We start from the raw sequence: 57,671 nt of genomic DNA on the forward strand, positions 1-57,671 counted from the left end.
CGCGACCGATTCGATGCCGACACCCCACCCGCACCCGCCCCGCCGGCGCCGGCGGCCATGGGCGCCGGCGACGAGATCGCCTACGTGATCTTCACATCCGGCTCGACCGGTACACCCAAGGGCGTCGAGGTCGGACATCGCGCGATCCTGAACCGGCTGGCGTGGATGCAGGAGGAGCATCGCATCGACCAGGACGATGTGGTGCTGTACAAGACGCCCATCACGTTCGACGTGTCCGTCTGGGAACTGTTCTGGCCGTTGATGTCCGGTGCGCGGATGGTGATCGCTCGCCCGGACGGGCACCGTGACCCCGACCATCTCGCCGACCTGATCTCCGCCCACGGAGTCACCACGCTGCACTTCGTGCCGTCGATGCTCGACGCCTACATCGACGTGGTCTCACGCCGTCCGGCGCCATCGGCGGATGCATGCGGTGCGGGATCGGTCTTCGGTGCGACCGTACGGCAGGTCTTCACCTCGGGGGAGGCGCTGCTTCGCGCCCTGGCCGACAAGGTCGCCGACTCCGCCGAGGTGGAGTTGGTCAATCTGTACGGCCCCACCGAGGCGGCCGTCGATGTCACCGGACATCGCGTCGTCGGTGGCGACGGCCCGGTGCCGATCGGCCGGCCGATGCCGAATACCGATGTGCGCGTGCTCGACCGCCACCTCAGGCCCGTACCCGCCGGGGTCGCGGGCGAGCTGTATCTGGCCGGGAGTCAGTTGGCGCAGGGTTACGTCGGTCGCCCCGATCTCACGGCCGACCGTTTCGTGGCCGACCCGGCCGGCGACCCGGGCGCGCGGATGTACCGCACCGGAGATCTCGTCCGCTGGACCGAGTTGCTGGAGTTGGAGTATCTGGGGCGCACCGACTTCCAGGTGAAGATCCGCGGTCAGCGAGTGGAGCTCGGTGAGATCGAGTCGGTGCTGACCGGTCTGCGCGGTGTCGAGGCCGCCGCGGTGCTCGCGCGGACCGACGGGGTGCGCACCGCGGCCAACGCCCCGATGCTCGTGGCCTACCTGCGGGCCGAGGCGGACGGTGTGTCCGAGCGTGATGTGCGGGCGCACTGCCGACGGCACCTGCCCGCCCACATGATCCCGTCCTCGGTTGTGATGCTCGACGATTTCCCGGTCACCGCCTCCGGGAAGCTCGACCGTGCGGCACTGCCCGCGCCCGATCCGAGCGCCGGCACGATCTTCACCGAACCCACGTCGCCGGTGGAGGTCACCCTCGCCCGTCTCGTCGCCGATCTCATCGGGGCCGACCGGGTCGGACTGCGCGACAACATCTTCACGATCGGCGCCGACTCGCTCACCGCGGCCCGGCTCGTCGCACGCGCACGCGCCGACCACGGCCTGTCCCTGCGGCTCGCCGACGTTTTCGACAGCGCCGATCTGGCCGAGATGGCCTCGCGCGCAACATTGCTCGTCGATGCCGCTGACGCCCGACCGACCCCGGTCGCCGACCGCGGCGCCCTCGTCCCGCTGTCACATGCGCAGACCCGGCTGTGGTTCGTGAACCGGATGGATCCCGAGGCGCCGACCTACAACATGCCGGGCGCCATCCGGCTCGGTCACGACGTCGATCTGGCTGCGCTCCGGCTCGCCGTGCTCGATGTCGTCACGCGCCACGAGTCATTGCGCACCCGGTATCCCTCGGTCGCGGGGGAGCCGGTGCAGCAGGTCGTCGATGCCGCCGACCTCGGCGATCTGGCACAGGTGCCGGTGACCGAGGTCGGTACCGTGCCGATCGCGCAGGCCATCGCCGACGAGGCCGCCCGCGGATTCGACCTGGTCGACGACATCGGTTTCCGCTGGGCACTGCTCACCGACGGCACCGAGACCGTGGCACTGATCGTTCTGCACCACATCGCCGCCGACGGCTTCTCGTTGCAGCCACTGATCCGTGATCTGTTGCAGTCCTACGAGTCCCGGTCGGCCGGCCGGGCACCCGCTTTCGTCCCGCTGCCGATCCAGTACGCGGACTTCGCGTTGTGGCAGCACCGAGTGCTCGGCACCGCCGACGACCCGTCGGAGGTCCAGGTCCGCGAACTCGACCACTGGCGTCGGGTCCTCGACGGCACACCCGACCTGCTCGCCCTGCCGACCGACCGTCCTCGCCCCGAGGTCGCCTCCGGGCGCGGCGGTTTCGTCGACCTCACCGTCGACGCCGATCTCGCCCGCGCCGTCCGCGATCTCGCGCAGCGCACGTCGGTCACCCCGTTCACCGTGTTCCACGCCGCGCTCGCCGCCGTGCTCGGCCGACTCGCCGACACCGACGACGTCCCGATCGGTGCCGCCGTCGCGGGTCGCGACGACGACATCACCGCCGACCTCGTCGGCATGTTCGTCAACACCGTGGTCCTCCGGACACCGGTCGCCGACGACGCGAGCGTGGCCGACGTCCTCGCCGCCGCCCATCACACACGGGCGCAGGCCATGGAGCATGCGAACATCCCGTTCGAGCGGGTGGTGGATGCGATCGCACCACAGCGTTCGTCGGCGCACGCACCGCTCTTCCAGGTCGCTCTGACGATGCAGGCCGAGGTCACCGACGAACTCACCCACCGGCACGAGTCGCTCGGCATGCTCGACACGAGGGTGCCCGCCGCGAAGTACGACCTGTCGTTCACGATCACCGACCGGGCAGCGGGTTCGCCGGACGAGCACTACGACGTCGAGATCTCCTACGCCACCGACCTGTTCGATGCATCGACGGCGCAGTCGATCGGCGGATACCTGATGACGATGCTGCGCGGCATGGTCTCCGACCCGGCCCAACCCGTCGCGCGGATCGACCTGCTGCCCCCCGAGACGATCGCCGGGCTGACCGCCACGCCGCAGCCCGTCACGGACGCCGCGACGTTGCGTGACCTGCTGCTGTCGGGCGCGGATCGGGCCGGCCTCGATTCGCCTGCCCTCGTCGCCGACGGCGCGGCGGTCACCTGGGCGATGTTCGAGGCACGCACCAATCAGCTCGCGCGCGAGCTGATCTCGCGAGGTGTCGGCGGCGGGTCGATCGTCGCGATCAGCATCGGCCGGTCGGTGCAGTCGGTGTGCGCCGCCGTCGCCGTGGCCAAGTCGGGGGCGGCGTTCGTCGCCATCGACCCGGGCCAGCCGAGCGCTCGGCGCACCCGGATGCTCGCCGACGCCGGACCGTCCCTGGGACTCACCGTCTCCGACGAGATCGCGAACGCCCCGTCGGGGATCGACTGGCTGGTCGTCGACGACGAGACCGTCGAACTGCGGATCGCCGGTCACAGCGGAAGCCGGATCGGCGACGCCGAACTCGCCGCGACGCCGCACCTGGCCGACCTCGCCTATCTCGTGCACACCTCCGGTTCCACCGGCAGACCCAAGGCGGCCGCGGTCACCCATCGGGGTCTCGCGACGATGGTCGCCAATCAGCGGGAGATGCTCGGGCTGACACCGGGCAGCCGCGTACTGCACGTGGCCTCGCCCAGCTTCGACGCCTCGATCTTCGAGATGACAATGGCGTTGTGCGCCGGTGGGCGACTCGTGATCAGCCCGCCGGACGTGTACGGCGGGGCCGAGCTGGACGACCTCGTCGCCGACGCCGCGGTGACCCATGCGGTGATGACGCCGTCGGCGCTCGCCACGCTCGAACCCGCATCCGTCCCCGAGTTGGCGACGGTGATCAGCGTGGGCGAGCCGTGCCCGCCGGAGCTGTTGCGGCGCTGGACGACTGCCCGACGAGAGTTCTTCAACCTGTACGGCCCCACCGAGGCGACCATCTGGGCGACCGCCGCGGGACCCCTGCGCGTCGACGACGCGGTCACGATCGGACGGGCCGTCCCCGGGGTGGGGGCACTGGTCCTCGACCGCGGTCTGCGTCCCGTCCCCGACGGCATGCCCGGCGAGCTCTACCTCACCGGTGTCCAGCTCGGGCGCGGCTACCACGGTCGCGCGGACCTGACCGCCGCCCGGTTCGTCGCCGACCCGTTCTCCTCCGGCGGCCGGATGTACCGCACCGGCGACCGTGTCGTCCGGTCAGCGGACGGTTCGCTCATCTACAACGGCCGCACCGACTTCCAACTCAAGATCCGCGGACAGCGGATCGAGCCCGGCGAAGTGGACGCCGTGCTCATGGAGCACCCGGGCGTCGGGACGGCGGTGAGCATCGGAACGCACACCCCCGCCGGCGACACCGTGCTGGTGGCTTACGTGACGACGACCGACGACCCCGCGCCGACCCCGGACGACCTCATCGCGCATGTCGCCGCGCGACTCCCGCGGCACATGGTGCCGCACACCGTGGCGGTGGTCGACGCGTTCGAGGTGACGTCCGTCGGCAAGATCGACCGGTCCGCCCTGCCCGCGGTGGACCTCACCACGATCCGCGAGTTCGTCGCACCACGCACCGAGATGGAGAGTGTGGTCGCCGACGTCTTCGCGCAGGTCCTCGACGTGGACCGGGTCAGCGTGCACGACGCGTTCTTCGATCTGGGCGGCAACTCGCTGTCCGCGACGAGGGCCGCCTCCCGCCTCGCGGCCGTGCTCGATCGGCGGGTACCGGTGAAGGACCTGTTCGAGAAGCCCACCGTCGCAGCCTTCGCCGGCCACATCACGTCGACCATGACGGGCCGTGCGACGCCGCCGCTGACCCCGCGCGGCCGCGCGGAACTGGTCCGCGTCTCCGGGGTGCAGCGGGGCATGTGGCTGCTCAATCGTGCGGATCCGGACTCGGCCAACTACAACGTCGCACTGGCACTGCGGATGTCGGGCGCGTTGAACGTCGAGGCACTGCAGGCGGCGATCACCGACATCGTCGATCGCCACGAGGCGCTGCGCACCCGCTACCCGATGATCGACGGCGCGCCGACCCAGGTGATCCTCCCCATCGAGGAGGTCGTCGGGCACCTCGACCTCGAGACCATCGATGTGACAGGGGATCTCGGAGATGCCATCGCGGCCGTCACGGGTGTCGGATTCGACGTCGTGGCCTCGCCGCCGATCCGGTTCGCCCTGCTGCGGGTGGCCACCGACGATCACGTCCTGGTCTTCGTCGTCCATCACCTCAGCGCCGACGGTGCGTCGATGGCGCCGCTCGCGCGAGATCTGATGGCCGCGTTCACCGCCCGGCGCGGGGGAGCATCGCCGTCGTGGGCGCCGCTGCCGGTGCAGTACGCCGACTACGCGCTGTGGCAGCATGATCGGCTCTCCGAACCCGCAGGCGATGCCGACAACAGTGATGCCGACAACAGTGATGCCGACGTCCGGGATACCGGCGCCGGCGTCGTCACCGAGGAGGACCGGCAGCTGCGCTACTGGGCCGATCGCCTCGCCGGGGCGCCGGCACAGGCTGAGCTGCCCGCCGACCGGCCGCGTCCGCTGACGCCGACCTTCGGTGGCGCCACCGTCGGGTTCGAGGTGCCCGCAGATCTGGTGTCGTCACTGGAATCGCTGGCCCGCCGGCACAACACGACGTTGTTCATGGTCACCCACGCGGCCTTCGCGGTGGTGCTGGCCCGCATCACCGGCAAGGACGACCTGGTGATCGGCACGCCCTACGCCGGCCGCGGCGACGCCGCGCTCGACAACGTGGTCGGGATGTTCGTCAACACCCTCGCACTGCGGACGCGGGTGCCGGTCGCCGAAGGCTTCGCCGATGTCCTGGAACGGGTTCGCACCGAGGACCTGATGGACATGGCGCACGCCGACGTCGCCTTCGACCAGATCGTGGCTCGGGTGCTCCCCGCCGCACCGACGTCGTACAACCCCCTCTTCCAGGTCATGTTCGCCTTCCAGAACATCGAGTTCCCCACCGTCGAGCTCGACGGTCTGCAGATATCCCCGGAAGACGAGAACCTGGCTGCGGCCAAGGTCGACCTGCAGTTGACGCTGTTCCCCGATGATCCTGCCGGCGACCGCGGCGACGGTCGTATGCGTGGCGAACTCCTCTATGCCACAGACCTGTTCGACCGTGGCACGGTGAACCGTATCGCCCAGTGGTACGTGCGGGTGCTGACCGCGGTCGCCGCGGATGCCACGTCCGTCGTCGGCGACATCGCCCTGGAGGGTCCCGCGCAGGCGGGAGCGGCGCCCGCCGATCGTGCTGCGGAGGACATGACAGCGACGGCGCTGCCGGATCTCGTCGCCCAGGCGGCGGCCGTCGACGCCGCGTCGACCGCCGTCGAACGTGGCGCGTTCGTCCTGGCGTTCGGAGATCTCGACGCCATGCGGGTCGCGATGAGCGGCGCGCTCCCCGACGGAGACCCGAACGCCGCACTCACCATGGCCCTCATGTCCGGCGTCCCCGACCTCACCGCGGCCGGGGCCGACGGACTCGAGGATGTCGTCCGACTGCTGCGGATTCGGGCTGTCGAGACGATCGCCGGAGCCGAGACGATCGGTTGTGGAACCGGAATCGCCGGCCGCGCCGGCCCGCACGAGTCACTGTCGCCGGCGGAAGGTGCCGATCGCACGTGACCGCGTTCGATTCCGGCACACCGCACATCTCGCAGGGGTGGGGGCGTCGGCCCTCCACCCTGCACCTCGTCGGTGTCGCCGCAGCCCTGGCACCCGACGAGGAGGCCTTCGTCGGTCGGTCCGGCCCGGTCACCCATGCGGCGCTGCACGAGCGGGTCTCGACGACCGCCGCCGCATTGGTCGCCGGAGGCCTCGATGCCGACGCCGCGGTCGTGGGCGCCGTGAGCGGCATGATCTCCACCGACGGTCTCGCCCCGGCCCAGATCGCGACGAACGCCCGGCGGGTCGTCGAGGAGGTCCGCGCCGCAGCGCTGGCGCTCTCGGGATCCTCGGACTGGGGATCGCTGCCCGGACTCTTCCGTTCCGCGGCCCACCGCTTCGGTGACCGCCCGGCCGTCGGCGATCTCGACGGCGCGCGGCTGACCTACCGAGAACTCGACGAGCGGTCCGATCGGGTGGCGGCGGGCCTCATCGCGGCCGGTGCGGCACCCGAGACCGTGATCGGCGTCGCGCTGCCCCGCAGCGCCGAGCTGATCGTCGCGCTGCTCGGTGTCGTCAAATCGGGGGCCGCCTACCTGCCGCTCGACCGGTCACATCCTGTCGAGCGTCTGCAGACGATCATCGTCGATGCGGAACCGCTTCTGGTGCTGGCCGATTCCGAGACGGTGTCGACGTGGTCAGCTCTCGATGTCCAGCTCTCGACGGTCGCCGACATCGAACGCGCCACGGATGCTGCGGTCCTGCCGCAGCACATCGACGGTGCGCACCCCGCCTATGTGATGTACACGTCCGGATCGACCGGGAAGCCGAAGGGGGTGGTCGTCACCCACGACGACGTCGTCACCCTGCTGCGGTCGATGGGGGAGATGTTCGACTTCACCGAGAACGACGTGTGGACGATGTTCCAGTCGTATGCGTTCGACGTCTCGGTCGGCGAGATCTGGGTCGCGCTGGCCTACGGCGGTCGCCTCGTCGTCCTCGACTACTTCACCACCCGCTCGCCGTCGGATTTCGCCGATGTCCTGGAGCGCGAACAGGTCTCGGTGGTGAATCTGACGCCGTCGGCGTTCTATCAGTACGCCGGTGCGGTGCGACCGCCGGCACGCGGCCGGGTGGCACCGTCGGTGCGCCACATGATCTTCGTCGGTGAGGCACTCGATTTCGCCCAGGTGCGGCGTTGGCAGACCGACCGCCTGGAAGCCGACGGTGACCCCGGTCCGACGCTGCACAACATGTATGGGCCGACCGAGGCGACCGTGTACATGACCCGACGTGAGCTGAGTGTCGAGTTCGTCGCGGACACGCTCGCCTCCGACATCGGTGGGCCCATCCCGGGAACGCGCACCCATGTCCTCGATCAGCGTCTGGCCCCGGTTCCCGAGGGTGTTCCGGGAGAGTTGTACATCGCCGGGGGACAGGTCGCCCGAGGCTATCTCGGCCGGTTCGAGCTGAACGCCACCCGTTTCGTGGCCGATCCGTTCGATCCCGCCGGCGGCCGGATGTATCGCACCGGAGACGTCTGCATCCCACGGGGCGACTCGCTCGAATACCTGGGGCGTGCCGATGCACAGGTCAAGCTGCGCGGCTTCCGGATCGAACTCGGGGAGGTCGAGGCCGCGATGCTGACCGCGGCCGGGGTGAACGCGGCGGCAGCCGCCATCAAACAGCGCGAGGGCGGCCCCGAGCAGATGGTCGGCTATGTCGTGGGTGCCGCGGAGGACGGCGGAGACCTCGAGGTCGCCGACGTCCGGACGGCCGCCGCCGCGCGAGTGCCCGACTACATGGTCCCCGACGTGATCATGGTCCTCGACCAGTTGCCGCTGAACGTCAACGGCAAACTCGACCGCGCGGGGCTGCCCGTACCCGAACCGGTCACGTCGACCGTCTACGAGCCGCCCCGCGACGACGCCGAGCGCACGATCGCCGCCGTCTTCGAGGCGGTGCTCGACGTCGACCGTGTCAGCGTCGAGGAGTCCCTGTTCGCGTTGGGCGGCAACTCCCTCGTCGCGGCGCAGATCTCGACCCGATGCTCCGATGACCTCGATCTCGCCGTGACGGTCCGCGACATCTTCGAGGCGCCGACGGTGCGGGACCTCGCCGCCCGCCTCGCCGACCGCATCCACGTGCACCGTCCCGAACTCGCACCCGCCGAGCGGATCGCACCGATCCCGCTGTCGTACGCGCAGCGCCGGATCTGGTTCCTGGCCGAGCTCGACCCGGCGGGCCACGTCTACAACATCCCGCTGGTGCTGCGCTTCCGCGGTGATCTCGACCCATCCGCACTCGACTCCGCGATGCGCGATCTCGTCGGCAGGCACGAGATCCTGCGGACCAGGTTCCCCGCCACCGACGGGGTACCCGAACAGATCATCCTGTCGATGGACGGCCACCGCCCCGACCTCCAGATCGATCCGCCACTCGGCATGGGGCACTCGACGATCGACCCCGCGACACCGGACGACGACGCCATCGACCCGGCCGTCGTCGACTCCGCTGTCGCACAGGTGGTGGGGACCGGATTCGACCTGCAGGCCGCGCCGCCGCTGCGAGCCCGGTTGTACCGGATCGACGACGACGAGTTCGTGTTCGTCCTCGTCGCCCATCACGTGATCAGTGACGGCGGCTCCCTGACGCCGTTGGCACGGGACCTCATGGATGCCTACGCGTCCCGGGTCGCCGGCCGCGAACCACTGTGGTCCGGCCTCGATGTGCAGTACGCCGACTACACCCTGTGGCAACGGGATCTGCTCGGTGATCCCGAGGCGCCGGACACCCTTGCGGCACAGCAACTACGGTTCTGGGAGGACGCCCTCCGGGGTGCCCCCGAACTGATCGCTCTGCCCACCGACCGTCCACGCCCGATCGAGCAGAGCCGGCAGGCGGGGTCGGTGACCTTCGACCTCGACACCGAGATCGTCGACGGCCTGGCGCGATTCGCCCGGTCGCACAACGTGTCCGTGTTCATGGTGGTGCACGCGGCCTGGACCGTCGTGCTGCACCGGCTCACCGGCGACCGTGACATTGTGCTCGGCACACCGTATGCCGGGCGTGGCGAGCAGGCCCTCGATCATCTCGTCGGCATGTTCATGAACACGGTCGTGCTGCGCACGCCGGTCGACCCGGCCGCCGGGTTCTCCGCCCTCGTGCAGGATGTCCGCGACCGAGACCTCGCCGCCCTGGGCAACGCCGACGTGCCGTTCGACATGATCGTCGAGCGGGTGCAGCCCGCCCGCAGCACCGCACACGCACCGATCGTGCAGGTTCTCCTGCTGCTGCAGGATGCGCAGGGAGTGCGGTTCGACCTCGGGGGTTCCTCGGCCGAACTGCTCGAGCAATATCGCGACCTCACCGAGTACGACCTCGCGATCACCCTCATCGAGGGCGCCGAGGGAATGCGTGGCACCGGACCGGACGGCGACGCACGCGGAATGGCGGGTGTCCTCGAGTACGCGACAGACCTGTTCGACCACACCACGATCGAGGACCTCGCCGCCCTGTTCACGCGGGTGCTGCGTCAGGTCCTGGCCGATCCGGCCCGGCCCGTCGGCGACCTCGACGTGCTCGACGGCGCCGCCGCCGATCGGCACCTTGCGCGCTCGCACGGTCCGTCGGTCCGGCTCGCCGCTCAGACGACCGCTGATGCGCTCGCGGAGCAGGTCGCGTCCACGCCCGAGTCGCCCGCACTGATCGCCGGCACACGGACCGTCACCTACCGCGAGTTGTCGCGGCGCGTGAACTCACTGGCCCGTGCCCTCATCTCCGCCGGCGTGGGACCGGACGTCGCTGTCGGCGTGTGTATCCCGCGGTCGATCGAGATGGTCGTCGCGATCCATGCGATCGGGGCGGCCGGCGGGCAGTACGTGCCCATCGACGTCTCCGCACCGTCCGACCGCGTGCAGTACATGATCGACACGGCCGGTGTCGAACTCGTCCTGGTGGGGCCGGCGGGCGCCCCGGCCGCTCTCGACCGGATCGACGTCGCGACCCGAACCGTCGACTCCGCGGGAGAGGTCGAGGGCCGTGCGACGCCGGTGACCGACGACGAACGTCGTAGCCCCCTGCGCCCCGACAACGCCGTGTACACGATCTTCACCTCGGGATCGACCGGACGGCCGAAGGGCGTGACCCTGACCCACGAGGCGGTCGTCAACCGCCTGCGCTGGGGTCTCGACGAACTGCCGATCGACGCGTCGGACACCGTGGTGCTCAAGACGCCGTACACCTTCGATTGTTCGGTGGCCGAGCTCTACGCGCCGCTGATGGCCGGTGCCAGGCTGCTCGTGCTCGACGCCGACGGCCACCTCGACCCGATTCGTCTCGCCGAGGAGATGGCCGAACACCGCGCCACCATGGTGCATTTCGTGCCGTCCATGCTGTCGGTCTTCCTCGAGGTGGCCGGCGACGACCGTGTCCGGGCACTGGAGTCGCTGCGCATCGTCTCGACCACCGGCGAGGCGTTGCCGCCGTCGGTGGCCGCCGACACCCGTGCGCTGCTGCCGGATGTCCTGTTCTACAACCTCTACGGGCCCACCGAGGCCGCCGTCGAGATCACCCATCACCGGATCGGCACCGTCGACGACGACGCCGCATCCGTCCCCATCGGTGTGCCGGTGTGGAACTCGACCGCCCATGTGCTCGACGCGCGTCTGCACCCGGTGCCCGACGGTGTCGCCGGAGAGCTGTACGTGGGTGGTGTGCAGCTCGCGCGCGGGTACGCCGCCCGTCCGGATCTGACCGCCGAGCGGTTCGTCGCCGACCCGTTCGGCGGGCCCGGTGCGCGTCTGTATCGCACGGGCGACCTGGTGCGGCGCCTGCCCGACGGCTCGCTGGACTATCTCGGCCGCACCGACTTCCAGGTGAAGCTCCGCGGACAGCGCATCGAACTCGGGGAGATCGAGTCGGTGCTGTCGTCGGCGCCGGGCGTCGTGCACGCCGCGGCCACGGTCGCGACGGCACCCGGGGGCGGCGAGCATCTCGTCGCCTATCTGGCCGGCCGCCCGGGCGACGCCCCGGAGCGTGACCGGGTGAAGACTGCTGTCGCACAGTCGCTTCCGGAGTACATGCGGCCGTCGGTGTGGATGATCCTCGACGACATTCCGCTGAACTCGGCGGGCAAACTGGACCGTCGATCGCTGCCCGCGCCCGAGTTCACGGCCGGGGAGCACGTGCCGCCGGCCACCGACGCCGAGGCCACGGTCGCCACGGTGTTCGCCGACGTGCTGGGCACGGATCGCGTGTCGGTGGTCGACAGCTTCTTCGAACTCGGCGGCAACTCGTTGTCGGCGACCCGCGTCGCGGCGCGGGTCGGGGAGGCGCTCGGCGCCGACATCCCGGTCCGGACGATCTTCGACGCCCCGACGGCGCGCGATCTCGCGGCAGCGGTGAGAAGGGATCCGGCAGCGAGCGAGGACGCCCGGACCGAGGTCGGCACGGCCGCACCGGGGCCGCGTACCCGGCCCGACCGTGTGCCGTTGTCGTTCGCCCAGCAACGGATGTGGTTCATCAACCAGTTCGATCCCTCATCCGCGGCCTACAACATCCCGGTCGTGCTGCGGTTGCGCGGGCCGGTCCACGCCGACGCGATGGGGCAGGCCTTCGCCGATGTCGTCGCGCGTCACGAGGTGCTGCGAACCCGATATCCGGCCGGTCCGGACGGCATCCCGTATCAAGAGATCGCCACCGCGAATTCCGCGGCGTCGCTGCCGGAGTGGCGAGTGGTCGACTCCGAGACCGCCGCCCGGGCGTTGCTGACACGGGGTTTCGACGTCGCCCGCGACCTGCCCATCCGTGCGTGCCTGGCGAGTGCCGCCGACGACGATCATCTGCTGGTCGTCGTCGCCCACCACATCGCCGCCGACGGCGAGTCCGGGCCGGTGCTGGCCCGAGACCTGGCCGCGGCATACTCCGCGCGTGCCGCGGGCGCGGAGCCGAGCTGGGCGCCCCTGCCGATGCAGTACGCCGACCACGCACTGTGGCAGCGCGAGGTGCTCGGAGACGCCGCCGACCCGGAGTCGCCCCTCGGACGGCAATTGAATTACTGGACAAGACAACTCGCGGGCGCGCCGGATGTCCTGGCGCTGCCGATCGATCATCCTCGGCCGACGGTCGCCTCGACGCATGCCGGTTCGGTCGGTTACACGGTCGGCGAATCCGTACGCCGAGATCTCGACGCCCTCGCCCAGGCTCACGGCACCACCCTGTTCATGGTCGTCCACGCGGTGCTGGCGACCCTGCTCGCACGTCTGAGCGCCACGTCCGACATCGCCATCGCGACACCGGTGGCCGGACGAGGACACGCTGCACTCGACGACCTGGTCGGCATGTTCGTGAACACTCTCGTGTTGCGCACCGAAGTCGTCCCCGAGGCGTCGTTCACCGCACTGCTGGACGATGTCCGTGGGATCGACCTCGACGCTTTCGCGAATGCCGATGCGCCGTTCGAACGTGTCGTCGACGCCGTCGATCCCGTCCGGTCGGAATCGTTCGAACCCCTCGCGCAGGTCCTGCTCGTGTTCGACCAGAGCGGGCTCGGTCCCGCGGCCGTCGGGGATCTCGTGATCTTCACCGAGGATCCCGGTGCCGAGTCGGCGAAGTTCGATCTGACCGTCGGGGTCGCCGACTCCGACGACGGCGGCCTGTCGGGGACGCTCGTCTACGCCGCCGACCTCTTCGACGCCCCGACGGTCGAGCGGATCGCGACGATGTTCACCCGGCTGCTCGGCGCCGTTGCCGAGGCGGCAGCCACCGGAGACTCTCCGACCGTGGGCGACCTGCCGGTGCTCGACGCCGCAGACGTCGAGGACGCGATCGGGGTCGCCGCCGGCCCGAGCGTGGACCTGCCCGGCGACGTGCTGCCGAATGTGCTCTCCGCCTACGGTGTTGCGCATCCGCAGTCGCCGGCGCTGATCGCCGACGACGGGACCGTGCTGACGCATGCCGATTTCCGCGCACGAGTCGACCATCTGGCCCGGCGGCTGATCGCCTTCGGCGTCGGACCCGACACGGCGGTCGCGGTGTGCATCCCGCGTTCGGTGGACATGGTCGTCGCGATCCACGCGGTCGTCACCGCCGGTGGCCAGTACGTGCCGATCGACACCGATGCCCCTGCCGACCGGGCGCAGTACATGATCGAGACATCAGGCGCGACAGTGCTTCTCGTCGTCGACAGTGACCGTCCCGATGCGGTGGCGACGGTCGATGTGCCGGTCGTCGTCGTGGACCACGATGCGATGGCGTCGAACGGCGCGGAGAGCGGCCCGGTCACCGACGCGGACCGCCTCGAGCCACTGCGTCCGGATCACGCCGCGTACACGATCTTCACCTCGGGATCGACCGGTCGGCCCAAGGGCGTCACCGTCAGTCACCGTTCGGTCCTCAACCGGTTGGCGTGGGGGCTCTCGACCTTCCCGCTGGGCACCGACGACACCGTGATCCTGAAGACTCCCTACACCTTCGACGTGTCGGTGCCCGAGCTCTTCGCGCCGGTGATCGCCGGCGCACGGATGCTGATCGCGCGACCCGGCGGTCACACCGATCCCGATTACCTCGCCGGCGTACTCGACGAGCACGCCGTGACGTCGGTGCACTTCGTGCCGTCGATGCTGTCGGTGTTCCTCGACGTCGTCCCCGCCCCGGACCTGTCCCGGCTGTCCCGGCTGAGGTACGTCTTCTGCTCCGGTGAGGCGCTGCCGCCGACCGTGGCGGCCGCCGCGCGCGCGGCCTTCGGCGGGGCCGGGCTCCACGACCTGTTCGGCCCGACGGAGGCGGCGGTCGAGGTCGCCCATCACGAACTCGGCGTGGTCGGCGACGTCGTCCCGATCGGGCGGCCGGTGTGGAACACCCGGACGCGGGTGCTCGACTCGCGGCTGCGTGTCGTGCCGGCCGGGGTGCCCGGTGAGCTCTACCTTGGTGGCGTCCAGCTCGCCCGCGGCTACGCCGCCCGACCGGATCTCACCGCGGATCGGTTCGTCGCCGACCCCTACGGTGCGCCCGGCTCGCGGCTCTATCGCACCGGCGACCTCGTCCGTGTCGATGGACGGGGAGATCTGGAATACCTGGGGCGCACCGACTTCCAGGTGAAGCTGCGCGGCCAGCGGGTCGAGCTCGGCGAGATCGAATCCGTGCTGGCGGGCGCACCCGGAGTCGTGCACGCCGCCGCCACGGTCGCGACCGGGCCCGGTGGCGCCCAACACCTCGTCGCCTACCTCGCACCGGCGCAGACCGTCGACATCTCCGCCGCCGAACGTGCTGTCGCCGACGCGTTGCCGCAGTACATGCGCCCGACCGTGTGGACTGTCCTCGATGCCCTGCCGATCGGCAATGCGGGCAAACTCGATCGGCGCGCACTCCCGGAACCGGATTTCTCGGCGACGACGCCGGACGAGGCGATCGCACCCGCTTCGGAGACCGAGCGCCGCATCGCCGACATCGTCGCCGGCGTCCTGGGCGTCGACAGCGTCGGTGTCACCGAGTCCTTCTTCGCGCTCGGCGGCGATTCGATCATGTCGATCCAGCTGTCGGCGCTCCTGCGTGCGGCCGGATATCCGGTGAGTCCCCGGGACATCTTCGAGCACAAGTCGGTTCGAGCGCTGGCCCGGACGGCGGGGGCGCCGACCGCGTCGATGCTGGAAGAACTCCCGGGCGGCGCGATCGGCGAGGTCTCGATCACGCCGACGGTCCGCTGGATGCTCGAGCATGCCGACACACCCTCGGACATCGCCGACTACTCGCAGGCGGTCGTGGTGTCCCTGCCGGCCGACGTCGACGAGTCCGACCTCGCAGCGGTCGTCGAGGCCGTGGTGGCCCACCACCCGATGCTGTCGGCACGACTGTCCCGGGCGGACGACGGCTGGTCGCTGCGGGCAGGTGAGCCATTCGGTGCCGCCGACCTGGTGACGATCCGATCCGCCGCCTACCTGGCGGGCGACGCGGAGATCACGGACGCGGAAGCGCTTGTACGCGCGGCACATTCCGATGCGCTGGGCCGCCTCGACCCGGCGGCGGCGCGGATGATCGCCTGCACCGGCGTGCGCGGCGACGGGGCCGACCCCGGTCGTCTGGTCGTCGCGGTCCACCACCTCGCCGTCGACGCCGTCTCCTGGCGCACGATCGTCACCGATCTCGCCGTCGCGTGGGCACAGCTGTCGGCCGGTGAACCCATCGAACTGACCCCGGCCGGCACATCACTGCGACGCTGGGCGGAGGTCCTCGATGACCTCGCCGTCTCCCGACACGACGAGATGGCACTGTGGGAACGGCACCTGCCACCGCGTCCGACGACGCTCGGCACACCGATCGATCGCGACCGCGACCGGCAGTCGACGGTGGCACCGCACACGATCCGGATACCGGAGACCACCACCGACGCGGTCCTGAGCCGGGTGGCCGCCGCCTTCCGCACCGGTGCCGACGATGTCCTGCTCGCGGCGCTGAACCGGGCGCTCGCACAGGCGCACTCGACCCGCCGATCCGGGGCGACGACGCCGATCACCGTCCTACTCGAAGGCCACGGACGCGAAGAACAGGTCACGGGCCCGGATGCGGCCGCCGACTTGTCGCGCACCGTCGGCTGGTTCACCAGCGTCTCCCCGGTCACCGTCGACGTCGACCCGGACGCGGACATCGTCGACGTCGTCAAGGCCACCAAGGAGGCGGTCGCCGAACGGCCCGATCACGGCATCGCGTTCGGTCCGCTGCGCTGGCTGACCGAATCATCTCCGCTCGCCGAGCGTCCGCTGCCCCCGGTCACCTTCAACTTCCTCGGCGGCGGCGCGGCCGGTCGGCGGAACCCGAGCGCGCCTGTGCCGGGCACGAGCATCCCGGCCGCTGCAGACCCGATCGCCCCAGACCCGATCACTGCAGACCCGATCACTGCAGACCCGATCGCCGCCGTCGCGTTCGCGCCGGTCGCCGACGCCCCGCGACTGCCCGGCACGGTGTCCGGCGCGATGGCGGTCACCGCGGAACTCGCCGTCAACATCAACACTGTCGCGACGGCGAACGGTCGTGTGCTGGAGGCCGAGTTCGCCGCACCCGCAGCCGTTCTCGATGCGGACACGGTCGCCCGGCTGGCCGATGGATTCGCCGCCGCGCTGTCCGAGATCATCGCCGGCATCGACGAGCGCGGCGAACCCGGATTGACCCCGTCCGATGTCGCCGCCATCGGCCTCACCCAGGGCGAGATCGACGAACTCGCCGACCGCCGGCCCGGTGCCGACCTGTGGCCGCTCTCCCCACTCCAGCGCGGACTGTTCTACCAGGCGGAGGCGGCGCACCACGACGACGCTTCCGCAGACCTCGACGTCTACGTGACCCAGGGCGTGATCGAGGTGCGCGGACCCGTCGACGACGTCCGACTGCACGACGCCACGCGGCGACTGCTGGACAACCAGCGTGTGCTGCGCTCCGGGTATCTGCGCACCGCCCTCGGCACACCGGTCGCGGTCGTACCCGCCGACGTCGAACCCCATTGGGAGACCACCGATCTGTCGGAGGAGAACGAGGCCGACGCGGGCTACCGGGCCACCGAGATCGCCCGTGCGGACCGGATCACGCCGTTCGACCTGTCGGCGCCCCCGCTGATCCGGTTCCGCCGGATCCGCATGCCCGACGATCTCACCCGGATCGTCATCACCAACCATCACCTCCTGCTCGACGGCTGGTCGACCCCGCTCGTGCTGGCCGAGCTGTTCGCCCACTACGGCGGCGTCGAGCTGCCCGCCCGCGCCGCGCACACCGACGCCGCCGGACCGACCGCAGTCCACGGACACACCGACTTCGCCGACTTCCTGGAGTGGCTCGACTCCCGCGACCGGACCGCAGGTCTGGCCGCCTGGCGCGACGCTCTCGCCGACGTCGACGGACCGACGCTGGTGCGTCCCGGACGGAGCAACGGCGCGAGTGAGGAGCCACGCGACCATCGGGTGACCGTCGGCGCCGAACTCACCACCGCACTCACCGATCTCGCGCGCGCGGCCGACACCACGCTTCCCACGGTCCTGCAGTACGCCTGGGGTGTCCTGCTCGGACGGCTGACCGGACAAACGACGGTCACCTTCGGCGAGACCGTGTCCGGACGTCCGCCGGAACTGCCCGGCGTCGAGTCGATGATCGGTCTGTTCATCAACACACTGCCGGTGGTCGTCGATGTCGACCCGGCGCAGGCGGCCCGTGCCGGTATCGAGGATCTACAGGCCGCCAAGGCCCGGTTGCTCGACCACCAGCACCTCGGACTCGCCGAGATCGCCTCCGCGACCGGACACACCGTGCTGTTCGACACGTTGACCGTGTACGAGTCCTATCCCGTCGACGCCGAGGCGGTCAGCGCCGGGAGCCTCGCCGCGGGCCTCGAGATCGACCACATCTCATTCAGCGACGCCACCCACTACCCGCTGAACCTCGCCGCCGCCCCCGTCGCGAACGATGGTGGCGACAACATCGCACTGACCCTCAAGTACCTGCCGGACGCTTTCGGTGCCAACGAGATCCACCGGATCGCCGACATGTACCGCGCCCTGCTGGGTGGCTTCGTCGACACACCGGACGGTGCCGTCGGCGACATCGTGCTCGCCGGTGCCGACGAACGGGCCTACCTCGCGCCCAAGGTGGCCGCACCGACGACGCGGCCCCGGACCATCACCGATATCCTCGCCGAACGGACGATCATCGGTGACCGGCCGGCACTCGTCCTCGGCAACCGCACGGTGTCCCACGCCGACTTCGCCGACCGCACACAACGTCTCGCCCGCCTGCTCATCGCCGAGGGGATCGGCCCGGGTGAGGTCGTGGCGGTCGCGATGGCGCGGTCGATCGACTCCGTCGTCGCCGTGTGGGCCGTGCTGGCCACCGGCGCCGCCTATCTGCCGATCGATCCCGCACTGCCGGCGGATCGGATCGGGCACATGCTCACCGATTCGGGTGCGGCGTCGGGCATCTCACACCGGGACGCGGCACCGGGCGGCTCGTCGGCCTCCTGGATCCTGCTCGACGACCCCGCGACCGAGACCCGACTCGAGACATGGTCGGGCGCACCCGTCACCGACGCCGAACGCACCCGGCGCCCCCGTCTCGACGACATCGCCTATCTGATCTACACCTCCGGTTCGACCGGACGCCCCAAGGCCGTCGCCGTCTCCCACCGTGGTGTCGCAGGATTGCTGGCCGCCCAGGAGACGATCTCGGGCATCGACGACGACACGGCGGTGCTGCACGTGGCGTCGCCGAGCTTCGACGCCGCGTTCTTCGAGATGCTGTGGGCGATCGGACTCGGTGCCACGCTGGTCATCTCACCGTCGGAGGTCTACGCCGGTCCCGCTCTCGTCGACGTCATCGTCGACGGTCGGGTCACCGACGCCGTGATCACGCCGCAGGTCCTGGCGACGATGGACCCGGCACGGGTCACGTCGCTACGGCATCTCACGACGGCCGGCGAGGCCTGCCCCCCTGAGGTGGTGCACGCGTGGGCGCCGGGCCGCGAGATGTACAACCTGTACGGCCCGTCCGAGGCCACCGTGTGGGCCACGTCCGCGCAGGTCCGTCCGGGAGAACCGATCACCATCGGTGATCCCATCGCCGGATTCGGGGTGACCGTCCTCGACGAGCGGCTGCATCCGGTCCCGGTCGGCGCGGTCGGCGAACTCCATCTCGCCGGCGACGCGCTCGCCGTCGGATACCTGCATCGTGCCGGGTTGACCGCCGCGACCTTCGTCGCCGACCCGTACGGGCCGCCCGGGCATCGCCTGTACCGCACTGGTGACCTCGTGCGCTGGAACGAACGCCACGAACTGGAGTACGTGGGGCGCAGCGACTTCCAGATCAAGATCAACGGTCAGCGCGTCGAGCTCGGTGAGATCGACGCCGTCCTCGCCGTCCAGCCGGGTGTCGCCGGTGCCGTGACCCTCGGGGTGCGCGGACCCGGCGGGACGGTCCGCCTCGTCGGTTACGTCGTCAAGGATTCGACCACCCAGCACCCAGACACAGGCACCCAGCCCACGGACGGGTCGTCGGTGACCGCTCGACCCGCCGGGCCGGATTCCGATGAGCTGATCGCGGCGGTCCGCGGACGCCTCGCCCAGTACATGGTCCCCTCGGCGATCGTCGTGCTGGACGCCCTGCCGCTCACCTCCAGCGGCAAGCTCGATCGCCGCGCTCTGCCGCTGCCCACATGGGAGACCGCCGCGGACGTCGCGCCGACGACGTCCGAGGAGATCCTCGTCGCCGGAATCGTCGGGGAGCTCGTGGAGCGCGACCACGTCGGTGCGCTCGAGTCGTTCTTCGACCTCGGTGGGAACTCGCTGTCGGCGACCCGTCTGGCCGCACGTATCTCCGCGACGACCGGTGCAGGCCTGAGTGTGCGGGACATCTTCGACCATCCCACCGTGCGTGAGCTCGCGCGGCTGATCGGCGACACCGAGAACCGGGACACCTCGGTCGCACCGGGTTCGATCACCCGGCCCGATCACCTTCCGCTGAGCTACTCCCAGCAGCGGATCTGGTTCCTCAACCGATTCGACCCGGCCTCACCCGCCTACAACATCCCACTGGTGCTCGATCTGCGCGGCGACATCGACAGCGCCGCACTGCATGCGGCGTTCCTCGATGTCGTCGCCCGGCACGAGGTCCTTCGCTCCACGTTCGAGGAGACCGACGACCGCACCGCGGATCGCCCCGCCGGACCCGTGGCGACCCAGCGGGTGCACCCGGTCGACGACCTGGGCGCGCTGGTCGGGTGGCGGGAGCTCGCCGGTGACGTCGAACAGATCGCCGCCGCGGTGACCGACGCGGTGACCACCGGATTCGACACGACCCAGGACCTTCCGATCCGTGGTCTGCTGGCAACCGACGCCACCGAGCCAGACCATGCCGTCCTCGCGATCGTGCTCCACCACATCGCGGCCGACGGCGAGTCGATGACACCGCTGCTCGCCGACATCCTCACCGCCTACCGCGCCCGCACCGTAGGCGCGGCGCCGCAGTGGGAGCCGCTACCGGTGCAGTTCGCCGATGTCGCGCTGTGGCAGCGGCACGTGCTCGGCGATCCGGCCGATCGGGATTCCCCGCTCGCCGCCCAGACCCGTTACTGGACAGACCAACTCGCGCATCTGCCAGATGTCCTGAACCTGCCTGCGGACCGCCCACGACCGGCGGTCGCCTCACTGCGCGGCGACACCGTGGACCTGACCGTCCCCGCCGACGTCGCGGCGGCTGTCCGTGCGATCGCCGCCGAGGCCGGGGTGACGCCGTTCATGGTCCTGCATTCCGCGCTGGCCGTGCTGCTCGCGCGGCTCTCCGGCACCGGCGACATCGCCGTGAGCACCCCGATCGCCGGTCGCGGAGATCCGGCCTTCGACGCGCTCATCGGCATGTTCGTCAACACGCTGGTGCTCCGCACGGAGATCGACACGGGGGAGACCTTCGCCGCCCTCCTCGATCGAGTCCGGCAGGTCGACCTCGACGCGTACGCCCACGCCGACGTCCCGTTCGAGCACATCGTCGAGACGCTGAACCCGACGCGCTCGGAAGCCTTTGCGCCACTGTCGCAGGTGCTGCTCTCCGTCGATTCGACGCCGCCGGCGCACATCGATCTCCCCGGCCTCACCGTCACCCCGGCCCCCGCGGGAGCGCCGTCGGCGAAGGTCGACCTCACCATCGAGATCGCCACCGGACGAGAAGATGCCGAGGGCGCCGTTGTGGTCCCGGAGGAGCGAGGCGCTGTTGGTGGTGTCGTGGTCCCTGAGGATCGGGGCGCGGTCGGTGGTGTCTTGGTCCCTGAGGATCGGGGCGCGGTCGGTGGTGTCTTGTTCCCTGAGGAGCGAGGCGCTAGCCGAGCGTCACGAAGGGCCCTTCGTGACGCTCGCAAGCTCGCTCCTCAGGGATCGGAGGAAGTTGACGGGCTCGCTCCTCAGGGACCGGGGGAGGTTGACGGGCTCGCTCCTCAGGGATCGGAGGAAGTTGACGGGCTCGCTCCTCAGGGACCGGGGGAGGTTGACGGGCTCGCTCCTCAGGGACCAGGGGAGGCGTGGCGCGGATCGATCGTGTACGCGACGGATCTGTTCGACGCCGACACCGTCGAGCGTTTCGCCGCAGCGTTCCTCGCGCTGCTCCGTGACCTCACCGCCGACCCGGCCACACCCGTCGGCGACGTCGCGCTGACCTCCGCGACCGAATACGCTCTCTTGCAGGAACTGTCGATCGGGCGTCCGGTCGAGCTGCCCGCGACCACCCTGGACACCGCGATCATCGAGCGAGTCCGGCGCGACCCGACCGGGACGGCCCTGGTGTCGGACGACCGGGTCGTCGACTACGCCGAATTCGGTTCCCGTGTCGCGACTCTCGCACGCAACCTCATCGGGCGGGGCGTCGGACCGGACGTCGCCGTCGGCGTCTGCCTGGCCCGCTCGGTCGACATGGTGGTCGCCGTGCACGCGATCGTGGCGGCCGGCGGTCAGTACGTGCCCATCGACACCGACGCCCCCGCCGACCGGGTCCGGTACATGCTCGACACCGCGCGTACCGACCTCGTGCTCGTCGGCCTCGGCGACATCCCGGCAGCGATCGCCGACAACGACGTCGCGACCCTCGTCGTCGACACCACCGGACCCGTCGCCGACGACGTCGCGCCGATCACCGATGCCGACCGGATCGCACCGCTGCAACCCGACCACGCCGCCTACACGATCTTCACGTCCGGCTCGACCGGGCGGCCGAAGGGCGTGACGGTGACCCATCGCGCCGTGCTCAACCGCATCATCTGGGGTCTGGACACCTTCCCGCTCGATACGTCCGACACGGTGATCCTCAAGACGCCGTACACCTTCGACGTGTCGGTCCCCGAAATCTTCGCGCCGCTGTACGCGGGTGCGCGCATGCTGATCGCCCGGCCCGGCGGGCACACCGACCCGGCCTACCTGGCCGATGTCATCGAGACCTTCGCGGTGACCTCCGTACACTTCGTGCCGTCGATGCTGTCGGTCTTCCTCGACGTCGTCGACGACGCGACCCTCGCGCGCCTCACGTCGCTCCGGTACGTGTTCGCCTCCGGTGAGGCCCTGCCTCCCGCCGTGGCCCGAGCGACCCGTGATCGCATCCCATGGGCACAACTGCACGACCTGTTCGGTCCCACCGAGGCCGCGGTCGAGGTCGCCCACCACGCCCTCGAGACCGTCGGCGACATCGTCCCGATCGGGAGACCGACCGACAACACCACGACCTGGGTTCTCGACGACCGTCTGTACCCGGTGCCGCCCGGTGTCCCCGGCGAGCTCTATCTCGGTGGTGTACAGCTCGCCCGCGGATATGCCGACCGCCCCGACCTCACCGCCGAGCGATTCGTCGCCGACCCGTACGGCACCCCCGGCGGGCGTCTGTACCGCACCGGCGACCTCGTCCGCTGGAACCGTGATGCGGCCGGCGACGGCGCCCTCGAGTACCTCGGCCGCACCGACTTCCAGGTCAAGCTCCGCGGTCAGCGCATCGAACTCGGTGAGATCGAGAGTGTCCTCACCGCGCTCGACGACGTGGTCCACGCGGCGGTCACCGTTGCCCGATCGTCCTCCGGTGCCGAACACCTGGTCGCCTACCTGGCCGGTCCCGAGTCCGCCGACAGTGCGAGAGATGCGGTGGCACACTCGCTTCCCGAGTACATGCGACCCACCGTGTGGACGCTGCTCGACGACGTCCCGCTCGGCAGCTCGGGCAAGCTCGATCGCCGCGCCCTGCCCGAACCCGACTTCGGCACCGCCGACGCCGACCATGTCGCACCGGCCGACGACGACGAACGAGTCATCGCCGGCGTCATCGCGGGCGCGCTCGGCGTACCGCGGGTGTCGGTGACCGAGTCGTTCTTCGCGCTCGGCGGAGACTCGATCATGTCCATCCGCGTGGCCTCGGCGCTGCGCGCCGCCGGTCTCGCGGTGAGTCCGCGCGACATCTTCGAAAAGCGCACCGTCCGTGCCCTCGCCGCCGCGGCACGGACATCGGCCGGTGGAGAACTCCCCGAATTCGACGGTGGCGGTGCCGGTCCGGTGATGGTGACCCCGGCCGTCCACTGGATGCTCGAGCATGCCGACGGCCCCGACGACATCGCCGACTTCTCTCAGGCCGGCGTGCTGACCCTGCCCCGGGAGATCGACGAGCAGTCGCTGGGGACGGTGCTCTCGGCGGTCGTCGACCACCATCCGATCCTCACCGCCCGGCTCGTCCGCATCGACGGCACCTGGGAGATGGCCGCCGGCGCCGCGGTCGACGTCACCGCCGCCGTCGACATCCGCGACGTGGACCATCGCGTCGGTACGGCGGAGTTCGCCGAATCGGTCCACAGCGCCCACGCCGAGGCACTCGCCCGGCTCGACCCCGCAACTGGAGCCGTTGTCGCGGCGATCGGAGTGCGCGGCCCGGACGGTGACGGCCGGCTCGTCCTCGCCATCCATCACATCGCGGTCGACGCCGTGTCCTGGTCGACCATCATCACCGACCTCGTGACCGCCTGGGCGTGCCACAGCGCAGGCGAGCCGATCGAGCTCCGGCCGGCCGGAACCTCCATGCGCCGCTGGTCGGCCGTTCTCGCCGACCTCGCCGACCGCAGCGACGAACTCGATCTGTGGTCGCGGCATCTCGCCGGTGCCCCGGTACTCGATGGTGGTCCCGGGATCGACGGCGCCGAGGCGGCGGGCGAGCCGGCGGCCGAGACCGGAATCGGGCGGCCGATCGACCGCACGCGAGACCGGCAGTCGACGGTCCGGACGGTCTCCTGGACACTGCCCGCGGCGCTGTCTGAGTCGTTGGTCACCAGTGTTCCCGACGCGTACCGCACCGGCACCGACAATCCGCTCATCGCCGCACTCGCCATCGCGGTGGCCGAGATGAGCCCACGCAATCAAGTGTCGATCCTGCTCGAGGGCCACGGCCGCGAGGAACAGGTCTCACCGGCCGGGACCCGCGCCGACCTGTCCCGCAGCGTCGGATGGTTCACCAGCATCGCACCGCTGGCGATCGACGTCACCGACACGGCCGATCCGTCGGCAATCGTGAAGACGGTGAAGGATTCCCGGGCCGAGATGCCCGATCACGGGATCGCGTTCGGCGCGCTGCGTTACCTCCGCGAGGGATCGCCGATCGCACGAACACCGTTGCCGCCGATCAGCTTCAACTACTTCGGGAACGTGGCCGCCCCCGACGAGGACTCCGCCGACACGGGCACGGACACGCCCGGATTCCTTCCTGCGCACGACGCGCCCGTGTTGCCGCCGTCGATCAGCGGCGGCATGGTGGCGCTCGCCGCGCTGACCGTCAACGTGTCGGTGGTCGCGACCGACTCCGGACGCGTCCTGCGCGCCGACCTCGGCGCCCCGGCGGCCGTACTCGACGCCGACGATGTGACCGCGATCGCGCAGCGGTGGCAGGACGCCCTCGCCGCGATCGCCGCACACGTCGACAGTGCCGGCGATCCAGGACTGTCCGAATCCGATGTCGCGGGAACCGGATTGACGCAGCGGGAGATCGACGGGCTCGCCGTCGAACATCCGGGCGCCGAGTTGTGGCCGCTGTCGCCACTGCAGCAGGGCCTGCTGTTCCAGTCCGAGGTGGCGGCCCGGCCCGGAGAACTCGACCCCTACCTGATGCAGGTGGTCATCGAGATCGCCGACGGAATCGACGAGGCGCGCATGCGCCGCGCCGCCGCCGAGCTGTTCCGGGTCCATCCGGTACTGCGCTCCGCGTTCGTCCGGACACCGGTCGGGACGCCGGTCACCGTGGTGCCGCCCACCGTCGAACCCGATTGGCAGACCGTCGATCTCACCGATTCCGACGTCGAGTCGGCGCAGACGGCGGTGTCTGCACTGGCCGACGCCGAACGCGCTGAGCGCTTCGACCTGTCCCGGCCGGGTCCGATCCGATTCATCGCGGTCGCCATGCCGTCCGGCGGACACCGTCTGATCGTCACGAACCATCACATCCTGCTCGACGGATGGTCCGGCCCGCTGGTCATCGCCGACCTGTTCGCCGCCTACGTCCGGAACGGTGAGAATGCCCCCGGCCTCGGCCAACCCGGTACGACCGACCGGGCCGACTACCGCGACTTCCTGACCTGGCTGGGCGACCGCGACCGGGGAGCGGCACGACGGGCCTGGACCGCAGAACTGGCACCACTCGACGGCCCGACGCTGCTCGCCCCCGGCCACACATCGGCGGTGGGGGAGACGCCGGAATCCCACGAGATCGATCTCGACGACGATCTCGTGGCAGGCCTGCATCGGTTCTCCCGGGATCACGGGGTCACCCCGTCGACCGCGATCCAGGTGGCGTGGGGACTGACCCTGGCGCGCCTCACCGCCAACCGGGTCGTCGCGTTCGGCGAGACCGTATCCGGGCGACCGGCCGACCTCGACGGTGTGGAGGCCGCAGTCGGCCTGTTCATCAACACCCTTCCGGTGATCGTCGACTGCGATCCCGGCCGGACGCTCGCCGAGATCGCCGCCGGACTGCAGGATGCCAAGACCCGCCTGCTCGATCATCAGCACCTCGGATTGGCCGAGATCGGTGCCATCGCCGACGAAGCGGTCCTCTTCGACACCCTGACCGTCTACGAGTCCTACCCGGTCGACGCCGAGGCGCTCGCCTCGGGGAGCCGGGCCGCCGGACTGGACATCACCTCGGTCGAGTTCGCCGACTCGACCCACTATCCGCTCAACCTGATCGTCGCCCCCCGGACCGACAGTGTGGCGTCGGACGGTATGGCGACGGACGGTGTGGCGACGGACGGTCCGGACTCCCCGGACGGGATGCGGTTCCGCTTCACCTACCTGCCGAGTGCGCTGGACGCCTCGGAGGTGACCCGCATCGCCGGACATGTGCTCACCGGACTGCGTGCCCTGGTGGACCTCCCCGACCGGAAGGTGCGAGACGTCGACACGATCAGCGACACCGATCGTGATCTCGTCGAGTCGTGGTCGGCGGGAGAGATCGTCGACGTCGGGCCGGAGACCCTTGCCGACCGCGTCGCCGCTCAGATCCTCGCGACACCCGCCGCCCCCGCACTGCGCTACGACGACCGGACGGTCACCTACGCCGAGTTCGGTTCGCGGGTCTGGGGACTGGCCCGCGAGCTGATCGCGCGGGACATCGGCCCGGACGTCGCGGTCGGCGTGTGCATCCCCCGTTCGATCGAGCTGCTCGTCGCGCTGCACGCGGTCGTCGCGGCGGGCGGACAGTTCCTGCCGATCGACCCGGACGCCCCGGCAGACCGGGTCGCGGCGATGCTCGGCTCCGCCGACGCCGCGCTGGTGCTGGTCGGCCGCGACATCCCCGAACCCGTCGTGGCACAGCAGATCACGACGCTGACAGTCGACGCCGACACTGCCGGCGCGAGTACGTTCTCCGGGTCCGCTCCTGCTCCCGACCGTGCGATGGCCCCGGTCACCGACGACGACCGCATCGCACCACTCGCCGGTGACCACGCGGCCTACACGCTGTTCACCTCGGGGTCGACCGGCCGGCCGAAGGGCGTGACGGTCACCCATGCCGCGATCGTGAACCGCCTCGCGTGGATGCAGGCCGCCTACCCGATCGACGGGTCGGACGTCGTGCTGCAGAAGACCCCGGCCACATTCGACGTGTCGGTGTGGGAGTTCTTCTGGCCGTTGACGGTCGGCGCCGAACTGGTCGTCGCACGACCCGACGGCCACCGCGATCCCGTCTACCTGGCGGCGGTGATGCGGGACGCCGCGGTGACCACGACACACTTCGTGCCGTCGATGTTGTCGGCCTTCCTCGACGTCGTCGGCCCCCGCGGGCTCGCCGAGCTCACCTCGGTGCGGCAGGTCTTCACCTCGGGTGAGGCGCTCGCGCCGTCGGTGGCGTCGACGGCCCTGGAACAGCTGCCGGATACGCTGCTGCACAATCTGTACGGCCCGACCGAGGCGGCCGTGGACGTCACGGCCCACGAGGTGCTGCCGGACGAGCCGACGATCGCGATCGGCCGACCGGTGTGGAACACCGGGGTGCGGGTGCTCGACGACCGTCTTCGTCCGGTGCCGCCTCGTGTCGCCGGCGAGCTCTACCTCGCGGGAGCGCAGGTCGCCCGCGGATACGCGGGTCGAACCGATCTCACCGCCGATCGGTTCGTTGCCGACCCGGCCGGTCCCGCGGGCACCCGCATCTACCGCACCGGCGACCTCGTCCGCTTCACCGTCGGCGGCGAGCTGGAATACCTGGGCCGCACCGACTTCCAGGTCAAACTGCGCGGCCAGCGCATCGAACTCGGCGAGATCGAGGCAGTCCTCGCGTCCGTGCCCGGTGTGGTCCACGCCGCAGCGGCCGTCGTCGCCGGTCCCGGGGGAGACGATCACCTCGTCGCCTATGTCGCAGGCGGTGGCGTCGCGACCGACACCGATGACACCGGCACCGAGGTCACCGACACCTCTGGGGTCGTCGACGTCGACGCGGTGAGAGATGCTGCGGCGGCGGCACTTCCCGAGTACATGCGGCCGACGACCGTGTCGGTGCTCGACCGGATGCCGCTGAACAGCGCAGGTAAGATCGACCGCCGCGCGCTGCCGACACCCGATTTCGGGCCGGGCGAGTTCGTCGAACCCGCCACCGACACCGAGCGTTCCGTCGCCGCCGTGCTGGCCGAGGTCCTTGGCCTCGACGAGGTGTCGGTCATCGACAGCTTCTTCGATCTCGGCGGGAACTCGCTCTCGGCGACGCGCGTGGCGGCACGGATCTCGACCGTCCTCGATACCCATATCGGTGTCCGCGAGATCTTCGAGGCCCCGACTCCTCGTGCGCTGGCCGAACTGATCGCGGTTCACACGGCCGGCGCCCTCGAACCGGTCACCGCAGCGCAGCGCCCGGACCGCATCCCGCTCTCGCCGGCGCAACAACGGATGTGGTTCATCAACCGCTTCGACCCGACATCGCCGGCCTACAACATCCCGTTCGCCCTCACGCTGACCGGCCGTCTCGAAAACACTGCGCTGCGTGCCTCGATCGCCGACGTCGCCGCCCGGCACGAGAGTCTGCGCACGCTCTTCCCGTCCGACGACGACGGTCAGCCGTATCAGCACATCCTCGAGCCGGACGCGTTGATCCAGGACACCTCATGGTGGACCACACCCGCCGACGGCGCCGCCGCGCTCGACATCGCCGCCCAGCCCTTCGACGTCACCGGCGATCTGCCGATCCGCGCAGCCCTGGTGACGAGGTCACCCGACGAACACCTGCTCGTGGTGATCCTGCATCACATCGCCGCAGACGGGGAATCGCTGGCGCCGCTGTTGCGCGACATCGTCATGGCTTACCGTGCGCGCGTCGCAGGCCATGCTCCGCAGTGGACGCCGTTGGCCGTCCAGTACGCGGATGTCGCGCTGTGGCAGCACCGCGTACTCGGTGCCGCCGACGACCCCGACTCGGTGGTGGGTCGGCAGGTGGACCACTGGATGACGCAGTTGGCGAACCTGCCCGACGTCATCGAACTCCCCACCGACCGGCCACGACCCGACGTCGCCTCCCACCGTGGCGGACTGGCCGAGTTCGACATCCCCGACGACCTCGTGGCGGCCGTGGACGATCTGGCCCGCGACCACGGGGCGACCCCGTTCATGGTCCTGCACGCCGTCCTCACCGCGGTGCTGGCGAGGATCGCGGCGACGGAGGACGTCGCGGTCGCGACACCGGTGGCCGGACGAGGGCAGGCCGAACTCGACGACGTGATCGGCATGTTCGTCAACACCCTGGTGCTCCGCAGCACGGTTCGTCCCGGTATGTCCTTCGCCGAACTGCTGACCGCCACGCGTGGAACCGATCTCGATGCGTTCGATCACGCGGACGTCCCGTTCGAGTATCTCGTGGAGCGACTGTCGCCGGTCCGGTCGGAGGCGTTCGCACCGCTGGCGCAGGTGATGTTCACCCTCGAACAGCATGCCGAATCGCGAGTCGATCTGCCGGGCCTGACAATCGACCCGGCAGACCCAGGTGATCCCGCCGCGAGGTTCGATCTCACGGTCGGACTGTCGGCGGTCCGGGACGACGACGGCCGACTCTCCGCCCTCACCGGCTCGATCGTCTACGCGCGCGACCTCTTCGACCACGACACCGCGTTGACGATCGCCGACTGGTACCTCGCCGTCCTGCGCGCCGTGACCGACGACCCGACCACGGTGATCGGCGACGTCTCGCTCGTCGACGCGGCCACGCGCGGCCGGCTGCGGGCCATCTCGCAGGGACTCGAGGTCGACATCGACCCCACGCTGCTGCCCGACGCCATCGCACGGGCGGTCCGCGCACACGGGCGCGCGACCGCCGTCGTCGACGGCGACCGGACCCTCACCTACGGCGAGTTCGGTGATCGAGTGAACGAGCTGGCGCACAGGCTGATCGGACTCGGTGTCGGCCCCGAGGTCGCGGTTGCGGTCGGCGTGCCGCGATCGGCCGAGATGCTCGTCGGCGTCCATGCCGTCGTCGCGGCCGGCGGACACTACGTCCCGCTCGACCCCGCTGCGCCCGCCGACCGTACCCGCCACATGCTGCAGACCGCAGGAGCGTCGATCGTCGTCGTCGGTCCGGACGGACCGTACGGGTTGCTCGCCGAGACGATCGCGGACCCCGAGATCACCGTCGTCCGCGTGGATCTGTCGCAGGCCGGTGCGGGCCGGTCGGAGTCCGCTCCCGTCACCGACGCGCAGCGACGCGGACCGCTTGCCGCCGACCACGCCGCCTACACGCTGTTCACCTCGGGCTCGACCGGCCGCCCCAAGGGCGTCGTCGTCAGCCACGCGGCGATCGCCAACCGTCTCGCGTGGATGCAGGACGCCCACCGGTTGCGTCCGTCCGACGTCGTCGTGCAGAAGACGCCCGCCACCTTCGACGTCTCGGTGTGGGAGCTGTTCTGGCCGTTGACAGTCGGCGCCACGCTCGTCCTCGCCCGGCCCGACGGACACCGTGACCCGGCGTATCTCGCCGCACTCATCCGCAACACCGGCGTGAGTACCGTCCATTTCGTGCCGTCGATGCTGTCGGCCTTCGTCGAGATCCTCGGCTCCGACGGCCTCGCCGGGCTGACGTCGGTGCGTCAGATCTTCGCCTCCGGCGAGGCATTGGCGCCATCGGTCGCCGACGCAGTGCTGCGGGGGGTACCGAATGCCCGGTTGCACAACCTGTACGGACCGACCGAGGCCGCCGTCGACGTCACCGCCCATGAGGTGCGACCCGGCGATGATGCGGTGCCCATCGGACGTCCGGTGTGGAACACCACCACCCGCGTGCTGGACGCCCGCCTGCATCCGGTGCCGATCGGCGTGCCGGGTGAGCTCTACATGGCGGGAGTCCAGCTCGCCCGCGGCTACGCCGCGCGCCCGGACCTCACCGCCGAGCGTTTCGTCGCCGACCCGCACGGTTCGGCCGGTGCACGCATGTATCGCACCGGAGACCTCGTCCGCCACACTCCGGCAGGAGATCTGGACTACCTGGGCCGCACCGACTTCCAGGTGAAGCTCCGCGGCCAACGGATCGAGCTCGGTGAGATCGAGGCCGTGCTCCTGACGGCACCGGGCGTCGTGCACGCGGCAGCGACCGTCGCGGTCTCCGGCGGGGACGAACACCTCGTCGCCTACGTCGCCGGGGCATCCGGAACCCCGTCCGTCGACCTCGACGAGGTGCGGTCGGTTGCCGCCCGGATGCTTCCCGAGCACATGCGGCCCACGGTGTGGATGCCGCTGGAGTCGGTCGAACTGACGTCGGCGGGCAAACTCGACCGCCGCGCCCTGCCCGCACCCGGGCCTGCGTATCGCGACGGCGACGACGAGTTCGTCGCCCCCGCACCCGGCACGGAGCAGACGGTCGCCGACATCGTCGCCGAGGTCCTCGGGGCCGACCGGGTCTCGTCCACCGACAGCTTCTTCGATCTCGGCGGGACCTCGCTGTCGGCGACCCGCGTGGTCGCCCGCATCGGACGTGCCCTCGACACCGAGGTGTCGGTGCGCGACCTGTTCGAGGCGCCCACCGTGCGGGCCCTCGCCGAACGGGTGCGGCCCGGAACCGGGGCGAGCGCCGCGATCGAACCGAGGCCGCGCCCGGCTGTCATCCCGCTCTCGTTCGCCCAGCAGCGAATGTGGTTCATCAACCAGTTCGACACCTCCTCGGCCGCCTACAACATCCCGTTCGGCCTGCGCCTGCGCCCGGCCCAGAGTGACGCCGACCCCGTCGACGCCGCACCCATCGACACCGCCCCCATCGACGTCGAGGCGTTGCTGTCGTCGATCCGCGATGTGCTTGCCCGACACGAGATCCTGCGCACCGTGTATCCGACGGTCGACGGCCGGCCGACGCAGCACATCCTCGACCCCGCCGATGCCGCAGAGCTGCTCGATGTCTCGGTCGCAGTGGACGCCGACGATCTCGTCGACGTGACCGGCCGCGGATTCGACGTGACCGCTCAGTTGCCCCTCCGGGCGCGCGTCTTTCGAGATGCGGACTCCGGGCTCACCGACGTGATGGTGGTGATCCACCACATCGCGTTCGACGGCGAGTCGGCACGGGTGCTCGCCTCCGATCTCGTCGGCGCCTACCTCGCCCGGACCGCCGGCGTCGCGGCTCGCCCGGCACCGTCGGTCCAGTATGCCGACTACGCGCTCTGGCAGCACGAGACACTGGGGCGCACGGACGATCCGCAGACACCCGTCGGACAGCAGTTCGCCCATTGGATGTCCGTCCTCGACGACATCCCCACGGTCACCGAACTCCCGGCCGACCGGCCACGACCCGGTGTGCTCGATCCCGAGGGCGCGCGTCTGACCGTCGAGGTCCCGCCGGCGATCGCCGACGCGGTCGCACGTACCGCGCGGGAGGCGGGTCTGACCCCGTTCATGGTCTGCCACGCCGCGCTCGCCGTGCTGGTCTCGCGCCTGGCCTCCACCCGTGACGTGGTGATCGGCACGCCGGTTGCGGGCCGGGGACAGGCCGCCCTCGACGACGTGATCGGCATGTTCGTCAACACCCTGGTGCTGCGGACGACCGTCGACCCCGCGGTCACCGTCGGCGACCTCCTCGACGTCGTCCGCGACGTCGATCTCGATGCATTCGCCCACGCCGATGTCGCGTTCGAACAACTCGTCGACGCCCTGGCGCCCGAACGATCTCCGGCGCATGCACCGCTCGCGCAGATCGCGTTCACCTACGCCGCCGACGACCCGTCGAGCAGGCAGGCGCTCCGCACCGCGGGCGTCGTCGCCGAACCGATCGACATCACCGACCAGGACGCCAAGTTCGACCTGACCGTGGGGGTGCTCGAGCGGCCGGCCACCGGGGTGTCGCCCGACCTGACGGTCGAATTCCTCTACGCCCGAGCACTGTTCGACGAGACGACCGTCCGCGGGTTCGCCGACACGTGGATACGGGTGCTGAGCGCCCTGACCGCCGATCGTGGCGCGGTGATCGGGGACATCGATCTCCTGAGTGACGACCAGCGCCGCGAGATGGACGCCGTCCGCGCCGAACTCGCCGCCGCGCGCCGCGCCGCGGACACCTTCGGTGGCGGACGCACGCTGCCCGAGGTCCTCCTCGATCGCACCCTCGACCCGGATCACACGGCACTGATCGCCGACGACGACACGACGATCACCTACGGCGAGTTCGAGGCCCGTACCAACCGGCTCGCCCGAGTGCTGATCTCCCACGGTGTCGGACCCGAGGTCGTGGTCGCCGTCGGAATCGCCCGCTCGATCGAGTCGGTCGTGGCCACGTGGGCCGTCATCAAGGCCGGCGGCGTGTACCTCCCGGTCGATCCGACCTACCCGGCCGACCGCATCGACCACATGCTGTCGGATTCCGGTGCAGCCCTCGGCATCACCACCAGTGCCGACCGGGCGCTCCTCGGCGAGCGGGACCGGCCGCGGTGGCTCGTGCTCGACGACGACGGCCTCGTCGCCGCCGTTGATCGCGTGTCGTCGGAGCCGCTCACCGACGCCGACCGGCTCGGTCCGGTGCGGCTGGACAACCTCGCCTACCTCATCTACACCTCCGGCTCCACCGGGCGACCCAAGGCCGTCGCGGTCGCCCATCGCGGGGTCTCCGACCTGGTCCAGGCACACCGTGAGATCTCCTACGGTTCGGCGACCCGCGTACTGCACGTCGCGTCGCCCAGCTTCGACGCGTCGTTCTTCGAGATGATCTGGGCCATCGCATCGGGACACACCCTGGTCGTCTCACCCGCCGAGGTCTACGGTGGACCCGCACTGGCCGAACTGATCTCACGCCACCGCGTGACCGATGCCGTGATCACCCCGACCGTCCTGGCGACCATGGACCCGGCCGGGCTGTCCGGACTCAAACACCTGGCCACCGCCGGCGAGGCGTGTCCGCCCGAACTCGTCGAGCGGTGGGCGCCGGGCCGCACTCTGCTCAACTTCTACGGCCCCTCCGAGACCACCGTCTGGGCGACCGCCGGACGCTCGGAGCCCGGTCGGCCGGTCACGATCGGACGCCCCATCCGGGGATTCACCGCCTACGTCCTCGACGAGCGACTCAACCCGGTCCCGCACGGGGTGATCGGTGAGCTCTACCTCTCGGCGCCGGGTGTGGCACGGGGCTATCTGGCACGCGCCGGACTGACCGCGTCCCGATTCGTCGCCGATCCCCTCGGACTGCCCGGATCGCGGCTGTACGCCACCGGTGACCTGGTGCGTCGCACGGCATCCGGCGACCTCGAGTTCGCGGGGCGCGCCGACCATCAGGTGAAGATCAACGGCCAGCGGGTGGAGCTCGGCGAGGTCGACGCCGTCCTCACCGCCACTCCCGACGTCGACCAGGCCGTCACTCTCGGAGTCCGGGACGACGCCGGCCGTACCCGGCTGGTGGCCTACCTCGTCGGTGACGGAATCCGGGAATCCGAGGTCGCGCAGGCGGCGGCGACCCGCCTGGCGGCGCACATGGTGCCCGCACAGCTGATCGTCGTCGATGCGCTCCCGCTGACCCCCGCCGGCAAGCTCGACAGGGCCGCCCTGCCCGCGCCCGACTTCGTCGTCGACACGGAGTTCGTCGCTCCCGCAACGGATGCGGAGCGCGCTCTGGCCGACATCGTCACCGGGCTCCTCGGCGTCGACCGGATCGGCGTCGCCGACTCGTTCTTCGCCCTCGGCGGCGACAGCATCATGTCGATCCAGTTGTCGTCGGCGGCCGCATCCGCCGGACTGCGTCTCACTCCACGAGACATCTTCGAGCACAAGACCATCCGTGCGATGGCCGCCGCCGCGGGACAAGCCGGGACGCCGATCGCGCCGCTGCCCGAACCGGCCGGCGGACCCACGGGCCGGATGCCGCTCACACCCATCGTCGACTGGCTGATCGACCACGCCGACCAGCCGGCAGATCTCGCGGACTTCTCCCAGTCGACCCTGCTGCACCTGCCGGCCCAGACGACCCCCGCCCACCTCACCGCGATCATCGCTGCGCTTCTGCGCGCGCACCCGATGTTGTCGGCGCGACTGCGTCTCGAATCCGACGGATGGACGCTGGACGCCGGCCACGACATCGACGCGGCCGTGACCATCGGCGTCGAGACGGTCCGAGATGACCCGCACACCACGGAGTTCGCGGATGCGGTGGCAGAGCTGCACGCCGCGACGATGGCCGAGCTCGACCCGACGACCGGCCGGGTGCTGCGCTGCGTGGTCATCACATCACGTGACCACAACGGCGACCCCGACAGCGCCTACGGTGACGGCGCACGCCTGCTGCTCGTCCTGCATCACGTCGCCGTCGACGCCGTGTCGTGGTCGACGATCATCGTCGATCTCGCCACCATGTGGTCGCAGGTGGGCGCGGGCGGTGAACCCCGTCCCGACGCCGAAGGCACCTCGGTCCGCGCGTGGGCGCACCACCTCGCCGAGCTCGCCGACGGACGTGCCGCCGAACTGCCCTACTGGCTCGAGCGGCTCCCGACCGCGGACGAGTACGCCGATGTCACCGCACGCATGCGCGATAGGCGGACACACGCGACGACGATCGACCCGACGACCACCGCGGCCCTGCTCACCGCGGTCCCGGAGGCGTTCGCCGCCGGCACCCAGGATGCACTGCTCGCCGCGCTCGCCCGGGCGGTCGCCGACACACCGCTCGCCGACGACGCCTCGGTGGTGATCCAGGTCGAGGGCCATGGACGTGAGACCGACATCGCCGCAGTCGGTTCCGAGCCGCGGTCGGTCGATCTGTCGCACACCGTCGGCTGGTTCACCACGATCTCACCGATCCGTATTTCGGTCGGGGATGGGCACGGGGTCGTCCGGACGGTGCAGGACGCCAAGGAAGAGCTACTCGGTCGCCCCGACAACGGGATCGGGTTCGGCATCCTGCGCTCGGCCGCGCGGAGGTCTGACCAGGTCGACGCCGACCTCGCCGAACTGGGCCGGCGACCGCTGCCGACCATCGGGTTCAACTACTTCGGCAACGTCGGTGCCGGGACCGTGGCCGACGCCGGAGTCGACGCCCCCACGGAATCAGCTTTCCTGCCGACCGGCGACCGTGTGGCACTGCCGTCGACGCGCAGCGGCGCCCTGCGGGCACCGAACGCCTTGTCGGTGGACGTGAACACCGTCGTCGTCGACGGACGGCGCACCCTGCGGGCGACCTTCACCTATGTCGACGACGTGCTGACCGCCGACGAGGTCAGCACCATCGCCGACCGGTGGGCGTCGGAACTGGCAGCGATCGTCGACGCCATCGACGCCGGAACCCCCGGCCCATCGCCGTCGGACCTCATCGGGCTGCCGTTGACGCAGGACGAGATCGACGAGCTCCGCGGCCGCCATCCGGGCGCCGACATCTGGCCGCTCACACCGCTGCAGCAGGGCCTGTACTTCCAGGCCGAGCTGGGCTCGACCGCGACGGACGGCCGCGGTGGTGCAGAGAGTGCCGGTGGCACAGGCGAGATCGACGTCTACGTCACTCAGGCCGTCATCGAGTTGGCCGGTGATGTCGACGTGCGGCGACTGCACGATGCCGCGCGTGCGCTCCTGGCACACCATCCGGTGTTGCGCTCCGGCTATACCCGCAGCAGCCGGGGCACGCCGGTCGCCGTGGTCGCGCCGGAGGTCGAACCCGAGTGGGTGACGATCGATCTGCGCGACGCCGGCGGCGATGCGATGGCACGACTCGACCACATCGCCGCAGAACAACTCCGGGAGCCGTTCGTCCTCGACGAGCCCGCCCTCATCCGATTCGCTCTCGTCGTCCTGCCGGCCGACGACACCGGCGTCACCCGCTCGGCGTTGGTCGTCTCCGATCATCACCTGCTCGTCGACGGATGGTCGGGCCCGCTGGTACTGGGCGACCTGTTCGCCACCTACTTCTCCGGACAGCCGATCACCACCGGCACCCCGGACTTCTCCGAGTTCCTGCGGTGGCTGTCACGACGGGACGCCGACGCGGGGCGTGCCGCGTGGGCCGATGCGCTCGCCGATCTCGACGGGCCCACTCTCGTCGCACCCGGTCGGATCGCCACCGACAGCACGCGGCCGCGCGACCATGCGATGGACGTCGAAGCCGGGCTGTCGGAGGCGATCGGTCGCACCGCTCGCAGGTTCGGGGTGACGACATCGACGTTCCTGCAGTTCGGTTGGGCGGTGCTGCTGTCGCGACTGACCGGGCAGCGGTCGGTCGTGTTCGGTGAGACCGTCGCCGGACGTCCGGCCGACATCGACGGTGTCGAGCAGGCGGTCGGACTGTTCATCAACACAGTGCCCGTCGCGGTCACCGTCGATCCCGATCAGTCGATCGATACCGCACTGCGCGATCTGCAGGAGGCCAAGACCCGGCTCCTCGACCACCAGCACCTGGGGCTGGCCGACATCGCGGCGGCCGCGGGCCACCACACACTGTTCGACACCCTCACCGTGTACGAGTCCTACCCGGTGGACACCGCAGCCCTCGCCGAGGGCACCCATGGGTCGGACGAGGAATCCTCGGCGTTGTCGATCACCGAGGTCCGCACCGGCGACGCCACGCACTACCCGCTCAATCTCGTCGCGGCACCGGCGCGCGGGACCGACGACGACAGCCCCACTCTCCGTCTCCAGCTGAAGTATCTGCCGGATGCCTTCTCCGACAGCCAGATCGCGCACCTGGGCCGGATCTATCACCAGATCCTCGCGCACCTGAGTGCCTCGGCCGGCGGCGGTCACCTGCGTGACATCGACCTGTTGTCGTCGGCGGACCGCGACACCGTGCTGGACTGGTCGCGCGGTGCCGTCGTCGACGTCGCACACGAGTTCGTCGGTGATGCCCTCGCGGTGACCGCGGCCCGGACACCGGACACCATCGCGGTGATCGACGGTGATCGGTCGATGACGTACGCCCAAGTGTCGTCGCACGTCAATCGTCTGGCACGGACACTGATCGCCGAGGGTGTCGGGGCCGATGACGCGGTGGCCATCTGCATGCCGCGATCGATCGAGATGATCGTCGTGGTGCATGCAGTCGTCGTCGCCGGGGGACAGTACGTCCCGATCGACACCGAGGCGCCCGCCGACCGCATCCGGGACATGCTCGAGACAGCCTCTGTCGCACGTGTTCTGGTCGGTCCCGGTGAGATCCCCGACGGGCTCCGGTCCGCACTCGAGACCTCGCCGACCGTGCCCGAAATCTCGCCGACCGTGTCCAAGATTTCGCCGACTGTGCCCGAAATCTCGCCGACCGTGCCCGGAATTTCGCCGACTGTGCCCGATGAGCGAAGCGCTGGACCCGATGGGCGCGAAACTGGACCCGATGGGCGCGAAACTGGGCACGATGGGCGAGATACTGGGCACGATGGGCGAGATTCTGCGCCCGATCGGCGGGCGGTGGCGTCCGTGGCGGTCCTCGTCGTCGACGTCACCGACAGCGCCGCCGACGACAGCGCCGCCGACGACAGCGCCGCCACCGACAGCGCCGCCGACGACGCGCCGCTGCGGCCGGAGGAGCGCCCGTCGCGCCGGCCGGATCACGCGGCGTACACGATCTTCACGTCCGGGTCGACCGGGCGGCCGAAGGGCGTCACCGTCTCCCACCGCGCCGTCGTCAACCGACTGCGCTGGGGTGTCGGCGAGTTCCGGCACGTCGACGCCGACGCGACGACGATCCTGAAGACGCCGTACACCTTCGACGTCTCGGTGCCGGAGCTGTTCGCCCCCTTCATGATCGGCGCGAGGGTCGTCATCGCCCGCCCGGGTGGTCACGCCGACCCCACCTACCTCGCCGACCTCATCGCCCGTCACGGCATCACCGCGATCGACTTCGTCCCGTCGATGCTGGCGGCGTTCCTCGACGTCGTCGACGACGACCGTCTCGCCGCCATGACCGGCCTGCGGTATCTGTACCTGGCGGGGGAGGGGCTGCCGCCGTCACTCGTCGCGGCGGTGCGCCGACGACTGCCCCACGTCGAGATGTACAACCTCTACGGCCCGACCGAGGCCGCCATCGAGGTCACCGCGCAGGACCTCGACCTGGTCGACGACCACGCACCCGTGGTGCCGATCGGATCGCCCGTCTGGAACACCGACGTGTGGGTGCTCGACGACCGGCTGCGGCCGGTGCCGCTGGACATCGCCGGTGAGCTGTACCTCGGTGGCGCACAGATCGCGCGCGAGTACGCCGCACGCGGCGCATTGACGGCCGAACGATTCGTCGCCGATCCGTTCGGTGTCCCCGGCGCGCGGCTGTACCGCACCGGCGATCTCGTGCGCTGGAACGTCCACGGTGGACTGGACTATCTGGGGCGCACCGACTTCCAGGTCAAGCTGCGTGGCCAGCGAATCGAGCTCGGCGAGATCGAGGCCGTGATGGCCTCGGCGCCGGGCGTGGTGCACGCGGCGGCGACCGTCGCCTCGTCCGCGGGTGGAGCCGAGCATCTGGTCGCCTACCTGTCGGCGGGGCCGGACGCCGACGTCGACCTCGGCGCGGTCCGTGATGTGGTGTCGGCGCGACTACCCGGTTACATGCGTCCGACCGTGTGGATGGTCCTCGACGACGTCCCGCTCAACAGTGCGGGCAAGCTCGATCGGCGGGCCCTGCCGGAACCGGAGTTCGGCAGCGGCGACACCGTGTCGCCGTCCGGTGCGGTCGAGGAGAGCATTGCGGAGATCGTCGCCGACGTCCTGGGACTCGACGAGGTGTCGGTCACCGACAGCTTCTTCGACCTGGGCGGCAACTCGCTCTCGGCGACGCGGGTGACCGCACAGATCGGCGCAGCGCTCGACGCCGATGTCGCCGTCCGAGATCTGTTCGAGGCGCCGACGGTCCGCGACCTCGCCCGACGCATCGAGGTCGGTGGCGCCGCCGTCGAACCCCTCGTCGCCGCCGAACGTCCCGACGAGATCCCGCTGTCCTTCGCGCAGCAACGGATGTGGTTCATCAACCAGTTCGACCCGGACTCCACCGCCTACAACATCCGCCTCGCGGTGCGGCTGCGCGGAGAGCTCGACATCGCCGCCCTCCGCGAGGCCTTCGCGGATGTCGTCGAGCGCCAGGAGATCCTGCGCACGGTCTATCCCGCGACCGACGGTGTCCCGCGCCAGGAGATCCTCGACATCGGTTCCGCGCGTGACGGTGTCGACTGGCAGGTCGTCGATGATCCGGACGATCTGGCCCGCGCCGTCGACACCGGCTTCGACGTCACCGCCGCCCCGCCGCTGCGGGTGCGCCTCTACGCGGAATCCGCCGACAGCCACCTCCTGGTTGTGGTCCTGCACCACATCTCCGGCGACGGCGAGTCCATCGCACCCCTCATCGGTGATCTCGCCATCGCCTACGCGGCACGGCGCGAGGGAACCGCGCCGCAGTTCCTTCCCCTCGACGTGCAGTTCGCCGACGTGTCGCTGTGGCAACAGCGGGTGCTCGGTTCGGTCGACGACGAGGAATCGGTGCTCGGCACCCAAACTGCCTACTGGGAGCGCCAACTCACCGACCTCCCGGATGTGCTGGAGCTCCCGTCGGATCGGCCACGGCCGGCGGTGGCGACCGGCGCCGGGGCCCGCCGCGATCTCGTGATCCCCGCCGACATCGCCCGCGCGGTCACCCGACACGCCTCTGCCCGCGGCGTCACACCGTTCATGGTGCTTCATGCCGCTCTGGCGGCGGTGCTGTCGCGACTGTCCGCCACCACGGACATCGCGATCGGCACCCCGGTCGCCGGCCGCGGGAGGCGCGAACTGGACGGACTCGTCGGGATGTTCGTCAACACTCTGGTCCTGCGGACGCAGGTCGACCCGGCTCAGGGCTTCGATGAACTCCTCGACGACGTCCGCCGCACCGACCTGGATGCCTTCGAACGCGCCGACGTCCCGTTCGAGTACCTCGTCGACCGGCTCAATCCGGTGCGGTCCGAGGCGTTCGCCCCACTGACCCAGGTGTGGTTGAACGTCGGCGGAACCACCGCGGACTCCGCGAGCCTGCCGGGTCTCGACGTCACACCCGTCGACGACGCCGGCACGGCGGTCGCCCGCGTCGACCTCAGCGTCGACTTCGGCCCGCCGCCGACCGGGGATGATGCGTGGCACTACGTGATCACCTATGCGTCGGACCTGTTCGACGGCGAGCGGGTCGCGCAGATGGGCGACACGCTCGTCCGGGCGCTGGCAGCCTTCTGTTCGACACCCACGGCAGCGATCGGTGACGCCGACATCCTGCACGGCCTTGCCGAGGTGGACTCGTGGACCGCCGGCGAGCTCGTCGACGTCCCCGACCGGACGCTCGGCGACATGATCGCCGCGCGCATCGCACAGGAACCCGACGCCGTCGCGCTGGAGTTCGAGGGTCGCGCGGTGAGCTACCGCGAGTTCGGTGCCCGGGTGTCGGTGCTCGCCCGAGATCTGATCGCCCACGGTGTCGGGCCGGATGTGGCCGTCGCGGTGAGTGTCCCGCGGTCGGTGGAGCTCGTGGTCGCCCTGCACGCGGTGATCGCCGCGGGCGGTCAGTACGTACCGATCGATCCTGACACGCCCGCTGATCGCGTCGCCTACATGATCGACGTCGCCGAGGCGCGGGCGGTCATCGTGTCCGGCGCGGTTCCGGCGGGTGTCGATTCGAACGTCACTCTCGTGGTCGAACTCGATTGTGCTGCACCGCTGAACGAATCGACGGCGACGGTGACCGACGCCGACCGTGTCCGCACCGTGCGCGGCGGGCATGCGGCGTACACGATCTTCACCTCCGGGTCGACCGGTCGTCCCAAGGGCGTCACCGTCACCCACGACGCTGTCGTGAACCGGCTGTCGTGGATGCAGGCGTGGTATCCGATCGGCGGAACCGATTCCGTCGTGCAGAAGACACCGGTGACCTTCGACGTCTCGGTCTGGGAGTTGTTCTGGCCGTTGACCGTCGGGGCCACCCTGGTGATCGCCCGGCCCGACGGGCATCGGGATCCGGCGTACCTGGCGACGCTGGTGCGCTCGGCCGGCGTGACCACCGCCCACTTCGTGCCGTCCATGCTGGCGGCGTTCGTCGACGTCGTCGGGCCGGACGGGATGGCCGAGCTGACGACGCTGCGTCGGGTGTTCACCTCCGGGGAGGCCCTGGCGCCGGCCGCGGCGTCCGCCGCGCTCGAGAGCTGGCCCCACGCCCGCATGATCAACATGTACGGGCCGACCGAGGCGGCGGTCGAGGTGACCGTGCACGAGGTCGGCGCCGAGGACAGCGTGGTGCCCATCGGACAGCCGGTGTGGAACACCGCGGTCCGCATTCTCGACTCACGACTGCACCCGGTTCCCGCCGGGGTGCCGGGCGAACTCTATCTCGCCGGTGTCCAACTGGCCCGCGGCTATGCATCGCGGCCCGACCTGACCGCGGACCGTTTCGTGGCGGACCCCTACGGTGACGCCGGTGCCCGCATGTACCGGACCGGCGATCTGGTCCGGTGGGCCGGTCCGCAGAGCGGGCCGGGCGCGGACATCGGTGACGTGGAGTACCTGGGACGCACCGACTTCCAGGTGAAGTTGCGTGGCCAGCGGGTGGAACTGGGGGAGATCGAGTCGGTCCTGTCCGCCGCCCCCGGAGTCGTGCATGCGGCAGCGCTCGTCACGGCGGGGCCGGGCGGCGGGCAGCTCGTCGGCTATGTCGCCGGCGAGACGGTCGATCTCGAGGTCGTGAAGGACCGGGTGGCACGCGCCCTTCCGCAGTACCTGCGGCCCTCCCTCTGGTCGGTGCTCGACGAGATGCCGCTGAACGCCGCCGGAAAGATCGACCGGCGTGCGCTTCCGGCACCCGAATCGGGCGCCGGGGCAGACGAGTTCGTCCGTCCCGCGACCGACGTCGAGCGGACGATCGCCGAGGTCGTCGCCGACGTTCTCGACATCGAGGACGTGTCGGCCACTGCCGGCTTCTTCGACATCGGCGGCAACTCGCTGTCGGCGACCCGGGTGGTCGCACGCGTCGGTGAGGCCCTCGGGGTCGAACTCCCCGTCCGAAACCTGTTCGAGGCGCCGACCGTGCGGGGACTCGCCGAGGTGGTGTCCTCGGCATCGGCGTCGCGCACCGTGCGGCCGCTGGGCCCGCAACCGCGGCGCGACCCGATCCCGCTGTCGTACGCGCAGCAGCGGATGTGGTTCATCAACCAGTTCGACCCATCATCACCGGCCTACAACATCCCGGTGGTCCTGCGACTCGATGGCGATGTCGACCTCGACGCGATGCGCGCCGCTGTCGGGGACGTGGTGGAACGCCACGAGGTGCTGCGCACCGTGTACCCGGCAGACCCCGCCGGCATGCCGCGGCAGGACGTCCTCGCGCCGACCGGGCTCGACCGCATCATCGATTGGGAGGTGACCGACGAGGAGTCCGCACGCTCCATCTTGCGGCGCGGCTTCGACGTGACCCGCGAGACACCCATGCGCGTGCGGGTTGCGCCACGTCACCGCGACGGCGACGCCGGACGCTCGGAGCACCTGCTGGTGCTCGTCACCCATCACATCGCCTCCGACGGTGAGTCGGCTCCCGTGCTGGCACGCGATCTGGTCGCCGCCTATCAGTCGCGCCGGACCGGATCGGCGCCTGCGTGGTCGTCGATGGAGGTCCAGTACGCGGACTTCGCGATCTGGCAGCGTGAGGAACTCGGCGACCTGCACGAGCCGGACTCGGTGATCGCGCAGCAGGTGTCGCACTGGACCGACGTGCTCGCCGGTGCCCCACCCGTGCTCGATGTGCCGACGGATCGGCGTCGGCCGGACGTTCCCAGTCGGGACGGCGCCGAGGTGGTCTTCTCGATCCCCGGCGACATCCGACATGCCCTGGTGCGCACGGCTCGTGAGCACGACGTCACGCTCTTCATGGCACTGCATGCGGCGCTTGCCGGATTACTCGGGCGGCTGTCGTCGAGCACCGACATCGTCGTCGCGACCGCCGTCGCGGGTCGCGGATCGCAGTCGCTCGACGACCTGATCGGCATGTTCGTCAACACTCTGGCGCTGCGTACCGAGGTCGACCCGAATCGCGGCCTCGACACGCTGCTCGACACCGTGCGTCGTACGGACCTCGACGCGTTCTCGCACGCCGACGCCCCGTTCGAGCAGGTCATCGAGGCGCTCGACCCGATCCGATCCCAGTCGTTCGAACCGCTGGCGCAGACGCTGTTCACCTACGACCAGACTCGCGGGGAAGAAGACGTCGTCGCCGAGGTCGACGGTCTCACGATCGCCGCCGAGCGGTCCGCATCCGCGGCGGCGAAGTTCGACCTCAGCATCGGCATCCACGACTCGGGTGACGACATGGTCGGCAGGATCGCCTACGCCACAGATCTTTTCGACGCCGAGACGATTGAGCGGTTCGCCGGGTTCTACCTGCGGATCGTGGCCGCCATCGCCACCGATCCCGACGTCGCTCTCGGCGACGTCGACCTCCTCGACGACAGGGAACGGTCGACGATCGTAAGTCGTGGGACCGGCGTCACCACGCACCGCGGCGAGATGACATTGGCGGACGTGCTCGCCGATGCCGCACGTGAGCGTCCCGATGCCGTGGCCATCGAGACATCGGGGGACCTGCTGACGTATCGCCGGTGGGCGCACCACGTGACGACGTTGGCCCGCACACTGATCCGTGCCGGAGTCGGGCCGGACGTCGCGGTCGCCGTCAGCCTCCCTCGGTCCAGCGCGATGGTCATCGCGATCCATGCGGTGATCTGCGCGGGTGGCCGGTATGTGCCGATCGAACCGGACACGCCCCCCGATCGGGCCGCCTACATGGCGACGACCGCCGGTGTCGATCTCGCGCTCGTCATCGACGGAGACACCTCGTCGGACATCCTGCCGACCCACCTCCGTCGCATCGTCGTGGACGTGTCCGACGATCCGCCGTCCGGTGAGTTGTCCGCGCCGGTCACCGACACCGACCGCATCGCGCCGCTGCGCGCAGACGACGCGGCCTACACGCTGTTCACGTCTGGGTCGACGGGTCGACCCAAGGGTGTGACCGTGTCACATCGTGCGGTCGTCAACCGCCTGGCCGCAGATGCCGAGATCTTCGACGTGCGCACCGGAGACGGTGTACTGCACAAGACCCCGCTCGCGTTCGACGCGTCGGTGCGTGAACTGTTCCTGCCCGCACTGAGCGGGGCGCGCATGGTCGTCGCCGACGACGGCGGCCACCGCGAACCCGCGCACATCGCCGCGATGGCCGCGCGCCACGACGTCACCCTGATGCACTTCGTACCGTCGATGTTGTCGGCGTTCCTGGACGCACTCGACACCGCGGACATGCTCCGCCTGCGCGGCGTGCGCACCATCCTCACCGGCGGTGAGGCATTGCCGCCGGCCCTGGCATCGGCGGCCCTCGAGGTGCTCCCGTCGGCGCGCCTGTTCAATCAGTACGGGCCGACCGAGACCACCATCATCGTCACCCACCACGAGGTCACCACCGGTGACACGACGGTGCCCATCGGTCGACCGATCACGAACACGACCGCACATGTACTCGACGACCGGTTGCGGGTGGTCCCGGATGGTGTGGCGGGCGATCTGTACATCGGCGGTGTCCAGGTCGCGCGTGGCTACGAGAGCCGAGGCGATCTCACGGCCGAACGGTTCGTCGCCGATCCGTTCGGACCGCCGGGTTCGCGGCTCTATCGCACGGGAGACCGTGCCCGGTGGGGTAGGCCGGGCGGCGCGTCGTCGGCGCCGGAACTGGAGTACCTGGGCCGCAGCGACTTCCAGGTGAAGCTGCGCGGGCAACGCCTCGAACTCGGCGAGGTGGAGGCCGTGCTCAGCTCGGTCCCCGGAGTGGTACACGCCGCCGCCGCGGTGGTGTCCGCCCCGGGCGGTGGTCGCCACCTCGCCGGATACCTCACCGGTGTCGACGATTCCGCCGACGCCGTCGCGGCGGTCTCGTCGGCGCTGCCGGACTTCATGCGCCCGACCGTCTGGGTGGTCCTCGACAAGATGCCGCTCGGCGTCGCCGGCAAGATCGATCGTCGCGCTCTGCCCGCGCCGACATTCGGAACACCCGGCACCGGGCATGTCGAGCCGGAAGGCGAGACCGAACGACAGATCGCAGCCGTGTTCACCGCAGTCCTGGGCGTATCGCGGGTCTCGGTCACCGACTCGTTCTTCGCGCTCGGCGGTGACAGCATCGTCTCGATCCAGCTGTCGTCGTTGCTGCGATCCGCCGGGCTGGCCGTGTCGCCCCGGGACATCTTCGAGCACACCACGGTTCGGGGTATCGCCCGGGCGATCGCCGGCCGCGAGGTGGCGACCCTCGCCGAGTTCGACGGAGGTGGTGTCGGCGACGTCGAGCTCACCCCGGCGGTCTGGTCGATGATCGAGCGCTCCGACGACCCCGCCGACTTCGCCGACTTCTCCCAATCCGCGCTGTTAGTCCTACCCGACGATCTGACACCGGCCGACATCCGCGTCCTCGTCGACGCCGTCGTCGCGAACCACCCGATGCTCACCGCGTCACTGCGCAAGGCGGACGGTGGGTGGATCATGTCCGCCGGCAACGGTTTCGACGCCGACGCCGCCGTCCATGAGATCGTCACCGACGCCGTCGTCGGGGAGCCGGCGTTCACCGACGTCGTTCTCGACGCGCACGCGCACGCCCTCGCCCGACTCGACCCGACGCGCGGTCGCCTCGTCGAGGTGACCGCCATCCGATCCCGTACGGGTCGCCGACCTCGCGGTCGGTTGCTCGTCACCATCCACCACATCGGCATCGACGTCGTGTCGTGGTCGGTTCTCCTGCTGGAACTGAACAGCGCGCGGGCGCAACGTGATCAGGGACAACGGGTTCAGCTGACGCCGGAGGCGACGTCGATGCGGCGGTGGGCGACAGCGGTCGCCGACACCGGCCGGACGCGTGATGATCTCGCCGTCTGGCAGGCGCGACTGCCGGCGACGACCTCCCCGCTGGCGACTCGCCACGACCCGGCACGCGACCGGGAGGCAACGGTGGTGACCCGCGAGTCCGTCGTCGACGCACGTCTGTCCGATGCCGTGCTGGCGCGGATACCCGCGGCCTTCCGCACCGGCACCCGCGAGGTGCTCGTCGCCACGCTGACCGAGGCGCTCGCCCGGTGGCAACGGCGCCATGGTGGCACCGGCGCCGATGTCGACACCGTGTCCGTCCTGACCGAGAGCCATGGGCGTCACGAGGAGATCGCGGACGGAGCCGACCTGTCCCGCACCGTCGGCTGGTTCACCACCTACGTGCCGGTGACCGTGGTCCCGGGCACGGACATCGGTGAGTCGGTGAAGGCCGTCAAGGAGTCGTTCGCGGTACTCACCGATCACGGAATCGGATTCGGACCCGCGCGATTCGGGCCGGACGCGCCGCTGCGTGATCGGCCACTCCCGCCGATCCTGTTCAACTATCTCGGTACTGTCGCCGGTGGTGAGGCCGCCCACCTGGACGTCGGTCGAACGGACGCGGTGTCCGGCGAGTCGAGTGAACTGTTCACCTTCGCCGACGACGCGCCCGTCCTCCCGGGATCGGTTGCGGGCGCGATGGCCGCGACCGCGCTGTCGGTTCAGGTGTTCGTCGGCAACGACGCGACCGGTCGTCGGCTGCACACGGTGCTGTCGTTCCCGCGGGCGGTCCTCAGCGACGACGATGCGGCCGAGATCGCCGACAACTGGGCGGTGGCCCTGGGTGAACTCACCGAGTTCGTGGACACGGTCGACGACATCGGGCTGACGCCGTCGGACATTGCCGGTGCCGATCTGGATCAGCGGGAGATCGACGAACTCGGCGACCGGTTCCCCGGTGCCGACATCTGGCCGATGACTCCGCTGCAGCACGGGCTGTACATCGAATCGGTGCGCTCGGTAGGGGACACCGGCGCCGGCGGTACGGACACCGCCGCCCGTGACATGGACATCGACGTCTACGTCGCCCAGGTCGTCCTGCGTCTCGGCGGAATCGTCGACGAGGCCCGCATCCGCCGTGCCGCCGAGCACCTCCTCGACCGGCACGACGTCCTCCGCTCCGCCTACGTGCAGACCGCGCACGGCACAGTGGTGACCGTCGTCCCGCCCGCCGCCGACCTGCCCTGGCGCACCGTGGATCTGCGTGACCGCGCACCCGAGGGCGCCGATGCGATCCTCGCCGACCTGGCGATCGCCGAACGGGTGGACCGATTCGATCTGCAGCGCCCCCCGCTGATCCGATTCGTCCTCGTGTCGTTGCCGAGTCACGACGATGCTGCACCACGGTCGGCCCTCGTCGTCACCAACCACCATCTCCTGTTCGACGGATGGTCCGGTCCACTCGTGCTCGCCGATCTGATCCGCGGCTATCTCACCGATGCTGCCGACGACCCGCCGCAGGTCGGCTTCGGCGACTACCTCTCCTGGCTCCACCGCCAGGACCACACCGCAGCCGTCCGCGCCTGGGCGGAGGAGCTCCCGCCCGTCGAGGGACCGACCCTCGTCGGCTCCGGTGCGGTCGCCACCCGCGACGAGATGCCGCGACAGCATGCGGTCCTGGCCGGGGCCGAGATCACCGACGCGCTGCGGTCGCTCGCACAGGCGGAGGGGACGACCCTCAGCACTCTCGTCCAGCTGGCGTGGGCGATCCTGTTGTCGCGCATCACCGGCCGACAGACCGTCGCGTTCGGTGAGACCGTGTCCGGGCGTCCACCCGAGATCGATGGGGTGGAGCGGGCCGTCGGCCTGTTCATCAACACGCTTCCTGCGGTCGTGGACTGCGAGGCGGAACGCAGCATCCGCGAGTCGATCGCCGACCTGCAGGCGCGCCGAACCCGACTGCTCGATCACCAGCATGTGGGCCTGTCAGAGATCGCCGCGGTGACACCGGGACTCGGCTTCGACACCCTCATGATCTTCGAGTCGTACCCGATCGACTCCGATGCCGTCGCCGACGGCAGTCGCGCGGCCGGACTCGACATCACCGGCATCGAGGTGGCCGATGCCACGCACTATGCGCTGAACCTGTACAGCACACCGAGCGAGGACGACCTCAGCATCAATCTGAAGTACCTGCCGAGCGCGTTCGGCGACGACGAGGTGGCCGCGTTGGCCCGCTCCGTCGTGTCGATCCTCGCCACCATCGCGAGCGCACCGGAGACCCGCCTCGGCGACATCGATCTGCTGTCCGACCTCGACCGCGCCGCGGTGGCGCAGGCCGCTCTCGGCCCCGAGATCTCGATCGCGCCGGACACCGTGGCCGAACTGGTGTCCCGGCAGACCTCGGCCTCCCCGGAGGCCACCGCTCTCGTGTTCGACGACGGCCACGAGGTGACGTACGGGGAGTTCGGTGCGCGGGTGGCGACCCTCGGCCGCCGGCTCATCGATCTGGGTGTCGGCCCCGATGTCGCCGTCGCCGTGTGCATCCCACGCTCGCTCGAGATGATGGTCGCGATCCACGCGATCGTCGCCGCCGGCGGACAGTACGTGCCGGTGGACACCGACGTCCCCGCCGAGCGGGCCGAGTACATGCTGGCGACGGCCGCCGCGGCCGCCGTACTCGTCGACGGCGACGACCACGACTCCGGACTCCGCACTGCCGCCGAGGCCGCAGGCATCGCAGTGGTCGCCGTAGATGCCGGCGCACCCGTCGACGACGACGTTCCACCGATCCGTGACGACGAGCGCCTCGCCCCGCTACGACCGGACAACGCCGTGTACACCATCTTCACATCGGGATCGACCGGCAGACCCAAGGGCGTGACCCTGCCGCACGCCGCAGTCGTCAACCGGTTGTGGTGGGGGCTCGACCGATTCCCGCTCGATCCGACCGACCTGGTGGTCCAGAAGACCCCGTACACCTTCGACTGCTCGGTGCCGGAACTGTTCGCGCCGTTCGTCGTCGGCTCGCGGTTGCTGGTCGCACGTCCCGGCGGCCACGCCGATCCGGTCTACATGGCCGACCTGATCGCCGACCGCGGCGCCACGATGGTGCATTTCGTGCCGTCCGTGCTGTCGGTGTTCCTCGACGTCGCCGGTGCCGAACGGCTGGCGCGTCTGACCGGCGTCAAATACCTGTCGACGACCGGTGAGGCACTCCCGCCCGCCGTGGCGTCGGCGACGCGAGAGGCATTGCCGCAGGCCGAGTTCTACAACCTGTACGGCCCCACCGAGGCGGCCGTCGAGATCACCTATGAGCGCATCGGGTCCGGGGTCGCCGACCGGTCGGCAGAGTCGTCGGTACCGATCGGTTCACCGATGTGGAACTCGACCGCCCACGTCCTCGACGACCGGCTCCGTCCGGTTCCGGTGGGTGTCGCGGGGGAGCTCTACCTCGGCGGCATCCAGCTCGCCCGCGGCTATGCCGACCGTGCCGACCTCACCGCCGAACGGTTCGTCGCCGATCCGTTCGGGCCACCGGGCGCACGGCTCTACCGGACCGGTGACCTGGTCCGGCGTCGTGCGGGCTCTGCGGCAACCGACCGCCGGGATTCGCTGGAATACCTGGGACGCACCGACTTCCAGGTCAAGCTCCGCGGCCAGCGCATCGAACTGGGCGAGATCGAGTCCGTCCTGGCATCGGCACCGGGTGTGGTCCACGCCGCGGCGACCGTCGCGTCCGCGCCCGCCGGTGGCGAGCACCTGGTGGCCTATGTCGCGGGTGCCGACGCGGCTCACCGGCCCGACGTCGACGACGTCCGGACCGCGGTGGCCGTCGCGCTGCCCGACTACATGCGTCCGACGGTGTGGATGGTGCTCGACGAGATCCCGCTGAACTCCGCCGGCAAACTCGACCGGCGGGCGCTGCCCGAACCGGAGTTCGAGACGGGTGAATTCGTCGCACCCGCCGGCGCGACCGAGGCGACCGTCGCGCAGATCTTCGCCGACGTCCTCGGTATCGAGCGGATGTCGGTGACCGACAGCTTCTTCGACGTCGGTGGCAACTCGCTCACCGCCACCCGTGTGGCGGCCCGGGTCGGTGATGCACTCGACGCCGACGTGCCCGTCCGCGCCCTGTTCGACGCTCCGTCGGTCCGCACCCTCGTCGAGCGCATCGAGCCGGGTGACCGTCGGAGTGTCGTGCCGATCGGATCGGTGCCGCGTCCCGAGCGCATCCCGCTGTCCTTCGCCCAGCAGCGGATGTGGTTCATCAACCGGTACGACCCGAGTGCCGCCACCTACAACATCCCTGCGGTGCTGCGTCTGACCGGGCAGCTCGACCCCGACGCGCTGCGTGACGCCGTCCTCGATGTCCTCGGACGGCACGAGATCCTGCGGACGACGTTCCCGTCAGATCAGGGACGTCCGTACCAGTCGATCGCCGACGTGGCCACCGTCGTCGACAGCCTCCCGTGGGCCGTGGTCGACGATCCCGCCGACGCACTGGCAGCGGCCGCAACCGGATTCGACGTCACCGAGCAGTGGCCGATTCGCGTCCGCCTGGCGTCGGGTGAGTACGACAACGGCGCGGCCGAGCATCTACTGGTCCTCGTCGTCCACCACATCGCCGCCGACGGGGAGTCGGTCCGGCTGCTCGCGCGCGACCTCATCGCTGCCTACACCGCGCGCACCGCGGGCGACGAACCCGCGTGGAGCCCGCTGCCGGTGCAGTTCGCCGACGTCGCGACCTGGCAGCACACGGTGCTCGGCGCCGCCGATGAACCCGGATCGCTCCTGGCCGTGCAGGCCGAGCACTGGCGTGAACGGCTCGCCGGGTTGCCCGACGTCCTCGAGCTGCCCACCGACCGACCGCGGCCACGTGCCGCGTCGATGCGTGGCGCGGCGGTGTCGTTCGACATCCCCGCCGAACTCGGCAGCCAGATCTCGGAGCTCGCCCACGCGCGGGGGATGACCGAGTTCATGGTCCTGCATGCCGCGCTGGCGACCGTGCTCGGCCGGCTCGCCGGCACCGACGACATCGCGGTCGGCACGCCCATCGCCGGGCGGACGGATTCGGTCGTCGACGACCTCGTCGGGATGTTCGTCAACACTCTGGTGCTGCGCTCGAACATCGAACCGTCGACGACCTTCGACGACCTGCTCGCCGAGATCAGGACCACCGACCTCGATGCCTTCGCCCACGCCGACATCCCGTTCGACCAGGTCGTGGAACTTCTCGACCCGGTCCGGTCGGAAGCCTTTGCGCCCCTGACCCAGACGCTGCTCGCCGTGGACCAGACCCCGGCCGACCGGCTGACCGGCGGGACGGGCGCGACCGCGAACGACGTCCGGGTCGGTGACCTGGCGATCACCGCGCTGGATCCCGAGGTCTCCTCGGCCAAGGTCGATCTCACCGTCGCCGTCGCGACCGGGGTGGGGGACTGGGCCGGATCGATCACCTATGCCACCGACCTCTTCGACGAGGCATCCGTGCGACTGCTCGCGCGGCGACTGGTGCGCTTCCTGCGCGCCGCGGTCGCCGATCCCGCCGTCACGCTCGGCGACGTGGACCTCCTCGACACCGCCGAGGCAGCCGCACTCACCCGCGTCTCCGGCGGCCACGGGACCGAACCCGTCGTGCTCGGCGACCTGTTCACCGCCGCGGCACGTCGGTGGCCCGAGCGTGTCGCCGTCCGCGACGCCGCCGGTCGCGCCCTCACCTACGCCGAACTCGACCGACGATCGGATCGCCTGGCCCGATGGCTGCGTGCTCAGGGTGTCGGCGTCGAATCCCTTGTCGCCCTGGCCATCGGCCGGTCGACCGACCTCCTCGTCGCGATCTGGGGCGTCGCCAAGTCCGGTGCCGGATACGTGCCGATCGATCCCGACTATCCGGCCGCCCGGATCGCCACGATGGTGGAGGACTCCGGCGCCGCCCTCGGGCTGACCCTGTCGAGCACCATCGATCTGCCCGACGACTCCGTCTCCTGGCTGACCATGGACTCCGCTGAGGTGGCCGCCCGGTTCGACGCCACGCACGACGGTCCGCTCGCCGGCGACGAGCGCCCGCTCATCCGGCCCGACAACGTCGCGTACGTCATCTACACCTCGGGGTCGACCGGCCGGCCCAAGGGGGTCGCCGTCACCCACAGCGGACTCGCGAACTTCGCCGAGGCGGAACTCACCCGCCTGGACATCGGGGACGAGCTCATCGCACAGCCGGACACCGCGCCGCGCGTCCTCGGGTTCGCGTCACCGAGTTTCGACGCGTCCGTACTCGAATATCTGCTCGCCACCGTGTCCGGCGGTTCCGTGGTCTACCGCGCCTCCGACGCGGTCGGCGGCGGCGTACTGCAGACGTTCTGTGCCGAGCAGCGGATCACCCACACCTTCCTCACCCCGACCGTTCTCGCGACGCTCGATCCGGCGGCGCTGCCCCATCTGAGCGGCCTGATGGCCGGCGGCGAGGCGGTACCGACGGCGATCGTCGACGACTGGTCGCCGCACGTCGCGGTGCACAACCTCTATGGACCGACCGAGACCACCATCGGCGTGACACTGTCGGCCCCGATGCGAGCAGGCGAGCCGGTCCGGCTCGGCACCGCCCTGGCCGGGCTCGGACTCGCGGTGCTCGACGCACGGCTGCACCCCGTGCCCGTCGGCGTCGTCGGCGAGCTGTACGTGACCGGACGGGCCCTCTCGCGCGGCTATCACGACCGACCGGCATTGACCGCCGACCGATTCGTCGCGGCACCGAACGGGGTGGCCCAGAACGGGAGCGGTTCTGCGGGCGAACGGATGTATCGCACCGGCGACCTCGTGCGATGGCGCCGTGACGCCTCCGGTGAACTCGTCCTGGAGTACGCCGGCCGATCCGACGACCAGGTGAAGCTGCGTGGTCTGCGCATCGAGCTCGGCGAGATCGAGTCGGCGATCACGGCACATCCCGCCATCGCGGCCGCAGTGGTCGTCGGTGTCGGCGGATCGGTGGCCACGGCGCTCGCCGCCTACCTCGTGGTCGACGGTCAGGGCGACAGCCCGACATCCGGCAGCATCGATGGCGATGGCGATGGCGTCGTCGACGAGGTGCGCGCGCTGCTCGCGGAACGTCTGCCCGCCTTCATGATCCCGTCGTCGTTCACCGTTCTCGACACCCTGCCGCTCACCCCGGTCGGCAAGCTCGACGCGGCGGCGCTGCCGGCCCCGGTGATCGAGACAGATCTCGACGTCGCCCCGGACACCGACGAGGAACGGGTGATCGCCGAGATCTTCGCCGACGTGCTCGGCATCGACGAGGTCGGTGCGACGACCGGGTTCTTCGAACTCGGCGGAAACTCGCTGTCGGCGACCCGGGTCACCGCCCGCGTGGCCGAGTCACTGCACACCGACGTCGTGGTGCGCGACCTGTTCGAGGCGCCGACCGTGCGGGCACTCGCCGCACGCATCGCCGCGAGCGGCGACGGCGCGCCCGGGATGCCGGCGTCGGGTCGGTACGTCGAACCGTTGGTCGCGGGCCCCCGCCCGGCACACATCCCGCTGTCGAACGCCCAGCAGCGGATGTGGTTCATCAACCGATTCGACCCACAGTCGACCGCCTACAACATCCCGGCGGCGATGAGACTGCATGGGGCACTGGATGTCTCGGCGCTTCATCGTGCTCTGCTCGACGTGATGACGCGGCACGAGATCCTGCGCACCCGATTCCCGCAGGCCGATGACGGCCGGCCCGAACAGGTGATCGTGCCGGTCGAGGAGTTGACGTCGGCGTTCGACTGGGACGAGGTGCACACCGAGGCCGACCTGTTCGATGCGGCCCGCACCGGATTCGACGTCACCGCCGATCTGCCCCTGCGCGCCCGCCTGTATGCGGCCCGAAGCGGGGAGCACATCCTGCTCCTCGTCGCCCACCACATCGCCGCCGACGGCGAGTCCCTCGCGCCTCTCGTCCGCGACCTGACGGCGGCCTACCGCGCCCGCGCCGCCGGACAGTCACCCGATTTCGCCCCGCTGCCGGTGCAATTCGCCGATGTCGCGGTGTGGCAGCAACGGGTACTCGGGGCCGCCGACGACCCGGAGTCGGTCCTGCGACGCCAGGCCGACCACTGGCTCGAGACGCTGGCCGGATTGCCGGACGTCTTGGATCTCCCGACCGACCGTCCGCGACCGTCGTCGGCCTCGATGCGCGGTGGACGGATCGCCCATCCGATCCCACGCGAGGCATCCGAGCGACTGACTGCGTTCGCAGCGGAGCGGGGAGTCACCGAGTTCATGGTGATCCACGCGGCCCTCGCGGTGCTGCTCGCACGACTGTCCGCGACGACCGACATCGCCATCGGCACACCGACGGCGGGCCGCGGCCGTGCCGCCCTCGACGACATGGTCGGCATGTTCGTCAACACACTCGTGCTGCGCACGGAGATCGATGCGGCAGCCTCCTTCGACGAGGTGATCGACCTCGTGCGCCGCACCGACCTCGACGCACTCGCGAACGCGGACGTGCCGTTCGAATATCTGGTGGAGGCCCTCGATCCTGTCCGCTCCGACGCGTTCGCGCCGCTCACCCAGGTGATGCTGAGTGTCGACCAGAGTGTCGTGCGCGCCGCGGAGACCCTGCGGGCACTGTCGCCCGACGACGCCGGGCACGAGGGAATCCGGGTCGAACCGGTCGCGGAACCCGGCGTCCCACCGGCGCGGGTCGACCTGTCCGTCGGCGTCTCGACCGACGCCGCCGGTGCGTACGCGACCGTCGACATCCTCTATGCCACAGATCTGTTCGACGCCGCGACCGTACGGTCGATGGCGAGCCGGTTCGTACGCCTGCTCGACGCGGTCACCACCGACCCGGGTGCGGCGGTCGGCGATGTCGAACTCCTCGACTCCGCGGAGCGCTTCGCGGACACCGAACGTGCGACCGGTCACGACGTGCTGGTGAGCGACGAGTTGTTGCCCGACATCCTGACGCGGCAGGCCCGGCGGTTGCCGTCGGCCTCCGTGTTGCGACTCGGCGAACGAACCGTCGACTACGCGGAGTTCGCCGACCGTGTCGCGGAGTTGGCCCACCAACTGATCGACCGGGGTGTGGGGCCCGATGTCGCGGTCGGTGTGTGCATGCCGCGGTCGATCGAGATGGTCCTCGCCGTCCACGCGGTCGTCGCGGCCGGCGGACAGTACGTGCCGATCGACGTCACCGCGCCGGGCGACCGCGTGCAGTACATGGTGACGACCGCGGGCGCCGAGCTGGTGCTCGTGTCGGCCGCCCACGGCGCCCCGGAGGCGGTTGCCGAGTCGACGGTCGAGACGGTCGTCGTCGACGCCTCCGCGCCGGTCACCGGCGACACGACGCCGGTCACCGACGACGACCGGCGTGTACCGCTGCGGCCGGAGCACGCGATGTACACGATCTTCACCTCTGGTTCGACCGGCAGGCCCAAGGGCGTCACGCTGACCCACGAGGCGGTGCTCAACCGGCTGTGGTGGGGTCTGCACCAACTGCCGATCGATGTGTCCGACACCGTTGTGCTGAAGACGCCTTATACGTTCGACTGCTCGGTGCCGGAACTGTTCGCCCCGTTGATGATCGGTGCGCAGACCCTCATCCTCGAGGCCGACGGCCACCTCGACCCGGTGTACGTGGCCGAGCAGATCGCCGAACATCGCGCCACGATGGTGCATTTCGTGCCGTCGATGCTGTCGGTGTTCCTCGAGCTGGCCGGGGCCGAACGGCTCGCGGCCCTCGACAGCGTCCGCATCCTGTCCACCACCGGTGAGGCGCTGCCGCCCGCCGTCGCCGCGCAGACCCGCGAACTGATCCCGGGCGCCGACCTGTTCAACCTCTACGGCCCGACCGAGGCGGCGGTCGAGATCACCTGGCAGCAGATCGATGCGATCGACGCGGACGCGGTGACCACCCCCATCGGGGTGCCGGTGTGGAACTCGACCTCGCACGTGCTCGACGGCCGGCTGCGGCCCGTCCCCGTCGGCGTGCCCGGCGAACTCTACGTGGGTGGCGTACAGCTCGCCCGCGGCTATGCGGCACGTCCTGACCTCACCGCCGAACGCTTCGTCGCCGACCCGTTCGGGGAGCCCGGCGACCGCCTCTACCGCACCGGCGACCTCGTCCGCGTGAACCCGGCGGGGGAGCTGGAGTACCTCGGCCGCACCGACTTCCAGGTCAAACTGCGCGGCCAGCGGATCGAGCTCGGCGAGATCGAGTCCGTGCTCGCCGCGGCCGAATCGGTGGTGCACGCGGTGGCGACCGTCGCCACCGCGCCCGGCGGCGGAGAACATCTGGTCGCCTACCTCGCCGGCGACGGCATCGACCTCGACGTCGTGCGACACGAGGTCGCGCGCGCCCTGCCGGAGTACATGCGCCCGACCGTATGGACCGTCCTCGACGACATCCCGCGCAACAGCGCCGGCAAGCTGGATCGCCGGGCCCTGCCGGAGCCGGAGTTCTCGGCGGCCGGTGAGACCGTCTCGCCCGTCGGGTACCTCGAGGAGGCCATCGCCGGGATCGTCGCCGATGTGCTGGGGGTCGAGCACGTCAGCGTCGTCGACAGCTTCTTCGACCTGGGCGGCAACTCGCTGTCGGCGACCCGGGTGGTCGCACGGGTGGCGCAGGCCCTCGACACCGACGTACCGGTGCGCCGTCTGTTCGATGCGCCCACCGTCCGCGAACTCGCCGCGGGACTGGCACCGGGAACCGGCCGGTCGACGGCCGGCATCGTCGCGGTCGGTCGTCCCGACGAGATCCCGTTGTCTCTGGCGCAGCAGCGGATCTGGTTCATCAACCGGTTCGACACCGCCTCGCCCACATACAACATGCCGATCATCCTCGGTCTCGACGGCCCCGTGGACGTCGATGCGCTGCACGCCGCGATCGACGATGTGGTGGCACGGCACGAGACGCTGCGCACCACCTACCCCGAGACCGACGGCGTCCCGAGACAGCACGTGCACCCTGCCCGAAGCGCC

2 protein-coding genes (1 of these 2 running past the window's edge) are annotated in these 57,671 nt (G+C 70.3%); both read left to right on the plus strand.

Annotated elements, in window-relative coordinates; all coding sequences use genetic code 11:
- The coding region (locus EEB19_RS14650; protein WP_187587473.1) for a non-ribosomal peptide synthetase at positions 1 to 6,447 on the plus strand (6,447 nt) is incomplete at its 5' end.
- Positions 6,444 to 57,671, plus strand: partial view of a non-ribosomal peptide synthase/polyketide synthase gene (locus EEB19_RS14655; RefSeq protein ID WP_187587475.1) — the 5' portion only. It continues 3,768 nt past the right edge of the window; 51,228 of the gene's 54,996 nt are visible here — the first part of the coding sequence; it begins with the start codon at positions 6,444 to 6,446; the stop codon falls past the right edge of the window. The genes EEB19_RS14650 and EEB19_RS14655, both read left to right, overlap by 4 nt.

The sequence above is a fragment of the Gordonia sp. OPL2 genome (genome assembly GCF_003797825.1).
Taxonomy (GTDB): domain Bacteria; phylum Actinomycetota; class Actinomycetes; order Mycobacteriales; family Mycobacteriaceae; genus Gordonia.